Source organism: Flavobacterium sp. (assembly GCF_043722275.1).
Lineage (GTDB): Bacteria > Bacteroidota > Bacteroidia > Flavobacteriales > Flavobacteriaceae > Flavobacterium.
This window is the reverse complement of sequence record NZ_JAYSPC010000089.1, coordinates 1-57,671: the sequence shown is the minus strand read 5'-3', so window position 1 is coordinate 57,671 and position 57,671 is coordinate 1. Positions and strand designations below refer to the sequence as shown.

General features: G+C 32.0%; 55 protein-coding genes and 2 tRNA genes (1 of these 57 running past the window's edge). 24 read left to right on the top strand and 33 right to left on the bottom strand.

The window, feature by feature from the left end:
* The 3 genes from ACHZDT_RS11510 to ACHZDT_RS11500 all read left to right on the top strand — a co-directional run.
* Positions 1-30, top strand: the 3' end of a protein-coding gene (locus tag ACHZDT_RS11510; RefSeq protein WP_394774768.1) for an acyl-CoA thioesterase. It extends 519 nt beyond the left edge of the window; 30 of the gene's 549 nt are visible here — the last part of the coding sequence; the start codon falls outside the window, past its left edge; the stop codon is at positions 28-30.
* Positions 31-57: 27 nt separating this feature from the next.
* Positions 58-453 carry a VOC family protein gene (locus ACHZDT_RS11505; RefSeq protein WP_394774767.1) on the top strand — a complete coding sequence of 132 codons (396 nt, stop codon included), beginning with the start codon at positions 58-60 and terminating at the stop codon, positions 451-453.
* A 441-nt stretch (positions 454-894) separates the two neighbouring features.
* Positions 895-1,464, top strand: coding sequence for a YceI family protein (locus tag ACHZDT_RS11500; protein WP_394774766.1), 570 nt, complete (start codon positions 895-897; stop codon positions 1,462-1,464).
* Between the two features lie 2 nt (positions 1,465-1,466).
* Here ACHZDT_RS11500 and ACHZDT_RS11495 read toward each other — a convergent pair whose 3' ends face one another.
* Positions 1,467-2,378 (bottom strand): TIGR01777 family oxidoreductase, encoded by a 912-nt coding sequence (locus ACHZDT_RS11495; protein WP_394774765.1) that lies wholly within the window; start codon positions 2,376-2,378, stop codon positions 1,467-1,469.
* A 98-nt stretch (positions 2,379-2,476) separates the two neighbouring features.
* Between ACHZDT_RS11495 and ACHZDT_RS11490 the strand changes: the two genes are divergently transcribed.
* Together ACHZDT_RS11490 and ACHZDT_RS11485 are read left to right on the top strand one after the other, a co-directional pair.
* Positions 2,477-3,139 carry a TetR family transcriptional regulator C-terminal domain-containing protein gene (locus ACHZDT_RS11490; protein ID WP_394774764.1) on the top strand — a complete coding sequence of 221 codons (663 nt, stop codon included), beginning with the start codon at positions 2,477-2,479 and terminating at the stop codon, positions 3,137-3,139.
* Complete coding sequence (locus ACHZDT_RS11485; RefSeq protein WP_394774763.1) at positions 3,136-4,440, top strand: ABC1 kinase family protein; 1,305 nt, start codon at positions 3,136-3,138, stop codon at positions 4,438-4,440. The genes ACHZDT_RS11490 and ACHZDT_RS11485 overlap by 4 nt, the downstream gene beginning before the upstream one ends.
* Positions 4,441-4,911: 471 nt before the next feature.
* Here the strand turns inward: ACHZDT_RS11485 and ACHZDT_RS11480 are convergent, their stop codons facing one another.
* From ACHZDT_RS11480 to ACHZDT_RS11440, 9 genes are all read right to left on the bottom strand, one after another.
* Complete coding sequence (locus ACHZDT_RS11480; protein WP_394774762.1) at positions 4,912-6,207, bottom strand: cryptochrome/photolyase family protein; 1,296 nt, start codon at positions 6,205-6,207, stop codon at positions 4,912-4,914.
* Between the two features lie 203 nt (positions 6,208-6,410).
* Complete coding sequence (locus tag ACHZDT_RS11475; RefSeq protein WP_394774761.1) at positions 6,411-6,872, bottom strand: hypothetical protein; 462 nt, start codon at positions 6,870-6,872, stop codon at positions 6,411-6,413.
* Positions 6,873-7,020: 148 nt separating this feature from the next.
* Positions 7,021-7,461: a carotene hydroxylase gene (locus ACHZDT_RS11470; RefSeq protein ID WP_394774760.1), complete on the bottom strand. Its 441-nt coding sequence runs from the start codon at positions 7,459-7,461 to the stop codon at positions 7,021-7,023.
* 165 nt (positions 7,462-7,626) lie between these two features.
* Positions 7,627-8,466 (bottom strand): phytoene/squalene synthase family protein, encoded by an 840-nt coding sequence (locus ACHZDT_RS11465; protein WP_394774759.1) that lies wholly within the window; start codon positions 8,464-8,466, stop codon positions 7,627-7,629.
* A gap of 3 nt (positions 8,467-8,469) precedes the next feature.
* A complete protein-coding gene (locus ACHZDT_RS11460; protein WP_394774758.1) occupies positions 8,470-9,936 on the bottom strand; it encodes a phytoene desaturase family protein in 1,467 nt (488 codons plus the stop codon).
* Between the two features lie 38 nt (positions 9,937-9,974).
* Positions 9,975-10,874, bottom strand: a complete 900-nt coding sequence (locus ACHZDT_RS11455; RefSeq protein ID WP_394774757.1) for a MerR family transcriptional regulator — start codon at positions 10,872-10,874, stop codon at positions 9,975-9,977.
* A 74-nt stretch (positions 10,875-10,948) separates the two neighbouring features.
* The gene (locus ACHZDT_RS11450; RefSeq protein WP_394774756.1) at positions 10,949-11,908 is read right to left on the bottom strand and encodes an ion channel; all 960 of its coding nucleotides are present in this window, start codon (positions 11,906-11,908) and stop codon (positions 10,949-10,951) included.
* Positions 11,909-12,035: 127 nt separating this feature from the next.
* A complete protein-coding gene (locus tag ACHZDT_RS11445) occupies positions 12,036-12,536 on the bottom strand; it encodes a tetratricopeptide repeat protein (protein ID WP_394774755.1) in 501 nt (166 codons plus the stop codon).
* Positions 12,537-12,839: 303 nt separating this feature from the next.
* Positions 12,840-13,250, bottom strand: coding sequence for a helix-turn-helix domain-containing protein (locus ACHZDT_RS11440; protein ID WP_394774754.1), 411 nt, complete (start codon positions 13,248-13,250; stop codon positions 12,840-12,842).
* Between the two features lie 413 nt (positions 13,251-13,663).
* On the opposite strand from ACHZDT_RS11440, the gene ACHZDT_RS11435 reads away from it, so the two are divergent.
* The 3 genes from ACHZDT_RS11435 to ACHZDT_RS11425 all read left to right on the top strand — a co-directional run bounded on the left by ACHZDT_RS11435 (position 13,664) and on the right by ACHZDT_RS11425 (position 22,521).
* The gene (locus tag ACHZDT_RS11435) at positions 13,664-15,274 is read left to right on the top strand and encodes a hypothetical protein (protein ID WP_394774753.1); all 1,611 of its coding nucleotides are present in this window, start codon (positions 13,664-13,666) and stop codon (positions 15,272-15,274) included.
* A 403-nt stretch (positions 15,275-15,677) separates the two neighbouring features.
* The gene (locus tag ACHZDT_RS11430; RefSeq protein ID WP_394774752.1) at positions 15,678-21,812 is read left to right on the top strand and encodes a M4 family metallopeptidase; all 6,135 of its coding nucleotides are present in this window, start codon (positions 15,678-15,680) and stop codon (positions 21,810-21,812) included.
* Between the two features lie 67 nt (positions 21,813-21,879).
* Positions 21,880-22,521 carry a porin family protein gene (locus ACHZDT_RS11425; protein WP_394774751.1) on the top strand — a complete coding sequence of 214 codons (642 nt, stop codon included), beginning with the start codon at positions 21,880-21,882 and terminating at the stop codon, positions 22,519-22,521.
* Positions 22,522-22,675: 154 nt separating this feature from the next.
* On the opposite strand, the gene ACHZDT_RS11420 is transcribed toward ACHZDT_RS11425, so the two are convergent.
* The 4 genes from ACHZDT_RS11420 to ACHZDT_RS11405 form a co-directional block, all read right to left on the bottom strand.
* Positions 22,676-23,227 carry a hypothetical protein gene (locus ACHZDT_RS11420; protein ID WP_394774750.1) on the bottom strand — a complete coding sequence of 184 codons (552 nt, stop codon included), beginning with the start codon at positions 23,225-23,227 and terminating at the stop codon, positions 22,676-22,678.
* Between the two features lie 130 nt (positions 23,228-23,357).
* Complete coding sequence (locus ACHZDT_RS11415) at positions 23,358-23,783, bottom strand: response regulator (protein ID WP_394774749.1); 426 nt, start codon at positions 23,781-23,783, stop codon at positions 23,358-23,360.
* A 317-nt stretch (positions 23,784-24,100) separates the two neighbouring features.
* Positions 24,101-24,173: transfer RNA gene (locus ACHZDT_RS11410), tRNA-Lys, on the bottom strand.
* A gap of 40 nt (positions 24,174-24,213) precedes the next feature.
* Positions 24,214-24,286 (bottom strand) — tRNA-Lys (locus ACHZDT_RS11405).
* Between the two features lie 456 nt (positions 24,287-24,742).
* On the opposite strand from ACHZDT_RS11405, the gene ACHZDT_RS11400 reads away from it, so the two are divergent.
* From ACHZDT_RS11400 to ACHZDT_RS11390, 3 genes are all read left to right on the top strand, one after another.
* Positions 24,743-25,174 (top strand): hypothetical protein, encoded by a 432-nt coding sequence (locus ACHZDT_RS11400; RefSeq protein WP_394774748.1) that lies wholly within the window; start codon positions 24,743-24,745, stop codon positions 25,172-25,174.
* Between the two features lie 188 nt (positions 25,175-25,362).
* The gene (locus ACHZDT_RS11395; protein ID WP_394774747.1) at positions 25,363-26,166 is read left to right on the top strand and encodes an SDR family oxidoreductase; all 804 of its coding nucleotides are present in this window, start codon (positions 25,363-25,365) and stop codon (positions 26,164-26,166) included.
* Positions 26,167-26,226: 60 nt separating this feature from the next.
* Entirely contained in the window at positions 26,227-27,138 is a 912-nt protein-coding gene (locus tag ACHZDT_RS11390) for a helix-turn-helix domain-containing protein (RefSeq protein ID WP_394774746.1), read from the top strand.
* A gap of 55 nt (positions 27,139-27,193) precedes the next feature.
* Here the strand turns inward: ACHZDT_RS11390 and ACHZDT_RS11385 are convergent, their stop codons facing one another.
* From ACHZDT_RS11385 to ACHZDT_RS11365, 5 genes are all read right to left on the bottom strand, one after another.
* Positions 27,194-27,373, bottom strand: a complete 180-nt coding sequence (locus ACHZDT_RS11385) for a PepSY domain-containing protein (RefSeq protein WP_394774786.1) — start codon at positions 27,371-27,373, stop codon at positions 27,194-27,196.
* Between the two features lie 98 nt (positions 27,374-27,471).
* Positions 27,472-28,290, bottom strand: coding sequence for a PepSY-associated TM helix domain-containing protein (locus ACHZDT_RS11380; protein ID WP_394774745.1), 819 nt, complete (start codon positions 28,288-28,290; stop codon positions 27,472-27,474).
* A 21-nt stretch (positions 28,291-28,311) separates the two neighbouring features.
* Positions 28,312-30,444 carry a TonB-dependent siderophore receptor gene (locus tag ACHZDT_RS11375; protein WP_394774744.1) on the bottom strand — a complete coding sequence of 711 codons (2,133 nt, stop codon included), beginning with the start codon at positions 30,442-30,444 and terminating at the stop codon, positions 28,312-28,314.
* 100 nt (positions 30,445-30,544) lie between these two features.
* Positions 30,545-30,922: a hypothetical protein gene (locus ACHZDT_RS11370; RefSeq protein ID WP_394774743.1), complete on the bottom strand. Its 378-nt coding sequence runs from the start codon at positions 30,920-30,922 to the stop codon at positions 30,545-30,547.
* A gap of 494 nt (positions 30,923-31,416) precedes the next feature.
* Positions 31,417-31,842, bottom strand: a complete 426-nt coding sequence (locus ACHZDT_RS11365) for a response regulator (protein ID WP_394774742.1) — start codon at positions 31,840-31,842, stop codon at positions 31,417-31,419.
* A 417-nt stretch (positions 31,843-32,259) separates the two neighbouring features.
* Here ACHZDT_RS11365 and ACHZDT_RS11360 point away from each other — a divergent pair, with 417 nt between their 5' ends.
* Complete coding sequence (locus tag ACHZDT_RS11360; RefSeq protein ID WP_394774741.1) at positions 32,260-33,315, top strand: linear amide C-N hydrolase; 1,056 nt, start codon at positions 32,260-32,262, stop codon at positions 33,313-33,315.
* 118 nt (positions 33,316-33,433) lie between these two features.
* Here the strand turns inward: ACHZDT_RS11360 and ACHZDT_RS11355 are convergent, their stop codons facing one another.
* Positions 33,434-34,942 carry an ATP-binding protein gene (locus ACHZDT_RS11355; protein WP_394774740.1) on the bottom strand — a complete coding sequence of 503 codons (1,509 nt, stop codon included), beginning with the start codon at positions 34,940-34,942 and terminating at the stop codon, positions 33,434-33,436.
* A 305-nt stretch (positions 34,943-35,247) separates the two neighbouring features.
* Here ACHZDT_RS11355 and ACHZDT_RS11350 point away from each other — a divergent pair, with 305 nt between their 5' ends.
* From ACHZDT_RS11350 to ACHZDT_RS11335, 4 genes are all read left to right on the top strand, one after another.
* Positions 35,248-35,553, top strand: coding sequence for a TIGR03643 family protein (locus ACHZDT_RS11350; protein ID WP_394774739.1), 306 nt, complete (start codon positions 35,248-35,250; stop codon positions 35,551-35,553).
* Positions 35,554-35,568: 15 nt separating this feature from the next.
* Positions 35,569-35,985: a DUF2452 domain-containing protein gene (locus ACHZDT_RS11345; RefSeq protein ID WP_394774785.1), complete on the top strand. Its 417-nt coding sequence runs from the start codon at positions 35,569-35,571 to the stop codon at positions 35,983-35,985.
* Between the two features lie 15 nt (positions 35,986-36,000).
* Positions 36,001-36,651 (top strand): flavin reductase family protein, encoded by a 651-nt coding sequence (locus tag ACHZDT_RS11340; protein WP_394774738.1) that lies wholly within the window; start codon positions 36,001-36,003, stop codon positions 36,649-36,651.
* Positions 36,652-36,984: 333 nt separating this feature from the next.
* A complete protein-coding gene (locus ACHZDT_RS11335) occupies positions 36,985-37,539 on the top strand; it encodes a fasciclin domain-containing protein (protein ID WP_394774737.1) in 555 nt (184 codons plus the stop codon).
* Positions 37,540-38,033: 494 nt separating this feature from the next.
* On the opposite strand, the gene ACHZDT_RS11330 is transcribed toward ACHZDT_RS11335, so the two are convergent.
* The 8 genes from ACHZDT_RS11330 to ACHZDT_RS11295 all read right to left on the bottom strand — a co-directional run bounded on the left by ACHZDT_RS11330 (position 38,034) and on the right by ACHZDT_RS11295 (position 43,160).
* Positions 38,034-38,606, bottom strand: coding sequence for a hypothetical protein (locus ACHZDT_RS11330; RefSeq protein WP_394774736.1), 573 nt, complete (start codon positions 38,604-38,606; stop codon positions 38,034-38,036).
* Positions 38,607-38,678: 72 nt separating this feature from the next.
* Positions 38,679-39,122 carry a Crp/Fnr family transcriptional regulator gene (locus tag ACHZDT_RS11325; protein ID WP_394774735.1) on the bottom strand — a complete coding sequence of 148 codons (444 nt, stop codon included), beginning with the start codon at positions 39,120-39,122 and terminating at the stop codon, positions 38,679-38,681.
* A 151-nt stretch (positions 39,123-39,273) separates the two neighbouring features.
* Positions 39,274-40,008 carry a metallophosphoesterase family protein gene (locus ACHZDT_RS11320; RefSeq protein ID WP_394774734.1) on the bottom strand — a complete coding sequence of 245 codons (735 nt, stop codon included), beginning with the start codon at positions 40,006-40,008 and terminating at the stop codon, positions 39,274-39,276.
* A gap of 23 nt (positions 40,009-40,031) precedes the next feature.
* Positions 40,032-41,102 carry an ACR3 family arsenite efflux transporter gene (gene arsB, locus ACHZDT_RS11315; RefSeq protein ID WP_394774733.1) on the bottom strand — a complete coding sequence of 357 codons (1,071 nt, stop codon included), beginning with the start codon at positions 41,100-41,102 and terminating at the stop codon, positions 40,032-40,034.
* Positions 41,103-41,104: 2 nt separating this feature from the next.
* Positions 41,105-41,719 (bottom strand): low molecular weight phosphatase family protein, encoded by a 615-nt coding sequence (locus tag ACHZDT_RS11310; RefSeq protein WP_394774732.1) that lies wholly within the window; start codon positions 41,717-41,719, stop codon positions 41,105-41,107.
* A gap of 47 nt (positions 41,720-41,766) precedes the next feature.
* The gene (locus tag ACHZDT_RS11305) at positions 41,767-42,240 is read right to left on the bottom strand and encodes a DUF6428 family protein (protein ID WP_394774731.1); all 474 of its coding nucleotides are present in this window, start codon (positions 42,238-42,240) and stop codon (positions 41,767-41,769) included.
* Positions 42,241-42,331: 91 nt separating this feature from the next.
* A complete protein-coding gene (locus ACHZDT_RS11300) occupies positions 42,332-42,817 on the bottom strand; it encodes a GNAT family N-acetyltransferase (protein ID WP_394774730.1) in 486 nt (161 codons plus the stop codon).
* Between the two features lie 10 nt (positions 42,818-42,827).
* Entirely contained in the window at positions 42,828-43,160 is a 333-nt protein-coding gene (locus ACHZDT_RS11295; protein WP_230717865.1) for a helix-turn-helix transcriptional regulator, read from the bottom strand.
* 740 nt (positions 43,161-43,900) lie between these two features.
* Between ACHZDT_RS11295 and ACHZDT_RS11290 the strand changes: the two genes are divergently transcribed.
* The 3 genes from ACHZDT_RS11290 to ACHZDT_RS11280 all read left to right on the top strand — a co-directional run bounded on the left by ACHZDT_RS11290 (position 43,901) and on the right by ACHZDT_RS11280 (position 46,743).
* The gene (locus tag ACHZDT_RS11290) at positions 43,901-44,332 is read left to right on the top strand and encodes a hypothetical protein (protein ID WP_394774729.1); all 432 of its coding nucleotides are present in this window, start codon (positions 43,901-43,903) and stop codon (positions 44,330-44,332) included.
* A gap of 147 nt (positions 44,333-44,479) precedes the next feature.
* Positions 44,480-45,241, top strand: a complete 762-nt coding sequence (locus ACHZDT_RS11285) for a M12 family metallopeptidase (protein WP_394774728.1) — start codon at positions 44,480-44,482, stop codon at positions 45,239-45,241.
* Between the two features lie 11 nt (positions 45,242-45,252).
* Complete coding sequence (locus tag ACHZDT_RS11280) at positions 45,253-46,743, top strand: hypothetical protein (protein ID WP_394774727.1); 1,491 nt, start codon at positions 45,253-45,255, stop codon at positions 46,741-46,743.
* Positions 46,744-46,980: 237 nt separating this feature from the next.
* Here the strand turns inward: ACHZDT_RS11280 and ACHZDT_RS11275 are convergent, their stop codons facing one another.
* From ACHZDT_RS11275 to ACHZDT_RS11255, 5 genes are all read right to left on the bottom strand, one after another.
* On the bottom strand, positions 46,981-47,835 hold the full coding sequence (locus ACHZDT_RS11275; RefSeq protein ID WP_394774726.1) for a hypothetical protein: 855 nt from the start codon (positions 47,833-47,835) through the stop codon (positions 46,981-46,983).
* A gap of 41 nt (positions 47,836-47,876) precedes the next feature.
* The gene (locus tag ACHZDT_RS11270) at positions 47,877-48,266 is read right to left on the bottom strand and encodes a hypothetical protein (RefSeq protein ID WP_072959173.1); all 390 of its coding nucleotides are present in this window, start codon (positions 48,264-48,266) and stop codon (positions 47,877-47,879) included.
* A gap of 79 nt (positions 48,267-48,345) precedes the next feature.
* On the bottom strand, positions 48,346-49,008 hold the full coding sequence (locus tag ACHZDT_RS11265) for a hypothetical protein (protein WP_394774725.1): 663 nt from the start codon (positions 49,006-49,008) through the stop codon (positions 48,346-48,348).
* Positions 49,009-49,226: 218 nt separating this feature from the next.
* Complete coding sequence (locus ACHZDT_RS11260) at positions 49,227-52,223, bottom strand: histidine kinase (protein ID WP_394774724.1); 2,997 nt, start codon at positions 52,221-52,223, stop codon at positions 49,227-49,229.
* Positions 52,207-52,956, bottom strand: coding sequence for a LytTR family DNA-binding domain-containing protein (locus ACHZDT_RS11255; protein ID WP_072959177.1), 750 nt, complete (start codon positions 52,954-52,956; stop codon positions 52,207-52,209). The genes ACHZDT_RS11260 and ACHZDT_RS11255 overlap by 17 nt, the downstream gene beginning before the upstream one ends.
* A gap of 399 nt (positions 52,957-53,355) precedes the next feature.
* Here ACHZDT_RS11255 and ACHZDT_RS11250 point away from each other — a divergent pair, with 399 nt between their 5' ends.
* The 5 genes from ACHZDT_RS11250 (at position 53,356) to ACHZDT_RS11230 (ending at position 57,354) form a co-directional block, all read left to right on the top strand.
* Positions 53,356-53,586, top strand: coding sequence for a hypothetical protein (locus ACHZDT_RS11250; protein ID WP_394774723.1), 231 nt, complete (start codon positions 53,356-53,358; stop codon positions 53,584-53,586).
* A gap of 102 nt (positions 53,587-53,688) precedes the next feature.
* Positions 53,689-54,498 (top strand): hypothetical protein, encoded by an 810-nt coding sequence (locus tag ACHZDT_RS11245; protein ID WP_394774722.1) that lies wholly within the window; start codon positions 53,689-53,691, stop codon positions 54,496-54,498.
* A gap of 141 nt (positions 54,499-54,639) precedes the next feature.
* A complete protein-coding gene (locus ACHZDT_RS11240) occupies positions 54,640-55,209 on the top strand; it encodes a hypothetical protein (RefSeq protein WP_394774721.1) in 570 nt (189 codons plus the stop codon).
* A gap of 140 nt (positions 55,210-55,349) precedes the next feature.
* On the top strand, positions 55,350-56,501 hold the full coding sequence (locus tag ACHZDT_RS11235) for a hypothetical protein (RefSeq protein WP_394774720.1): 1,152 nt from the start codon (positions 55,350-55,352) through the stop codon (positions 56,499-56,501).
* A 469-nt stretch (positions 56,502-56,970) separates the two neighbouring features.
* A complete protein-coding gene (locus ACHZDT_RS11230; RefSeq protein WP_394774719.1) occupies positions 56,971-57,354 on the top strand; it encodes a hypothetical protein in 384 nt (127 codons plus the stop codon).
* The last annotated feature ends 317 nt before the right edge of the window (positions 57,355-57,671 follow it).

Sequence of the window (57,671 nt, the reverse complement as noted above, 5' to 3'; positions counted from 1 at the left end):
AAGTATAATGTATTGATAGAAATAAGTTAGAAATATATAATCACTCAAATTTAGAATATGGTAAAGTTTGGCTATACAATTTTATATGTAGAAGATGTAGAAAAGTCAGTTACATTTTATGAAAGTACATTTGGATTTTCAAGAAAATTTGTAACACCCGAAAATGATTACGGAGAATTAATTACCGGCGAAACAACAATTTCATTTGCATCAAAAAAATTAGCCGCCCAAAATTTAAGTGAAGGTTTTATCGAAAGCAGTTTAGAAGATAAACCTTTTGCAATTGAGATAGGATTTATTACTGATGACGTAGCAGAATTGGTTCAAAAAGCAACTTCTTTTGGAGCAATATTAGTAAAAGAACCCACGCAAAAACCATGGGGACAAATTGTGGCGTATGTGAGAGATTTAGATGGTTTTTTAATTGAGATTTGTACAGAAGTGCAAGGATAAAATAAATAAATCTCGTGGAAAATCGCAAATATTTGTCATTTCGACGCAGGAGAAATCACACTAGAAACTCGACAAAGATTAGCGAATTTAGGTACGGAATTACGTGTGTGATTTCTCCTGCGTCGAGATGACAATATTGTGTTTAAACTTTGCGTCTTAGCGCCTTTGCGAGATTAATTTTATTTTCTATAAAGCATAACTTAATGATATTGTTCGTAGGGAGTATCCATTATAAATTGACAAAAAACATTTCACAAATATTTAGCACAAAAACGACATCTAACAGCAGAAAATTTTCGTAACTTTAATTACAATCATTATGTTGCTATATTTTTCACGGAATACTGCCATTCTCTTTTTTTAAACTTATATTTAAGTTCAGTTTTTCTCTTCTTAAAACAAAAAAATCCGAATGACATAATTGTTTAATTGATGACGATTATGAAAAAAATTACTGTATTAATGCTGCTTTTTGCTACGTTTTCTACACTTGCTCAGGATAAATTTAAAACCAGTACGGCAATTGTCAATTTTGAAGCTTCAATTCCTTTTTTTGAAGAAGTTACAGCGGTAAATAAGCTTGGAACAATAGTTCTTGAACCTGAAAGCAGCACATTGATTTGTAGTGTTGCTGTAAAAGATTTTCTTTTTAAAATGGATTTAATGCAAACTCATTTTAATCAAAATTATTTAGAAAGTAATCGATATCCGAAAGCTGTTTTTAAAGGTAAAATTGAAAAATTTGATCTAAAAAACGTCGACGGAAGTGAAAAAGAATATGATGTAACAGGCAAACTTTACCTTCACGGAAAAACGAAAATAATTGACATGAAAGCTTTTATAAAACGAGTTCCTGAAGGCATACAGATTTCCTGTAATTATCCTATTTCAATGTCGGATTTTAATGTTGCAATACCAAGTGTTGTTGCAGGTAAAATTTCTAAAACCGCAAATACTAAATTAATTGGCGTAGTGAGAAGTGAAGAAATAATGTATCTGACATTGAAATGAACTTAATTGAGGCAACTTGCCAGAGCACTTTCTAAGTTCGTAAATTCAAATTCGAAATCCATTTTTTTCAATTTTTCAGATGAAACCCTTTGGCCTTCCAAAACAGCGAGACTCATTTCGCCCAAAACAATTTTAAGAACAAATGCAGGCGCTTTTGGCAACCAGATTTTATATCCAAATAAATTTGCCAAAGTTATGGACAAACTCTCATTTGTAGTATCGTCTGTGACACATGAATTATAAGGACCGCTCATTTTGTCATGCTGAACTGCTTTTAAATAAATCTGACATAAATCGTCAATATGAATCCAGGGAACATATTGTTTTCCTGTGCCTAAAATAGTTCCAAAACCCAATTTAAAACTCGGAACAATTTTTTTAAGGAAACCTTCGTCCTTGCCCAAAACAATTCCGGTTCTCACTTTTACGGTTCTAATTCCTAAAGAATTTATTTTATCGACCGCTTTTTCCCATTCCTGACATGTAATGCCTAAAAAGTCATTTGCGGGCGAAGCATTTTCAGTGCAAATATTATCATTAGTAATCGCGCCATAAATCCCAACTGCCGATGCTGAAACAAAAGCATCCAGCATTTTATTGTGTTTCTCTAAAACAGAAAAGATCAAATCAACAGGTTTTGTCCGGCTTTCAGTAATATCTTTCTTGCGTTTTGCCGTCCATCGTTTTTCTACGATTCCTTCTCCGGCAAGATGAATAATATAATCAGCATTTAAAATCGCTTCTTCATCAATATAATCTCGGGTTAAATCCCATTTGTAATACGTAATTGCAGGAGTATTTTTTCTGTCAGAACGACTTAGAATAGAAACTGAAAAACCATTTTCTATAAGTAAATCAGTTAGGTTTTTGCCTATAAATCCAGTTCCTCCGGTTAGTAAAATATTTTTAGCCATAATAGTTTATAATATATTTAACAACGTATTCTGTTTAACGATAAGTAAAGATACTTAAACATTGCGTACCTTTAAAGCAAAATTTAAATTTTAATAAGATGGAAGCTATAAAGAAGATAATCAGTAAGGAAGACATCGTTTCACTATATATGAATGAGGTTCTGGAAAAGGGACAAAAACCAAAATCAGTTTATCTTTTTGCAAAGGAAAATGATTTTACAGAAGCCGAATTTTATCCTTTTTTTGGAACTTTAGAAGCTTTGGAAAAAGAGATATTCAGAATGTTTTTTGAGAACTCAGTTAATTTATTACGTCAGCATCCGGATTATTCAGGTTATGATATGAAAAACAAAATGTTGAGTTTTTATTTCACCTTTTTCGAAATCCTGACCGCCAACAGAAGTTATGTTTTGCAATCATTAAAATTCGACAGGAATCCTTTAAAAAATTTATCCCAGCTTTCAACGCTTCGAGACAGTTTTAAAGACTATGTTTCTGAAATTCTAACCGATGATTTTAGATTAGAATATGAAAAACTGCAAAAATTTCAGGAAAAAGGAATTCAGGAATCAGCTTGGTTACAATTAATGTTAACCATAAAATTCTGGGTTGATGACGAATCTGCTTCTTTTGAAAAGACAGATATTTTTATCGAAAAATCAGTTAACGCTTCATTTGAATTAATGAATATCGCGCCACTAAATCATTTAATAGATCTTGGGAAATTTCTATTCAAAGAAAAAATATACAGCAAATCATGAAAACAATCGATTATATACCAACATCAAAAATAGAGAGAGCCAGTAAATTAGTACAAACCGGTGCAAAAGTAGGCGTAAACTACATAAAACATTACGCCGAAAAAATGGTAAATTCAGATTTGACGCGTGATAAACTTAACGAAAATAATGCCGAAGATATTTACGACGGACTAAAAAGCCTTAAAGGAAGCGCGCTTAAAGTAGCTCAAATGTTGAGTATGGACAAGAATTTTCTGCCTCAGGCATATGTTGAGAAATTTTCTTTGTCTCAGTTTTCAGTTCCGCCACTTTCTGCGCCATTAGTTTTAAAAACATTCAAAACAAATTTCGGAAAAACGCCTTATGAAATTTTTGATGAATTCAATGCAAATTCAGTAAATGCCGCGAGTATTGGTCAGGTACATTTGGCGGTGAAAGATGGTAAAAAGTTAGCCGTGAAAATTCAGTATCCCGGAGTTGCCAATAGTATTTCTTCTGATTTAGCTTTGGTAAAACCAATCGCTGTCAGAATGTTTAATCTCCAAGGAAAAGATTCTGATAAATATTTTAAGGAAGTTGAAGATAAACTGATCGAGGAAACCAATTATTTACTGGAATTACAACAAAGCCAGGAAGTGGTTGAAGCGTGCAGTAAAATCGAAAATTTACTTTTCCCACGTTATTATCCTGAGTTTTCATCAGAGAAAATCATTACAATGGATTGGATGACCGGAATTCATCTTTCAGAATTTACGGCAATAAATAAAGATAAAGAAATTGGTGACAAAATTGGCCAGGCACTTTGGGATTTCTACATGTACCAAATTCACGTTTTAAGAAAAGTCCATGCAGATCCGCATCCGGGAAACTTTCTGGTTGACGATCAAAATCATTTGATTGCATTAGATTTTGGATGTATGAAACAAATTCCGGATGATTTTTATGTGCCGTATTTCGAGTTAATCAATAAAAATGTAATTACAGATAAAGCGCTTTTCAATCAAAAATTATTCGAACTTGAAATTCTTCGTCCGGATGATTCTCCTGCAGAAATTGAATATTTTACCGAGATGTTTCATGATTTACTATCACTTTTCACAAAGCCTTTCCAAAACGAAACTTTCGATTTTGCCGATGAAACTTTCTTTGAAAGCATTGCAAAATTAGGCGAACGTTTCTCAAACGATACCAATCTTAAAAAAATGAACGGAAATCGTGGTTCTAAGCATTTCATTTATATGAACAGAACTTTCTTTGGTTTATATAACTTGATGTTTGATTTAAAAGCAAAGATTGTAGTAAGTAATTATGTGAAGTATTAGGAGCTATTTCCTGCTATCCGCTATATCTTTTGTGGCGAACCCCGCCACAAAAGGATACCGCTTCTATCAGGGCTAGGATTTAGGTTTTTCAAGAAATTTGCGAGTTAGTACCTTTGTCAAAGTTCAAAACTTTGACAAAGGTTTTTTCGCAATGTAACCACAAAGTCTGTCATTTCGAGGAACGAGAAATCACATTCAGTGCTCGCCAACTGTGCGTTTTCATCGTATGTGATTTCTCCCTCCGGTCGAAATGACAGAATTGAGGATAAGATCAGGAACCTTTGTCAAAGTTCAAAACTTTGACAAAGGTTTTTTCGCAAAGTAACCACAAAGTCTGTCATTTCGAGGAACGAGAAATCACATTCAGTGCTCGCCAACCGTGCGTTCTCATCGTATGTGATTTCTCCCTCTGGTCGAAATGACAAAATTTCGCAACAACAATTGGAATTTGGAATTTAAAAAACTTTGAATTTACTTTACGATCCCCGCTTTATAAGTTGCAATTGCGCGATCTCTGGCAAAAGGATGCTCGACCATAGGTTCGTTATAACCCAAATCAAATTCAGGAATCCATTTGCGGATGTAGATTCCTTTGGCATCAAATTTCTTTTGTTGAATTTCAGGATTGAAAACCCTGAAGTATGGCGCGGCGTCGCAACCAGTTCCTGCTGCCCATTGCCAGTTGCCAACGTTTGACGCTAGTTCAAAATCCAGTAATTTTTCAGCAAAATAAGCTTCGCCCCATTGCCAGTTAATGAGTAAATGTTTGCAGAGAAAACTTGCTACAACCATTCTTACGCGATTGTGCATATAACCGGTTTCGTTCAGTTGGCGCATTCCGGCGTCGACAATTGGGTAGCCTGTTGTTCCGGAGCACCAGCGTTTAAAATCATCTTCGTTATTGCGCCATTGAATACCGTCATAAGCCGATTTGAAGTTATGATTAACCACTTTGGGAAAATTAAAAAGGATCTGAATAAAAAATTCTCTCCAGATTAATTCGCTTAAAAAGGTTTGGTTTTTCGTGTTTGCCCAATTCACCAATTTCCGAATACTTACCGTTCCAAAACGTAAATGTGGTGAAAGATATGATGTGCCATCTACCGCAGGAAAATCTCGAATTTCCTTATAATTGCCAATTTGGGTTAAGTTATGCGGCACTACTTTTATGGTGCTTTTTTCAAAACCAATTTCGGATAATTCAGGAAATTTAAATTTGGTTTTAGCAAAATTCGGGAATAAAGGTTTTGTGTCATATTCCAGAGCTTGTCCGGAAAGATGATATTTTTCGAGCCATCTGTTTTTGTATGGTGTATAAATTGTATAAGGAAGTCCGTCGGCTTTTGTGATTTCTTTTTCTTCAAATATTACGTGATCTTTAAATGAAAAGACTTCTGCGTTATTCTCTTTTAATAAATCAGCAATTATTATATCACGTTTTATCGCGTATGGTTCATAATCTTTATTGAAGAAAATTTGCTGAATATCATATTCCTGAACAAGTGATTTCCAGACATCGATTGTTTTTCCTTTTTTGATTAAAAGGGAAGATCCAATAGTATTTAATTCTGTATTTATATTTTGAAGTGAATCATAAATAAAACTTACCCGCGCATCATTTTTGGGTAGATTTTCCAGAATATCTTCATCAAAAATAAACAACGGAATTACCGGAAAATCAGATTGCAAGGCATTGAATAATCCAATATTATCATCCAGACGTAAATCACGTCGAAACCAGAAAAATGTAACTTTTTGTTTTGTCATTATTATATTCTGCTTTTTATTTTTTGCCACAGATTTTAAAGATTAGATGGATTTGTGACAGTTTTTTAGGATAAATTTTTTTAACGCAGATTTTACAGATTTAAGCAGATTTTATTTTTTATTAATAATTTAAAAATCTGCATGTATCTGCTTAAATTTAAATAAATCTGCGTTAAATGTCGTTATTAATTTTTTCGTAAAAACTATATTTTATTAAACAATTCATTGATTTTGTTGAAGCGATAATCAAAAATACTTTTCAGTTTATTTTTTACTAAGATACTATTCATCATACGTCCTAAGAACCCAAACGGCAACGCATAATGAACAACATCGGTCATTTTTGTGCCGTTTCCTGTGGGTTCAAAAAAGTGTTTGTGATGCCATAAAGCATATGGTCCAAAACGTTGTTCGTCTACAAAATATTTATTTTCCTGGGAAATTGTAATGATTGTCATCCAATTGATTTTGATTCCCAAAAGTGGTTTTAATGTATAAGTTATAACTTGTCCGGGATACATTTTTTTACCGTCGAAATCCTGAATAACAAAACTCATATCGTCAGGTGTTAGGGCTTCGAGATTTTGCGGACTCGAAAAAAAGTCCCAACATTGTTCTACGCTGGCGTTTAAGTGTTGGACAGTTTCTAATTTATATACTTTCATAAAATCGATTATTACGAATATTTCTTAAGAGTCGTTTGCGTTAGGGATTGCAGTGGAGCTCTTTTTGTGTCAGGCTTTTTCTGCCTGAATAAAAAAGCGGGAACGGAAAGCCCGACCCGCTTTTTCTGCGGGTAACGCCCAAATTATGCTACATTTTATAATATTTAAAGGGAACGAATAACATCCCGAAACATTCTCCGTGTTCTTTGTTTAAATGCTTGTGGTGGATTTTATGGGCTTTTCGTAAGCCAATAAGGTATTTATTTTTGGTGTTTTTAAACCATTTAAAACGTTGGTGAATTAAAACATCGTGAATTAAAAAGTAACAAGCGCCATAAAAGGTGACTCCACAAGCGATGAAAAACAAATAATTGAATCCGCCCTGAACGCCAAAATAAAAAAGTGTAATACTTGGAATGGCAAAAATGACAAAGAAAATATCGTTACGCTCAAATGTATGTTCGTATTTTGGCTGATGATGATCTGCGTGAAAATACCACATCAATCCGTGCATTATGTATTTGTGTGTTAGCCATGTAACACATTCCATGAAGAGGAAAACGCCTAAAAAGATTAAAAAAGAAATCATTTTTTATGTTTTGAATTGTTTGAAATTTTTATTTCTTTTTTGTCATTCCGAGGAACGAGGAATCTTCGTTGCCAGATCGTCAAAGATTGGTGCTTTTCTTTGCGGAGTTACTTGCGGAGATTCCTCGTTCCTCGGAATGACAGTACTATGGGTAAAGCTTAAATACTAAACCAGCTTTAATTTGTAAGTTACAAAAGATTGCGCTAAAAGTCCGGCTTTAGTGTAATTTGAAACTCTGATTCTTGAATTTCCTATTTCGTGATAAGGCGTATTATTAAGCTTTTTTAGCAATTTTTTATAATAAATATAGGCTGTATAAACGCCAAATTGTGCTTCGATTGGGAGTTTTACAATTCCCTGATAGGCGATTCTGAAATCTTCCTCGATTTCGTTGATGATGGTGGTTTTTGCATTTTCATCGAAAGAATTTAGGTCGACGCCGGGAAAATAATTTCGGTTTAAAACTAAATTATCATCTTTTAAATCTCTCAGGAAATTCACTTTCTGGAAAGCTGATCCTAATCGCATTGCTTCATTTTTGAGCTGATCGTATTTCTGGTTGTTTCCTTTTACAAAAACTTTCAGGCACATTAAACCTACAACATCGGCAGAACCGTAAATGTAATCTTCGTATTCGGTTTGTGTGCTATATGTCGATTTTACAAGGTCAAGTTTCATACTTTTCAAAAAAGCCTGAACAAGATCATCTGTAATATTGTATTGTTTTACGGTGTGTTGAAAGGAGTTGAGAATAGGGTTTAAGCTTATGCCAAATTCTATTGCTTTATAATATTCTTTTTCGAAATCATTAATTAGGTTTTCTTTGTCGTAATCGTGAAATGAATCGACAATTTCGTCAGCAAAACGAACGAATCCGTAAATGCTGTAAATCGCTTCGCGAATGCTTGGTGATAACATTTTTACGGCGAGTGAAAATGAGGTGCTGTAATGTTGGGTGACTAACTTACTGCATTTGAATGATATGGTGTCGAATAGTGATTTCATTTTTTAAGATCTAAAAGATTTTTGAATTAACTCAGCTACTAGTTTTCCTGATATTAAAGCAGGCGGAACACCTGGTCCAGGAACGGTTAATTGTCCTGTGAAATATAAATTTCTGACTTTTTTACTTTTCAGCTTTGGTCTTAAAAAAGCTGTTTGCAATAATGTATTTGCCATTCCGTAGGCATTTCCTTTGTAAGCATTATAATCATTTACGAAATCATTTTTACAAAAAGATCTCTTAAATATAATGCTATTTTTAATTTTTTGTTGTGTAAGTGCCTCAAAACGAGTGATTATTTTTTCGAAATATTCTTCTCTAAGTGATTCGCTGTCATTTATTCCCGGCGCTAACGGAATCAGGAAAAATCCGCTTTCCATTCCTTCGGGCGCGGCTGTTAAATCTGTTTTTGATGGAAAGTTAGCGTAGAATAAAGGTGCGTCCGGCCATTTTGGTTCATCATAAATATCAATCGCATGCTGATTAAAGTCAACATCAAAAAATAGGGCGTGATGCGAAATATTTTCTATTTTTTTATTAAAACCAACAAAAAATAAAAGTGATGAAGGGGCAAAAACTCTGCTTTGCCAATATTTCTCAGAATAAGCGCGATGCTCGATTTCTAATAAAGTTTCGGTGTGATGATAATCTGCGCCGCTTAAAATAATATCTGCTTTGATGGTTTCGCCTTTTATGACAATTGCTGTCGCCGTTTTATTTTCGACAACTATTTTTTCTATTGAAGAATTGGTTTTTATCGTAACGCCAAGTTCCAAAGCCAGTTTTTCGATTCCGCGAACGACATCAAACATTCCTGTTTTTGGGTGCCAGGTTCCTAAACCGAAATCGGCGTAATTCATGAAATTGTAGAAAGATGGCGTTTTAGTAGGTTTTGCTCCCAGAAATAAAACCGGAAATTCAAGAATCTGAATCAGTCTTTGGTTTTTAAATTTCTTATGAATATCATTACTTACGGTGCTAAAAAACTGATTGAGTTTTAAAGTGGTTTCAAGTGTGATTAATTCAAGAGGAGAAATTCCGGGACGATAAACCAGATCTTTAATTGCAATGTCATAATTGCTTTTGGCTTGCCTGATAAAGGTTTCGAGCTTTTGGCCACTTCCTTTTTCAATAGATTCGAAGGTGGTTTTTATGGCTTCGAGATTATCATAAATGCTAATAAAATCATCTACTCCAAAATAAACCCGATATGCAGGGTTTAGTTTTATGAGTTCGTAATAATCGCTTGTTTTTTTATTGAAATCCTGAAAGAAACGTTCAAAAACATCTGGCATCCAATACCAGCTTGGTCCCATATCAAAGGTAAAACCGTCTTTTTTAAATTGTCTGGCCCGTCCGCCAATAGTTTCATTTTTTTCATAGACAGTCACCATGTTTCCTTGTTGTGCCAGGTAACATGAAGCGGCCAGAGCCGAAAAGCCAGATCCTATAATTGCTATCGTTTTTTTCATTTGTTTAACAAATATACAAAAACTTTAAACAAAATATATTATAGCATGCTAATTGTTTCTTCCATTGAATTGAAAACTTGCATTCTGTCTGATAGTAATTTTGGATCAATGTGTTCTGCCATTTTTCCCATCAGCCAGATTTCATTGTTATTTTGAAGTAATTTTTGCCCCATAGATTTTACGTATTGGTTGATAACACTGCGATCCGGCTGAACGGTCATGAAGGAAACAAAGGTGATGTTTTCAAAATGTTTTGTCAGATCGTGAAGGTTTTCTATTGGCATGCTTTCGCCAAGATATATGGTTTTATAACCGTGAGATAAAATTTCATATTGCAGGTACAATAATCCTATTTGATGAATTTCATTTAATGGTAACGAAAGCACAAAAATTCGATTGGTTTTCGTAGGTTTTTGTATTTGAAGGCTTTCTGTATAAATTAATATTTTTTGTTTGATCAAATGACTCATAAAATGTTCATTTGCCGGAGTTATGGTTTCAGATTGCCATAACAATCCTAATTCTTTCAATAAAGGAAGAAAATGATCTTTGAAAACTTCCTTGAATGATTTTTCAGAAATCAGCCAGTCAAATGTGTTGAAGAATATTTCCTGATCAAAATTCATCATCGCCATTTTGAAAGAAGTTATAGCGTAATTCTGAGAATTTTTCTTGGAAATAATTTCGCGGACTAATTGCGGAATTTTTTCTTCAGAATAAGTTGCGATTTTTGAGATCTTATAACCGTATTCGTGTAATAAAGTAATATTTAAAAGCTTCTGTAAATTTTGTAGATTATAGAGTCTGATGTTCGTGTCAGTCCGCATAGGTTCTAAGATGTTGTATCTTTTTTCCCAGATACGAATGGTGTGCGCTTTTATTCCTGATAAGTTTTCGAGATCTTTTATGCTGAAAACAGTCTTAATATTGTTTATCATTACTGGTTATTTAATAAACAAAAATAGAATAAAATCTTAGATTACCTTGATAACTTGATTAAAATGATAAAATGCTAGAGATTGACTTTTTGATACTGGTTTAATTTATCCAGATGCAGGATGGTTTTTAATCCGCTTTTACTTCTGTTATACATGGTTTCGAATTTTGCTCCGTAGATTATTTCTCTAAATGTATAGGATGTTCTTGCGGCAACGGTATTGCTGTACATTGTGTCAAAAGTGGTGATGAAAACTAATATTTCGCCTTGTACTTTTTTAAAATCTTCTTCGCTGAAATTGTATAACGGACTTTCTTCTGTAATTGGGTGAACTAATGTCCAGCTTAATGAAAGGGCGTTTATTTTATCTAATTCAAGTTCCAGATTGTAAAATTTATTGGTTTGTACACCATTTTCTTCTAAGTTCATTCCTAAAGTGACTTTTGCAGCAGCATCTGTAAAATTGGTGTTTTTAAAAGGGACAAGACGAATCATTAATCCTTTATTTTCTCCGTAAGGTGAAATCAATGCGTTGTCTGCAAATTTTAAAAAAGCGGTTGGTTTGCTGAATCTTCCAAAGAATAAACCTGTTGCAATGGCAAAACTTAATAAACCTATTAAGGCTTCGGCGGCTGATAAAGCGCTGGTTAAAAAACCGGTTGGACTTATATGTCCGTAACCAACGGTTGTAAAAGTTTGCGCACTAAAAAAATAAGCTTGTCCAAATTGGGTTAACGCGCTTTGCGATTGCCCGATTCCGTCCAGATGTTCAATGCCAATTGCGTAATAAATGACGGCAAAAATAAAATTCATTACAATGTAAAAAATAAACAAAATCGACATGAATTTCCAATTTGGCATGTCGATCATGGTATGGTACCAACTAATACGACTTAACAAATGCATGCCTCTTTTTTCGATATTTGGAGTTCCGTCTTTGTTTACAAATCTTCCGCCGTAGCTGTTTGCATTGACTCCAAAGCCTGAATTTCTATCGGTTTGTGCTTTTTGATTTATCTTTTTTAAAAGTGCCATTCAATTTGGTTTAAAGGACAAATGTAAGGAAGATTGTAAATGAATTACTGAGATATTTTTAATAAAAAAAGCAATCTGAAAATGTGATATTTAACAGATTGCTTTGTATTTAGAGGTTTGCTTTTGTTTATTTACAAAAAGTGGCTCGGTTTTTTATGGCGCTTTGACTGCCTAAATCGATAGCTTTAGAGAAATCTTTGCAGGCATTTTTTTTGTCTCCGCTTTTATTATAAGCCAATGCTCTTAAATTATAAGCTACATAATCTTTCGGGTTTAAACCTAAAGATGCCGTGCAGTCTTCGATTGTTTCTTTGTACTTTAAAAGTTTGTAGTTTACGTTTGCTCTTCCAGTAAAGGCGTCAGCATTCATGTCGTCTAGTTCGATTGTTTTGCTAAAATCAGCCAAAGCACCTTTTAAATCGTTTAGGTTGTATTTTGCAACGCCACGATTTTGATACGCTTCAACAAATTTAGAATTCATGGCAATTGCCTTTGTATAGTCAGCAACGGCGCCTTTATTATTGCCGGATTCGGCTTTTTTTAGGGCTTTGTCAAAATAGCCTGTTGCAGATTGTGCCCATGTTGAGCATGTTATCATAATAAATGATAAGAGTAATAAATGTTTCATAAACCAATTTGGGGATTAGGTTAGCAGGTTAATTAATTAGATGACGAATTTAATAAAGTTTTGTTTTGTATTTCATTTTCTTTTGTGAAAAAATGGTTAGGAAATGAACTAAATTTTTTATGAATCCAAATGCCCTAGCCCAGACAGGAACGGCATCCTTTTCTTGCTTTCTTTAAGCAAGAAAAGATATAGTGAATGGCTGGATTAGCTTCAAATAAAAATGGTACAAGAAAAAGTTCTTTGTACCATTTTTTTTGGGGATAATAAAGGATATATTTTGTCTGATTTTTATCTTACTGGAAATTATTTTTCTGTTAATAAATTTTCCAGATGATCGTTTCTGTCTTTTTCAGCTTTTAATAAGCGTTCATAAAGTGCTTCTTTTTCTTGGTAAACTTCCATCAATTTGTCAATTACATTAAATGAGCAACTATAATTAAATGATGAAGCGTTATCATGATTGTTAACTGTATTGCCAATAATGTTTAAAACAGCTTCTTCTGAAAAGTTTTTAATTCCTTCGGCTGTAACGCCTAAAACTTTTGCAATTTCTGCAAGTCTTTCATCTTCAATTGTTTCGCTGTTTTCCAAAGCAGAAATAGTCTGTTGGCTAATTCCTAAAGCTTGCGCTAATACTTCTTGTTTCATATCTCGAAGTTCACGAATACGGCTAATTTTTCGCCCTATATGATTTGATTTTGTAATTGTGCTCATGTTTCAAAGGTAAGAATTAAGTGATAAAAAGCAATGCGTAAAAAACATCTTTAAAATGTACGTTACTATATGTATGAACAAAAATACAATTTTTAAGATTGTAATGATCGAAAATAATTGTGCAAATTTCCTGCGCAATTAATAGGTTTCGTACTTTTTACTTTTATAATTAATAGTTTTATTTCAAAATAAATAAACTGTCGAATTAATTATACGGCCGGAATCTGGATTAGTTTTGCGAAGGTTTTTTGACCAAAAGTTTCGGGATTATTTGTTTGCCATTCAACACGCAATATTTTATATATTTTGGATTATTTAATGATCGTTTGCAAACTCCTTAACTATATATTGTTTTTTGTACTATTAATCCTGCTGTTTTATTTAAATTTGAAATTCTACTTTAGAATTTTTATATGATGGTACGATTGTTTTTCCTGTTTTTTCTTTTTCAGTCCTTTACAATTCATTCTCAATCTACAAAAGAATTGATTGATAATTTGAACAGTATTACTGATCATGAGCAAAAAGTTGAACTTTGCCGTAAAATTGCAGTAAATCTTCAAAATTCTGATTGGGAAAGAGCTATAAAATACATTGAATTAGCTGAAGCTGAAGCAAAAAACACAAAAGAACCGGAGCTTGCTTTAGCTCAGGTTTATATTACAGCAGGTAAAATGTACAATTCAAAAGAAGTTTTTGATATTGCCTTACAATACTACTTAAAAGCACATGCAATTTATAAAAATGCCAACAATAGTGCAGAAGTTGCAAAATTAGAAAACAATCTCGCGATTATTTATGCACTGGGAAATAATAAAGAAAAAGCATTACAATATTTCTTAAATGTATACCGCTATCAAAAGTCTAAAAATGATTCTGTTAAGCTTGTGAAAATTTTAAATAACATTGGTACTTTATATTTAAATCAAAAATCAGACTCTTCCTTATACTACTTTCAGAAAGCCGATTTAATAAATAAAACCATAAACGACAATGCTTTAAAAGTATATGTTTTTACAAATTTAGCTCGAACTTATGCTTTAAAAAAGGATAAAATAAAAGCAGATTTTTATTTTAATGAAGCATTTTCTTTACTAGATAAAGACGTTGATAATTTAGTACAAGCTTTTGTTTACGAATCTTTTTCTGAATATAATCTAAACGACAAAAAATATGACATTGTAATTGTAAATGCAAAAAAGGCATTAGAATTATGTAAAGAAAGTGTATATGGTTTATCGGGTTTAAACCTGAACAAAATGCTTTATAAAGTATATATAAATAAAGAGGATTATAAAAATGCTGTTTATTATTTTCAGAAATATAATGCAATCAATGATAGTATAAATGTTGAAGATAAGGCAGTAAACATTGAAAGAATCAAGCTGGAGCAGGATTACAAAGTTCGAACCGAAATAAAAACACTTATAGAACAAAAACAGCAATTTAAATATTATGTAACAGGTTTGATATTGGTTGTTGGAATATTGGTTTTAATTATTTTACTGATAAAATACCGAAACAGAAATATTAAAAACCAACTTGAAAAAGAGCTTTTAAATTCAAATATGCAGGCGCTCAACCAAAGTCTCGAAGCTAAAAAGAAGGTTTTGATAGGAAAAGCAATGGCAGAAATACATCGTACAGATAATATTAATGAAATCCTGAATGATCTTAAAAAGATAAAACTCAAAACGGTTAATAAAGAAATGCAGCAAGCTATTGATATAGTTTTAAAGCGCTTGGAAAAGAATTTGAATACAGATATCTGGAAAGAATTTGAAGTAAGTTTTGAACAAGTCCATCAATCTTTTTTTGATAAATTAACTTTCGATTATCCTTCTCTTACTCCAAAAGACCGCCGATTATGCGCTCTTTTATATCTGGATTTAACCACAAAAGAAATCTCTCAAATTACAGGTCAATCTTTTAAGGCGATAGAAAATGCGCGGACCAGACTTCGTAAAAAGTTCGATTTGACTAACGAAAAAGTAAATCTCTCCACTTATCTCAATACATTTTAAGTTTATAAAACATATTTTAAATCCAATCTAAGTACTTGATTTAGTTTGGATTGTTTTTTTATGAGTGTTTTTTAGGTGATACTTTTTTGCCCAAGAGTGTTTTTGTATTAGTCCTTTTTTTCAAAAACATAAACGTCCCTTTTACATTTACCCAATCGATGTAAATGAATTTTTGATGAACGCGAAGAAAAAAAATAAACCTCATAAAAGTTTAGAACAACTTCTGGAAGAAGCAAAAACAAAAAAGGAAACTCTTTTAAAGATCCTGAAAAAAATAACAAACGATAACTCTGAAAATCAATCCCCGAATTAATTTTTTCAGAAACTGCTTTATGGTTTGCTATAAACGGTAAAAGTGTAATGATTATTAACTGAACTAAGTATTAATTTTAAATTCAAAGAAATGACCCAGCTTTACTTCAAAACAAGGTATTTGTTTATTTTGTTAAGTTTCTTTGTCTGTTCCGTGGGAATGGCTCAGACTCCTTTGCAAAACATACAAATAAGTAACGTGAAAACGGCTGTAGGACCGTCAGTAGCGAACCCGACCAAAGATCAGGTCTCTAAAAAGAGCAGCGATCCAATTTTCAGTCAGGATAATGATGCTAATAATCCATTTATTCAGGAAGAAGTGAAAGTAAAAGGCAAAGAACTTTCGGCAGCTGAAAGTGAATTGGTGAAAAAACAATTACAGGAAAGCCAAAAGTTATTTGGACAAAATGTAACGAGTACTACTGAGAAAAAAATCCCGCAGGATTCTATTAGTACAAAGGTTAAATCTTTTGCTAAATCTTCAAATTTAACTGCGAAAAATATTTTCGAAGTCAAAAAAGCAGATTTTGATTTATCTCCATCAGACAAAATGCAGTTAAAATCAATTTCTGATAATCACGGCCGAACGCTGGTTACATATCAGCAAATACATAACTCAGTTCCTGTTGAAGGAGCAATTTATAAGGTTAGAGAAAATAAAACCAAAATTGATGCATTTGGTTCTACGGCTAAGAAATTGTCTGTAAGCAGTAATTATAAGATAAATGCGGTCACAGCTTTAGAAAACGTACTTAAAACGGTAAATGCGAAGCAATATATTTGGGAGAACAAAAAATTAGGTTCTTTACTGGATAAAAATATAAGCGCAAAACCGCAGGGAGAGTTGGTGTATGTGGGTCCTAATTTTTCTTCTGAATTAAAAGAATATTACCTGGCATGGAAATTTGATATTTATGCAACTAATCCGCAATCCAGTCAGACAATCTATGTAGATGCAAATTCGGGAAAAACAATTCTTATGCTTGATCTAAATCGAGATTCCGGTATTGCAGGTCAAAGTTTGGGTAAAGGTAAGTCAAGATATTCCGGAGAAGTAAATTTTAATACTAAACAATATGCTGACGGGTACAGATTAGAGGGACTTCAGGGAAAGTACAATGTACCGATGTATACTATGAATATGAATCACGCAAATCAGGCTTCGGATGAAGTAATTACTGATTTTATTGATGAAGATAATATTTGGAATGAGCTGCATAATAAAAATCATGATGAGGTTGCTATAGATATTCATTGGGGAATGCAAAAAACTATAGAATATTATGGTGAAAAATTTAATCGAAATAGTATCGATGACAAAGGAATGACAATTATTGGTCTTGCCCATTTAGGTAACAATGTCGAAAATGCTTCATGGACTGGCGGATGGGCACAATTTGGAGATGGTTATGATACTCCGTATGTTGGTTTGGGAATTACAGCACATGAATTAACTCATGGTGTAACCCGTTTTACTGCTGGTTTAATCTATCAGGGAGAATCTGGAGCTATGAATGAATCTTTCAGCGACATTTTTGGTGTATCTGTTGAATTTTATGTTGGAAAAGACAAAAAAGAGGATATTTGGATGCTGGGAAGTGAATTGTATACACATGGAAGTATGCGAAATATATCTAACCCGAAAGCTCAGGGTCAGCCAAATACTTACGGAGGAGTAAATTGGGTAAATCCATTAAACACTTCTTACGATAACGGAGGTGTACATGTTAACAGCGGAATTACAAATTACTGGTTTTATCTTTTAAGTGAAGGTGGCCAGGGTGTAAATGATCTTAATAACAGTTACGATGTTAGCGCTATTGGTCTTGCCAAGGCTGAGAAAATTGCCTATATCACGCTTACAGAATATTTATCTCCTTCATCAAACTTTAGCGATATGCGTCAGGCAAGTTTAATGGTTGTAGAAGATCTATACGGATTAGCCTCTGAAGAATATAAACAAGTTTGCAATGCCTGGTATGCTATTGGTATTGGTGCTGCTTATGCCGATAAACAAATAGCAATTGTTTCAGTTGAAAAACCTTCAGCTATTTGTGGCTCTTTAAAAGGAGAAGAACCTTTTTATATAAAAATTAAAAACACGGGATCTACTGTAATTAAAGCAAATGAGACTTTAAATTACAAATTGAGATTAATGCTAACGGGTTTTGGTGGTAAGTTGAATACTCTTTATGATAACACAGGCAATATTAGTTTTACTAAAGATCTGGCGTTAGGCGAGGAGACAACTATCAAAATTCAGGACAAACTTCCTTACGTAATAAGTGCAGCTACTTTAAATTATGTAGAAGTTAAACTTGATTTTAAACCTATTGAAGCGTTTGGTCCAAAAGACGGAGTTTCTTTTGTTTCTGATTTATCAGTTCCTCCAGGGCAAAAAGATTTTGACCTTAAAGTTGTGGGATTAAATCTTCCGGTATATTCAGGTGCAACTTTGTCAGCTAGTCATCAATTAGCGGTTAAAATCTACAATTTGGGCTGTCAGGATATACCAGCAGGATCTCAGTTAAAAGTAGGATATCTAAATACGCTTCCAGACAATCAAATAGTATGGAAAGACATTATACTAGATACTGCCTTTAAAGGAAGCTCAGAAATGACAATTACTTTTGATGGGACTATAAATTTATCTACAGCCGGCTTGCATACATACGAAGCTTTTGTAATATATAGCCAAGATCCTGTAGCAGCAAATAACAGTGCTATAAATTCTGTTTATAGTGGAGTTGTAACTCAATTTCCATATTATCAGGATTTTGAAAGAACACCTGGAGGTTGGTTTTCAGAATCACTACTTACAAATCAAAAGTTTATATGGCAGCCCTCTACTTACTCATTTAGAGATACCAAATCGAAATATTTGTGGGCCTCTATAAATATTGGTACTTCTGAAAGGATACCTCCAAAAGCTGATTTTACATTACAATCGCCAATATTTGATTTTACTAATATTGCGTCTCCTTATATTGAGTTTGATATGATTAATGTATTTTATCGAGGATATGACGGGTTAATTGTAGAATATTCTGAAGACAATCAAAACTGGAAAAAAGTTACGGGTATTGATTATCCTGAAACTTTACATTACAATGATTTAGTATCAGGACCTTGGTTTACTGGAATTAATACTATTCTTACTAAAAAACCAATCGGAATGCACCTGAATGAACTTGCAGGTAAAAAAGGCGCTATCCGTTTCCGTGTCGTTATGAGTGATTATAGCAGTAACTATTTAGGGGCGCTTATAGACAATATCCGTGTTAGCAATGCACCTTATGATATTGAAGTTGCAGATGCAAAATTAGATGCGGGGACTTGTAATATAAGCAATAGCAATGTTACAATAAATGCGAAAATAATTAACAACTTCTCCACAACTAACGAGCAGGTTAATGTTTCAGTAAAAATTCTTGACAATGCGCAGAAAGAAGTTTTCTCAAAAAGCGAAAAAGTAACATTAGTATTTACTAAATATAGAGATACAATAGCGTATTCTATTCCAAATATTAATTTAACCAGTATTGGTGAGAATACGATTGTAGTTTCTGTTTTCCCGGAAGATGTAACTCAGGATGTTAAGCCGGAAAATAATTCTTTCAAACTGGGTTATGATAGCTGGAATAATGAGGACATGAAAGTATCTATACTACCATATACAATGGATTTTGAAGATGTCACAAAATATAAAGGATGGAGAACATCTGAAAATAAAGGTGCTACAGGTTGGAAACACGGAACAAGTAAAGATTTAGGATCTCCGGGATGGTTTTTAACAGAGCATACAAATTTTATGGCGAGTAACGATGATAAATGTAATTGTGACTCTTCGAATGATATGTTAATCTCTCCTGTATTTGACTTGAGCAATTATAAAGAAGCACACTTATCATTTGATGGTTTTGGAGATAGATATGGACTTTCAGACGGATATGTAAAAGTAAGTACAGATGGAGGTAAAAATTGGGAAACACTATTTAAAATACCTTATATAAGTAATTGGTTCGAATATCATGTAAATTTAAGTCCTTATGCAGGCAAACCCTGCGTTCTTGTGGCATTTCAGCACGATGATAATGGAATATTTGCCAGCGGTTTTGCTGTAGATAATATTAAGATTAAGGAGACAGCGGAATATTTGCAGTTATCTAATTTAAGTGTAGCACAAAAAGTCTATAAAGATGCACCTTCGCACGAATTTTTAATAAGCGCAAAAAATGTATCTTATAATAAAATTAATAAACTGGCTATTGAATATCAAATTTCACAAGCTGGCGTTGCAGTTGGGCAACCAATTGTATTGGAAAGAGATGCTCAGTTATTGCAATATCAAACTCTGGTTTATAAAATAGATGGCATTCCACAACTTGCAACAGGAAATTATGACATTAATATAAAACTAATTGCAGATGGGCAACCAAAAGAGCTGGCAGAAAGTCTTACCGGAACTTTTCAGGTTATTGCCAATGCACCACAATTAGATATTGAGACTTTTTCAAATGTAGCTCAAGGCCCATTATTTGGCACTAACGGTTTTGTTTCAGGTAAAAGTGATAGAGATTTCCCATGGGCAGTAACTGCTAAACCTGATAACACATATTTAGTTATTCCCGTTAAGGATCATACAGGAGATACTGCTGCAACGATGCTTTATCATTCGCTCGCAAATGGTTTTAACTATGGAGAATTAATTTTTCCTCTATATCAGTTATCTGAAAATGCAACTGCATTGGAGTTTTATTATGCAATTGAAAGTAACAGCAATAATACCTTTATTATAGAGATTAAAACTATAGGAGGCGAATGGAATGAAGTATGGAAAACTACCAGAGAAGTAATGTATGCAGATAAAGAATGGCAAAAGGGAGTAATTAATTTAAATAAATATAAAGGAAAATCTATTATGTTACGATTTAAACATTCTTTGACGGCCGGATATTCTTATATGGTACTAGATGACTTAAAGGTAATCACTGACCCTATTGTAGATGTATCAGTAGAAATATTATCACCAAAAGATATATGTGGCGGATCTGAGTTTAAAGTTAAGTTCACAAATGAAGGACAAATTGCAATTGCAGCAAACGCAATTCAGTTAGAGGTAGCCTATATCAACACAAATGAAGTTTTTTCAGAATCTGTTGACTCAGAAATTCCCGTTGGCGAAAGCATAGAATATATTCTGCAAAAACAACCTAAATTGGACGAAAGCGGAGACTCTCATGTATTTAATGTTATTGCAAAATTGGAAAACGATCTTATTCCGCAAAACAATGAAATAAAAAACTATATCTATCAGGGAGTATCATCAGAATTTAAAATATTTGACAATCCGGTAATTTATGGATATACAGGTAGAAGCTTATACATTGATGCTCAAACTAATTTTACGGCTAAAAAACTTAAAGTTGTTTCATACAAATGGAGTACAGGTGAGGTTTCTAATGGTATTGCAATTGATAAGGCAGGAGATTATACGGTAACAGTTGTGATGAAAAATGGCTGTGTACTTACAGAAAAGATAACGGCAACATTTGACACTTTTGAATCTGATTTAGTAAGTGGAGCGATTTGTGGTCCTGAAGTTGTTTTAAATCCTGGAAACTACAAATCATACGAATGGTTTGATGGTTCAATAGAACCAACTTATGTTACAACAGAAAGCGGAGATTATTTTGTAACGGTTTATAATGAAAACGGCATTGGAAAAACTTTTAGCACTACTATTTCAGTTCTTGGAAATAATATTGTACCGGAAATTAAAGTTCTTGGTGATAAAAAATTAACTGCTTCAATTGAAGGAACTTCGTATCAATGGTTTTTAAACGATAGACCTATACCAAATGCAACTGAAAAATCGATTATTACAATTTGGGAAGGAAATTATAGCTTTCAGGTAACTAATAATAACGGATGTAATAGTATTTCAGCGCCATTTGATTCAAAAGGTATGCTTGTTGGAAAAATAACTAATCCTTTTAGAGTATTTCCTAATCCGGCTGTTGATCACGTAAATATCTTCGTAGCAGATAAAATTGAAGGGGAAACCGAAATCAAAATTTACGCAATAGATGGTAAAGCTGTATCGAGTAAAACGTATGCAACTATGCCATCAAATATAAATGTAAGCGGATTAAGTCCCGGAGTTTATATTTTAGAGTGTAATGTACAAGACAAAAAATATACAGCCAAGATTATTAAGAAATAATAGAATTACATAGAAACAGGTAGCTCTCCTGTTGGAGAGTTACCATTCTTAAAATAAATAGATACATATGAAAAAATATATGCTAATTATAGGCGCACTCTTTTTAGGTGTGACTGTTATGGCTCAAACTGAAAAAATTAAACTGGGCGTAAAAGCAGGTTTAAATTTGGCGAGCCTGACTTTTGATGAAAGAGAATTGCATTCATCAAACAAAGCGGGATTTACAGCTGGTATTATGGTTGAAATTCCTATCGTTAAAAATTTCTCGCTTCAACCGGAAGTCTTGTACAGTCAGCAAGGCTCAAAAAGCTCTTTCTCTGATAACGATGTAACAAATTCGCATTATAAAAGTACAATTGACCTGAATTACCTAAACATTCCGGTAATGCTAAAATATTATGTATTAAAAGAATTAAGTGTGCAAGCCGGACCTCAAATAGGAATTCTTCTAAAAGCAAATAATAAATATCAGGATAACTTTCTGGGCTATGAAAATCATGAAAATTTTAATTTAAAAGAGTATTCAGCTGGTATTGATACTTCGGTAAATTTTGGATTGGGTTATCAGTTTAAAGATAAATTTTATACAGATTTACGATATAATATTTCTTATTCAAATGTTTTTAAAGATGGAGATGCAAATCATTTCATTAATAGTGATATGAAGAATAGGGTTTTTCAAGTTACAATTGGGTATTTCTTTAACTAATTAGCTTATAAAATAATCAATGAGAAACAAAAGCCTGTAAATTCAATATTTACAGGCTTTTGTTTATTAGTATTTAATTTAGAGTTAAAATATCAACATTCGTAAAATCACATTTGAATAAACATGTTTTACAAGACTTTAAAATAATATTTAATTAGTCCACCTGTGTCAAATCTTCCATTTTTTTATCCAGATAACTATCCGTATATTTCATAAATATTGCATTTATATCATCCTTAGAGATAACTTCTACATCAAAAAAACTATCTTTATTTTCGAATTTGATATAGGCATCTATTTCTTCTTCTCCCCATAAGTAGCTGTAAACGATTGCAAAGTCGTCTTTGTTTTCTGTCTTAAATTCGGCTACACTTTTTATAAAAGCAAGTCCCGGTATCATTTCTAAATAATTTTCAGCAAACATAATAATTCCAAAATGCCATATTTCATTTTTTATATCATAGTCTGAAAATGCTAAGCTTTGTTTGGACTCTAGCCAATCATTTATAATAGATTCATTAGTCGATCCCTCATAACAATAAAGATTACCTTCTTGTAAATCTTCATTGTTATACATCTCCTTTAAATTCCACCATTCTAACCAATCGCTATTCAATGTTGGCATCTTTGGTTTGGAGTTTAAAAAGCTGTCAAAATTGTCTTTTGTAATATGAATTTTTGCAAAAAACGAATTTAGTTCTGACATATATTTTTTTCTTTAGTTATTCTAATTGATTAATATGGAGGTGGCAGTACGATATTGAATGTTAACAATATCTCTTTAATTCACTCTGTATTTTTCACAAAATGAGGTTTGTCTGTCCTTTTTAGTATATCTACTTTATGTAATTTGGCGAAACACAATTTTGCCAGTATTCCACAATATTTTTTATCATGTCTTTCATCTGATTAAAATCAGATGGCTTAACAAAAAATCCCTGAACTGATTTTGAATAAGCATCAATAACATGCTGTTGCTCTGCAACAGTCGAAAAAAACAGATAAGGAATTGATTTCATTCTCAAATCTTCATTTTCGTGAACTTTTGCACGGAGTTCTATTCCATTCAATTTCGGCATATTTATGTCAGAGAATATAATAAATGGCTCAATAGTAGTCGCAGTAAGATAATCAAGTGCCTGCTCTCCATCACTAAAGAAAATGAGCTCATTTGGATACTGAAGCCCTTTGAAAACCTCTGCCAAAAATTCCTGATCGTCCTGATCGTCTTCTATAATTATTATCGGGCCGCTTTTATTCATAAATCTTATTTTACAGTATTTGGGAGCAAGATAATAAAAAAACTATACTTTTCATTTAGGATCAAACATGTTATGACTTTTAATTTTTTTTTGCAGCAAAAAGCAAACACGAATATTGTAAATGGAAATACAGATCAATCGATTACGACAAGTGATTAAATTAAAACGAATTAAATGGTCTATGCATGTTTCTTCATTACATCATGTACTTGACACGCAAGTGCCGGTATTGTAATGAATATGCTAAAAATAAAGTCTCAGTTTCTTCACGTGGCTATAAATGAAAAAAGGTCAAGTAAATTAATACTTGACCTTTGTGACCCGACTGGGGCTCGAACCCAGGACCCCATCATTAAAAGTGATGTGCTCTACCAACTGAGCTATCGAGTCATTGCTATCAGGAAAAGTATTTTGTAAATCACAAATTTTGTGACCCGACTGGGGCTCGAACCCAGGACCCCATCATTAAAAGTGATGTGCTCTACCAACTGAGCTATCGAGTCATTTTCTTTTCTTGAACGCGGGTGCAAATATAAGGAGTTATTTTTAATATATCATACCTTCTTTTAAGTTTAATTTAATGTATTTTAATGGGTAAAATTGGTATAGAATAAAAAAAGGTAAAACGCATAATATGTGTTTTACCTTTTTTGTGAACTCCTTGGTACAAAATTCGAACCTTTTACTCGAAGATTTTCAGATTTTAAGCGATCTCGCAGAGTTTTAATAATGAAAGTATTTGATTGCCCGAGTTTATTAAAAAGTTGTAACTAGCCTAAATGGGGCTTATACAAAGCAAATCCAACAAAGTCCCTTAAGCTTAAGGATATCTAATAAATAAACAAAAAAATTATCATTTGTTACAGCAATATTGAAAGCTTAGGCTTAATAATATTGTATTATATATGTAATAACTCGAAAGGTTCTAATATTAAAATAACAAACTAAAATTTAAAATTATGAAACAGTTGCCTGATTTAGACACATTCGCAAAAATTCTCATAGACAAAGGCTTTAATGGCTCCTTTCAAACAGCAGTAGCCTATCCGGGAAAGTTGAAAGAAAGCATTACCGGATATATGGAAGCATGTAACAATGGAAAAGAAAGATCTGATAGAGACGGAAACTTTTTACTGTCGACTTATCTGCAATGGTCAGGAGATGATAATCCGAGTATTGTATGCGATTTTTGGGTAAGACAAGAAAACGACGGTTTTGATATAAAAAAAATGGAAATTACTTGTAAAGACAGATACGGACAACTTTTGAAAAAATCGGAACTAAAAAACCTTTCAATAGGTTCGATTCCGACATTAAAGGAAGCTATTGCACAGGTTTCTTTATTTCCTCAACAAAAACTTTCTTCTCAAAAAAGAGGATTTAGAATGTGATAACTATAAAATAATTTTTGAAACTTGTATAATTATTATTTAAAGATGATTGAAGATAATAATATTAATTTTTTTAAGCTGGTTTAATTTTTACTAACGACCAGTTTGGAAACATTTTACCCCAATTTGGAAACATATTGTATAGCTTAGTTTATGGAAATTTGCAGTGTAATTTTAAATACTATAAAATGCAAAAAACAATTTTCATTACAGGAGCTTCTTCAGGTTTAGGAAAAGCTGCTGCTAAATTATTTCAGTCAAAAAGATGGAATGTAATCGCTACTATGCGTAATCCGGAAAAAGAAACAGAACTTAATCAATTGCAAAATATTACACTGATTGCCCTTGATGTTACAAATCCTGAACAAATTCAAACTACAATAAATAAAATTAACGCTGTACATAATGTCGATGTTGTATTTAATAATGCGGGTTACGGATTAATGGGCGCACTGGAAGCTTTTACTGATGAGCAGATTTTAAAACAGCTCAATACAAATCTTTTGGGTGTAATCCGGGTTACCAAGGCATTTATTCCTAATTTTAGAGAAAAGAAAAGCGGCTTGTTTATCAGCACAACTTCAATGGGTGGTTTTTTGGCATTTCCACTGCATTCTATTTATCATGCATCCAAATTTGCTGTTGAAGGATGGTCTGAGGGAATGTCTTTTGAACTAGGACTGCATAATATTAAAATTAAAACGGTTGCTCCCGGAGCTTTTGCAACAGATTTTTTAGGCAGATCGCTTGATAAAACCTTACATCCGGGTTATGAGCAATTAGAAGACAAGCTTTTCTCTATGACCGATGCAATGATGGGATCAGCGGTTAGTGCAGAAAAAATTGCAGAAGTGGTTTATGAAGCGGCAACGGATGAAAAAGACCAGATTAGATATATTGCAGGTGAAGATGCAAAAGCAATGCATGCAAGACGTTTGGAAGTTGGTTCTGAGGATTTTAGAAAAGAGATTAGACAGCTCATTTTAGGATAATATTTAAAATAAGGCAGTTGTTTAATAAACAGCTGCTTTTAATAAATTTGAAAAGAACAAATGAATACTATAAATTCCATATCTGAATTTCATCGCCTGGTATCACTACCAGAACCTCTGCATCCGCTCGTAAGTGTAATTCGTGTGGCAGATATTCGTTTTAATAATACTGAAATTTGGGAGCAGTTCTCTTTAAATTTTTATTGTATATCATTAAAAAAAGATGTTTCCGGAAAAGTAAAATACGGTCAGCAATATTATGATTTTGACAAAGGGCTGATGACTTTTATTGCTCCAAAACAAATTCAGGCACTCGCTGTTCCTCATGATCAGATACTGGGACCGGAATCAGGAACAGGATATGCGCTCTTACTGCATCCTGATTTTCTTTACAGACATCCTCTTGCAGCGACAATTAAAAATTATGGTTTCTTCTCATATGCTGTTAATGAAGCGCTTCATCTTTCAGAAAGAGAAGAAAAAAATATCGTTGAAATTATTGAAAAAATTGATACTGAATACCAATTCATCGATAAACACACACAAGATATTATTCTTTCTCAAATCGATTTGTTATTAAATTACAGCAATCGTTTTTATGAAAGGCAGTTCATTACAAGAAAAGCTATAAACCATGATTTACTTACTAAAATGGATCAGTTATTGAATGAATGTTTTGAACAGGAACAAATACAGAAAAATGGAATTCCATCAGTTGATCTTCTGGCTAAAAAGCTGAATTTGTCATCCTATTATTTAAGTGATATGTTACGCTCACTTACAGGGCAAAGTGCACAGCAGCATATTCAGGATAAACTGATTGAAAAGGCAAAAGAATATCTTTCGCTGACAAATTTATCGGTTGCCGAAATTGCTTATCGGTTAGGTTTTGAATACCCGCAGTCTTTTAATAAACTATTTAAAAAAAAATTAAATCTCTCTCCGCTGGAGTTCAGGCAGACATTTAACTAAATCAAAAGCATTTGCCTCCCAAATCTATTATTTCATAATGAAGTTCAAACTGTTTTTAAGCAGTTATTGCTTTCTGCCTTTTTCTTTTCCAAAGAAAAAATCCCGTAATGGAAAGTATCGCAGGGCTGAATCCGGCAAATACATAAAGAATTTTAATAAATAAATTATCATAATCACCCCTGTGAATCTGTTTCATTATCCAATAAAACCTGTCGGAAAATGGTTTTTCTTCAATGCGTATGGTTTTGATCCAATTTCCATTATCACTGTCATAATAAACGTCGCTTCCTTTACCAAAATACAGCGGGTTGTGGGTATTAGAAAATTCACCGCTTACGACAATGTCATTTTTTTTTCAGCAGCAATTTTTACAGCAATTGGATTGAAATTCGGAATTTCCCTAGCATGTTTTATTACTTGATCAATATTTGCTTTTACCTGATAATTCATTTCTTTCTTCGGAATTAATTCCCATTCAGCAGGTAAAAAGAGGCTTTTGTTCATCCAGAAACCTGTAAAAAAAAGAATGAAATTAAACAATAGAGTCCATACACCGATAATCCTGTGCAGCGATGAATTAAGGGTTCTGGCAGATTTACGATTTAACTTCTCTCGAAACATAAGAGCAGAAAATATCTTTTTACGATAAATAATCACACCCGTAATTAAGTTTAGCAGTAAAGCAATGGCCGCAATGGCTGTTATAAGTCTGCCTGGTTTATCAATTAAAAGTGAGTAGTGCGCAAGATAAAGCCAGCGAAAAAAAGGGGATTGAAAAGAGCTAAAATCACCCTCTCTTACAATTTTTCCAGTATAGGGGTCTACCATACAGCAGTAGAGATAATTATCGGTCACCTTACCCTGATAATTAAAAATCATAAATTCGTAGGTATCGCACATATTTTTTGGAAAAGTGTGCAGCATGATCTGTCGTGCCCCGGGATACCGCTTAGAGACTTTATGATACATCTGGTTTAATGAAATGGTTTTGCCGCCCTTCACGCAGTAATGCATTGGTGGGTTATTGAAATATTCAATGTCTTTTTTAAAAACCAGTAAAGCGCCCGAAATTCCAAAAAACAAATACAGCACCCCGAAAAATAATCCGAGGTAGCTGTGGAGCTGAAATGATATTTTTGTGATTTTTTTCACTTTAAGTTCTAAATAACAGCTTTATAATTTTAATTTTAAAGATAAGATAACCTCACGCAGGACTCCCGGGGTAATCATACCGCGGCCGCCATACCAATAGTGCTCATTGAGCAGGTTATTAGCAGAAAGAGAAAAAACATAGCCTGTTTTCTCAAAACTTAGAACGGAGTTGATTAAGGTATAAGCATTAGTGGAAAAAGAACCATTAGAGTTTTTAATCATCAAATCTTTACCATAATGACTGCCGCCCAGTCCTAAAGAAAACCCGCTCAAAGCTTTTGATTGCGGAGCGTAATTGATATACCACGTTCCGGAAAGTTTAGGACCGGCATCTACAGGTCTTAAACCTTGAGTAAGTGCATCAGATACAATAAGCTTACTGTCGTTATAAGCAAAACCTGCATGCAAAAACAATCCTGCCATCGGATTTGATTCTAAATCCGCTTCAAATCCTTTACTGCGCTGCTCGCCATTCTGCAGATAGGAAGCCGTATCATTTGGGCCCTGCCTTACCACATTGGTTACATCTATATTATAATAACTCAAAACGGCATCCAATACGTTCTTTTGCAGAGAGATTTTAACTCCCGATTCCCATTGATTTCCATAAACGGGCTCAAAATTGGTCATCTGCCCGTTTACTGATTGAGGTGCTTGTGGCTGAAAACCATTCATATAATTAGCAAACAATGCAATTCTTTCAGAAATAATCTGATAATTAATTCCTAATTTCGGAGAAATAGCCGTTTGTGTATAAGCCCCAGTAGTTGTTTTTGTTAGCAAATCGTCTGTCCCTTTGTTGTTGATATAATTGATTCGGGCACTAAGCATTACACTTAAATTCTCCAATGGGTTGATAACATCTGAAGCATATACTGAATAGTGATCCTGAATTGCCTCATAATTCTCTCCATACGGTTTTAAAGCCAATTGAGCAGTAATATATTCATTATTAAAATAGGCGTTTTGATCATCAACTCCAGTTACCGGAACTTTAGTAAAATTCATAGATTTACTGCTGATGCCATAGAGATAATGGTAATATTCAACTCCGGCAATAAGCCTGTTTTTCATACTGCCAATTTTGAAATTCCCTACAAAGTCTTGCTGGATTTGCTGGCTGGTAATATTTTCCGGATACATTCTATACACTCTTCGTGTAACATTTTGACTGTTGTCATCCAATCTCAAACGTATATAATCTCCTGGAGTTTTATTATTGACTGAAATTAAATTTGTTTCCGATTTCCAATTTTCTGAAAGCCTGTAAATGATTTTTCCATAAATATTTACCGCTTTATTATTAAGCGTAACTGAGTTGTCATTGAAAGAACGGTAATAATCCAAATTGAGTTCATCAGCCGATTTAGCAGTCCCCAAAGCCACTTGGTACAGCGGATTATTAGTAGCGGTTTTGTTTAAAATTTCCGCATCAAGCTGGATATTTAAATCATCGCTAATCTTGTAAGAAATACTGGGAGCTAAAAAAAATGTTTTTGAAAAACCCTGATCCTGAAAAGAACCTTTGTAGGTGTAAGCACCAGTTAATCGGGCAAGAACCTTTCCGTCTTTATCAAGTGGTCTGTTGATATCAATGGTGGCTCGCTGCAGATTGTAAGATCCACCCGTTACACTAATGTCGGCAAAAGTGGTATGCTGAGGTTTTACCGTTACACGATTAATCAGTCCGCCAAAAGTGATCATAGTAGCACCGCCTCCTCCAAAAATGACAGCACTTGGTCCTTTGATCACTTCTAGCTGAGCTATACTGACCGGGTCCATATCAGAGGCGACATAACCGTTTACACCATTTCTGAAACTAGAACGGGTACGAAATCCTCTAATGGAATAATACGGAGAAATACCGGCCCAGCTCGGGGCAACACCAGCGGCATTGTGCAGCATTTCGCCTTGGGTATAAAAATTTCTATTTTTAATAAGTTGCGGCGAAACCGAAGCTGTAACCTGAGGATTTTCTAAGTTTTTAATTGGAAGTTTTGAAGCCAATTCGCTTGAAACATCCTTAGACTTTCTGACTCCTTCAATAATCACTTCGTCCATTATGGTATACTTGCCGGCTGTGCTGTCCTTTTTTTGTGCATAGATTTGTAGCGAAGCCGCCAAAGCTATCACAAAAAATATCTCTTTTTTCATTTTATAATTTTTATATAATTGTAATTTTATTAGAGTGCAGGCACTCCTTCATTGTTGTATGACAATGAAAAATCATTCCAATAGGAATTGAAATTAGAATTTATATAAAAAGAGAAGGGGGACGGAAAGTCTCTGTTAAAACAGAAATAGGCTTATTATCGAATTTAGCCGGAAAGTCTGCTTTGATTTCGATAGGTTCTATTAATTTGAAAGTGTTATTTGAAGTATGTAAAATGTAAACCAACTCTGCTTTTTCTTTCAGGCTGTCCTGCATTTTCTTTTCGTTGTCGTCGTATTTCTTTAGACTTTTTTGAAGTTCACATCGACCGTTACAGCTGTTAAAAACCATTTTTCGCTGTACGCAGATTGTTTTTACTATCTCTTGCTGTTCTAGTTTAAAAGATGCGTAAACAAACACGCTACCAAATGATGGTACTAAAATAATGCAGCTAAGCAATATGATTAGATACTTTTTCAACGTTGCTGTTTTGTATATGGGCGCAAAAGTACCATTTTTTGTTTTTCTATTGAATATAAGTTCTTGTTTACTTGATGAAAAAACAGCATTTTGCTTATTTATAATTACTTAAGATTAAAATTTTGTATCATCTAAATTCCATTATTCTCTATTAAAGACTTAATTTAAAATGATAGTTAGAGATTAACATGACTGTGGTTTAAAATAAAAATCATAATCTTATCCAATTTCTCGCACCAGTGGTGCGAGTTTTAAAATATATAGCTCTGAGATAATTTAGTACTTTGCTTCGTTTAAATAAAAAACATAATTAGCAGTTATACATGTGGTGGATAAAGTACTGAATATTCTTTATCTTATTTATAGCCCAAGAGACTTTGATTTGTATGTTACATTGAATATGCAAATAAAGAAAATATAAAATGCAGCTAGTTTTTCTTAACTTTATTCAATTTTTTTTACATATCAACTTTCATTTTTCTAAAATACAATGCCTATTTTATGTAATTAGGCGAAACACAATTTTGCCAGTATTCCACTATATTTTTTATCATCTCTTTCATTTTGTTAAAATCCGATGGCTTCACAAAAAAGCCTTGAACTGATTTTGAATAGGCATCAATGACATGCTGTTGTTCGGCGACTGTAGAAAAAAACAGATAAGGGATGGATTTCATTCTCAAATCTTCATTTTCGTGAACTTTTGCTCTTAGCTCTATTCCGTTTAATTTCGGCATGTTGATGTCAGAGAATATAATAAAAGGTTCAATGGTAGTTGCGGTTAGGTAATCAAGTGCCTGCTCTCCATCACCAAAAAAAATGAGTTCATTTGGATACTGAAGTCCTTTGAAAACCTCTGCCAAAAACTCCTGATCGTCCTGATCATCTTCTATAATTATTATCGGGCCACTTTTATTCATAAGTCTTATTTTATAGTATTTGGAGCAAGATAACAAATAAAAGTAAGCTTTTGACTTTGGGAAAAAATGCATTAATTGTCTTCCAATTTTTCAATGAGAATTAACAGTTTTAATTATGGACATTCAGAACAAGACGAATATCAATATTTTTCAAATTAACTGTATGAGATAAAAGTACTTTAAAAAATATTAAAAGTTGTAGTGTAATAAATGATGATAGTTCTAATTCAAACTTAACATGAATATTTGTACAGCTATCATTTTAATTTGTATTTTTAGTAAAAATATAAATACCTTTATTACAACTGTTTAAATCAAAAGCTATTAAAGTAATAATGCGACTTAATATCTTCAAAAAATAAAATAAGCTATATTTTATTTTTAATGGAATCAAAATCTAATTTAAAAGAAACAGTGATGAAATTAACAAAAAAAATTCTGGTGAATTTAGCTTTACTAAATATATTAATCATCAGTCAAGATACAACTGCCTGTACAAGGGTTGTGTATAATGGACTCAATGGAATGATTCTTACAGCACGCTCTATGGATTGGAAGACCGATATTCCAGCTAATCTGTGGATTTTTCCTCGTGGAATGCAGAGAAATGGTGAAGCGGGTGACAGTTCTGTAAAATGGAAATCAAAATATGGCAGTGTGATAACCAGTTCCTGGGATATAGCTTCTTCAGACGGCATGAATGAAAAAGGTCTGGTAAGCAATCTTTTATGGCTGGCTGAGTCGGATTTTCCTAAATTCGAAAAAAACGGAACAAGAAAAGGCCTTTCCGTTTCTCTTTGGTCACAATATACTCTTGACAATTTTGCTACAGTAGCTGAAGCAGTAGCCGCATTTGAAAAGGATGATTTTTCAGTTGTGTCTTCTCATATTCCTGGTACGGATATTTTTGCTACAGTTCATCTGTCAATTTCTGATCAGACAGGAGACAATGCGATCCTAGAATATATAAATGGAAAATTAGTGATTCATCATGATAAAAAATTTGTTGTAATGACAAACTCGCCTATTTTTGAAGAGCAATTAGCAATAAACAGTTACTGGAAAGGAATTCCCGGAACTATTATGCTTCCCGGTACAAACAGAGCTGCTGACAGATTCACAAGAGCATCCTATTATATTGATGCTATTCCAAAAACGGATAACACAAGAGTTGCAACAGCAAGTGTATTTGGAGTTATTCGAAATTGTTCTGTGCCACTTGGAATTTCATCGCCAACCGAACCTAATATTTCTTCTACAAGATGGAGAACTGTTGCAGATCAAAAAAATCTAATTTATTATTTTGATAATGTGCTAAATCCTAATGTAATATGGGTAGAATTTAGTAAAATTGACTTTAGCGAAAAATCGAAAACAAGAAAGCTGAGTTTAGAGAATAATGAAAACTACTCAGGAGAGTCTTTAATTAACTTTAAAGCAGCTCAGCCTTTTAAGTTTGCAGGTCTTGATTAAAGTAAGATTTAATAAGAGTAAACATTATAGCAAAGCTTCAAAGTATTATCTATTTTGGAGCTTTATTTATTCTTAGAAAGCTTTTGTTAATTAATGCTTGCTTCAAAAGGTTTACGTTCTAAATGGTATCTTTAAATTGTTTTAAAGGCAGGGCGACAATAAATTCAGCTCCATTGTCAAGTTCTGCTATAACCCTAATGTCTCCATTATGTCTTTTGACTATTTTTTTGCAAAGTGCAAGACCAAGTCCGTTTCCTTCGTACTGGTCTTTGGAATGTAGTCTTTCAAAGGCTGTAAAAATCTTCTCATAATTACTCGAATCCAATCCAATACCATTGTCTTTGATGCTTATTTCCAGAAAGTCTTGACCATTGCGGTTTATCATTACTGATGATATTATCACTCTTGGCGGTTGATCTGCTTTTGAAAACTTTAAGGCATTACTAATTAGATTATAAAAAAGCTGCTGGATTAGTATGGGTGCTCCTTCAATTTTGGGAAGCTCGCTTATGACTAATATGGCGCCTTTTTCTTTTATAATCAATTCTAAATCTGTTTTAATGTTTTCGATTACCTCATCGAGATTAATCGTTTTAACAACCTGAGTTTTTTTATCAAGAGTAGAATAAGCAAGAATTCCTTCTATGATGGTCTGCATTCTTTCTGCCGACTGATCTACTTTATTGAGGTACTTTTTTGAATTTTCATTAAAAATGGTTTCGGATTCATTTCTTAAAAGGGAGTTGAAAGTTTTTATTTTTCGAACGGGTTCTTTTAGGTCATGACTTACAACGTTGGCGAAATGTAGCAAATCATCATTGGATCTCTGCAGTTCCTCTGTATTTTCTGCTACCTGTTTTTTCAACTCCTCTTCAAATTGTTTCTGCTCATGGATATCCTGCACAATTCCAATGATGGTGATGGGATTTCCATTCTCGTCTTTAATGATTTTACCATCTATTTTTACCCAGCGGATAGAACTGTCATCGTTTACAATTCTGGCCTCATAGGACATTTTTCCAGTAAGTTTTGCTTCTTGATGCGCTTTTTCTCGCAAAGCCAGATCCTCAGGATGCAGTTTTGCAATAAGCTTTTCATTGGTTATTTCCCCTTCAATGGACCAGATGTCGTTAAAATTGCCGCAGGCTGTGATTTTTTTTGTAGCAAGGTCTATCTCGTAAGTACCCATTCCTGATGAGTCGATGGCCATTCTCAGTCTTTCATCTGAATTTTGCACCTCTTGTTTGGCCTGATGCAGATCCGTAACATCAACACCTGTATTCATGACCCCATAAACTTTAGCTTCCTTGTCAAAAAGGGGAATGAAGCTATAGTTAAAATAATGTCTTTTAAGAAAGCCATTTATCATCAAATCTACTTTTTTATCCTTAGCATGAAAAGGGATTCCAGTTTTAAATACACCTAATGCCTCGTCAAATATCTTCTGATTTTCAATTTCAGGTAAAATCTCCAGATATTTTTTTCCAATAACCTGATCACCTTTACCCCATGTCTTAATCATGGAAGGATTTGCTAATTCTACTTTGAGTTCGTTTCCTACATAAACGGCGATAGGCAGAGGGGTGTTATCCACTATGTCTTTCAAAAGCATTACATTATCGTACATCGGTGGGTGTTTAAATTTTTCTCGAAGCTACTTTTTTTAGAATATATTTAATTATATAAATTTCTAAAAGTATTTCATAATTTCAATTTTCGAATCAGTTTTTTCTCAATGGAGAAATGAATTTTAGTTTTTAAAAATAAAATGGCATTTCCTATTTAGTCATTTTTCTATCCAATTTAAAATTACAATGTAATTATCAATATCAATTTTTTAATACACTTCGTTTTCAATTTTTAAGACGAATATAAATATAAAAAATGATTATTTTTGTTTAACTTTATTTTAAAATTGTTAAACAAAAAAACATGATAAAATCAATTATTGTCAAAATTGATAGTAGTAAATTGAATCAAGTTCAGATTGACAGAATTATTGAAATGGCATGGGAAGACCGAACCCCTTTTGATGCCATACAATTTCAATTTGGCCTTGTTGAAGCTGATGTAAAAGCTTTGATGAAAAAAGAATTAAAATTTAGCAGTTACAAGTTATGGCGTGAGCGAGTTGAAAATTGCAAGACAAAACATACTACAAAAAGAATAGAAGGGATGGATAGATTCAAATGTAACAGGCAAAGAGCCATTTCAAATAATAAAATCTCTAAGCGTTAAAGATAGTAATATATGATCAAAAATGATAAACCGGATAATGTAGTATATTCTAACGAGCATGGGTATAATGCAAGCCTATTGCCTTATGCGACAAATGTTGGTGCACCTGTGATAAAAGCAGATGATTTAACAGGCTGGAAAAACATGGGCATAAATAAGGTAAACAAAGAATTCGAAAGTAAATTCAATGAACTAAAAATGCAATATCAAGATTTAATTGAAGAATTCCAATGGAATGAATTGGTTTACAATGCCAGATTTTCTTTTGAGCCTATTGTGGGCGAAATATATCACTTGTATAAAGATGCAGATGGTTCTGATTTTCTCTCACTAATAGGCCCCAAAGAATGGAATAAGGAACATATTGGAACTTTTAGACTAAACAGTGATAAAAAGTGGATACTCATTGATTTGAAAAGTTCCATTTTGTAATAAAATTTCAAACTAATGAAAAATAAAATAAATTTTAAAACAAGTGATCTGGAAAAAATGGAAAAGCAGACTGCCGTGCATTTAATAAATAGTTTAGGCGGTTTTAAAAGTGTAGCATTGGTAGGAACTTCTAATGGTAAGGGAAACACTAATTTATCTATTTTTAATTCTTTTTTTCATATTGGTGCCAATCCCCCCTTAATTGGAATGATTTTTCGTCCGAGTCCGCCCGAGCGTGATACTCTAAGAAATATTATAGATACGGGATTTTATACCATCAATCATATCAACGAGCAGACATACAAGAAGGCACATCAGACATCGGCAAGATACGATAAAGAAATTTCAGAATTTGAAGTTACAGGACTCAATGTGGAATATAAAAATAATTTTACAGCTCCTTTTGTATTGGAAAGCAATATACAATTAGGTATTGAAGTTAAAGAAAAAACAGCCATTTCAATCAATAATACCACTATGGTTATCGGGGAAATAGTCGAGATTTTTATTCCTGAAGACTGTTTGTCTGATGATGGTTTTGTCAATTTAGAAAAAGCCAATACTGTTACTTGTTCCGGTTTGGACAGCTATCATAAAACCATACAATTAGACCGGTTAAGCTATGCAAAGCCTGATAAGGAAATTACATCAGTGATTAAAAGTTGAACAAAAAAAATAAGCTAAAAGAAGTTTAAAAATAGCATTAGATTTTCAAAGTTTGTAATGACTTGATTAAAATTGCTTAATTAAAAACTCGTGGTATCAAAACCAAATAAGAAGTTCGCGGATATACATTTCATAATTTTTTTTAAGATGTTTTGATTTTCAGATCAAGGTTAGCTTATTTTCATGCAAGTAAATTGCAAAAAAAACCTTTAAAAAGCTTATAAATAATGCATTTTAGTTCACCCATTTTTATTTTAACTTATTTATTGACTTTGTTAAAACCAAAAGGAATATTAAAGCGTAAATGACTTTATAAATTAAAAAAAAGTAATTATGAAAACTAGAAATTTTTTAGCAGCAGCAATCTTGGCATTAGGATTTGGATTTACATCATTTGCACAAAAAACCGTAATGGTTGGTGGAGCGGCTATGTATCCTAATAAAAATATTATAGAAAATGCAGTAAACTCAAAGGATCATACAACTTTGGTAGCAGCAGTTAAAGCAGCAGGATTGGTTGAAACTTTACAAGGCAAAGGTCCCTTTACTGTTTTTGCACCAACAAATGAAGCATTTAGTAAATTGCCAGCAGGAACTGTTGAAACATTATTAAAACCTGAGAATATTAAAACATTACAAACTATTTTAACGTATCATGTAGTGGCAGGTAAAATGAATGGTTCTGATATTGCAAAAGCAATAAAAGCAGGTAAAGGAAAAGCAACATTAAAAACAGTGAGTGGCGGAACTTTAACTGCTTGGATGGATGGAAAAGATTTGTATATCAGTGACGAAAGTGGCAATAAAGCTAAAGTTACAATTTCGGATGTAAATCAATCTAATGGTGTAATACATGTAGTGGACACAGTACTTCTTCCAAAAATGTAGTTTCGTAAAAATTAAATTGCAATTATAAAAAAGCCTTGGAATTCAGGGCTTTTTTAATGAATATAAAGTAGCTTTCTTTTAGGAAGATTAAGCTGAATCTGAAAATAAAAACATTTAGGCATTAACTTTTACAGTTATATAATAAACTTAAAGGCTTTCAAAAGAGTAATGTATAAGTTAAAATCTTTGCAGGGTTAAAACCAAAAAAAGCCTGAAAAATCAAAGGTTTACAGGCTTTTACAATATACTTGTGAAAACTCCTTGGTACAAAATCCGAACGTTTTACTTGAAGATTTCCATATTTTAAGCGATTGACAGAGGTTTAAAAAGAAAAATATTTGATTTCCTAAAGTTTGTCTTCAATGCTAAATATACTGATTCATATTCTTTCAATTTAAAGCTCGCACCAGTGGTGCGAGTTTTAAAGACTTCTTTTAAGTTCTTTCTAATGAAAATTTGTACTAGTTTTTATAATCAAAAGTAGATCATGTTAATTAACAGCATTGAATTTTCTCTCTTAAGTTATTCCAACGAACTCTTGTTTTTGGAATACATAAAAGCAAGTGTAGCACAGCAATCAAAATTGCCCCTGGCAAAAGATTATTAACTATAGTATGGAATATTTTATAATTTTGATAGTGAACAATATCAGATAAAATTGCAATTTGATTATTTTCATAGCGTAGTTTAATAGATAAAAAAACTGCAATTGATGCAAAATGAAATCCATTAACAAACAGATGAAGTATGTATTCCCAGCGTGGAAGTCCTCCCATAAATTCCCTGCTGTCTTTTTCCATATAAGCGTCAATAGACATTACTAAAATATCAAGAAAGACAATGATTATACCAATTAAAAAGCTGATTGTACAATCTTGTTTTAAAAATAAGAAATATAAAATTGCAGGAAAGAAGATTGCTCTGATTGTATGAATATAATGTTCTGTTTTACTTTCCGGATGATTGTGCAGTTTGTATTTGAAAATATGAAGATAAAATCCATCATACAGTGCAAGAATCGAAAAAAGAATAAGTAAAACTGTGGTGATAATAATAGCTGTTTCCATTTATTTTTGAATTTGTTATAAAGCAAAAATAATGGACGGTTAGAATGTGTTAAAGGACAAATGTCCTCGAAATTATTGAGTGATTTCTTTTCGAATCCGGCTGAGTGTTCTGCGGGTTACTCCGAGATAGCTGGCGATATCATTTACGGAAGCTTTATTTAGAATCGAAGGCTCCTCTTTTAATAAACGCAGGTATTTTTCTTTAGCTGTCTCATTGCAAAGAACACTGGCATACTGTTCCATTACCATATATTGTCTCTCTGCAATTATCCTCCCGATATTCTGCCAAACTGAACTTTTTTGATAAAGATTTTGTAAATCACGGTAATCAATAACCAAAAGCTCGGTATCTTCGATAGCCTGAATAGATAGTTCTGAAGGCTGTTGGGTAACAAAACTTTTATAAGTTGTTGTTAAGTTGTTTTCGGTACAGAAACAAGAGGTTACTTCCTCAGATTTTTCATTAAGATAATAAGTTCGGAGTGTTCCTTTTTTATAAAAGCCACTTCTTGACATATTTTGCCCTGCACTGCAAAATAATTGTTTTTAGGTAAGCTACGGCCTTTAAAATATTGGCTGTAATTTTCAAATTCCTGATCGCTGACAGGAGTAAGACTATTCAAAAATAATTTAAAATTTTCCATGAATGATTTTATTGCGGCAGTTCTTAATATGCTTTTCGAAGCATAAGTGCGTAAACGTTTGGTAGTGGACTTTCTTCAATAGCCATCGCAGTTTTTTCAACATCATAGTCTACTCTTATGAATTCTACCTGTACGCCTTCTTTTTTTGAGAGATTACTGCTTTTGTCCATAGTCAGTACTGCATAACAGCATTTAGGATTTCCGTCCTTTGGTTTTCCTACTGATCCTGCATTAATAGCATGGAAATAACTGCCTTTTTTATTGGGGTTTTCTAAAACTCTATGATAAGGCTTGTGTGAATGGCCACAAATAATAATGTCAGCGTTTGAGTCAAGAAAAATAGCAGTAAAATCTTTTTCTTTTTTATCCTCAAGCAGATATTCGGTATTGCTGTAAGGGCTGCCGTGTACCATTAAGATCTTGATTGGTTTATCCGCTGTCTGAAATTCCAGTTTAATATGTGCAGGAAGAGCAGAAAGGTATTTAATCTGCTCTTTGCCCACAATTTGATATGCATAACTCTCAAGGTCGTTGGAACCATCATTATTTATTTCTACCGCCTTAACATCATGATTTCCTGCCAGAGTAGGAATATGTCTTTTACGAATTTCATTTATCACGGCGTTAGGACATAAATTATAACCTACCAAATCTCCCAGGCAGTAAACAGCATCAATATTCTGCTGTTCGATACTTTTTAAGGTTTGTTCCAGTGCTGGAAAATTGGCATGTATATCCGATATTATTGCAATTCTCATCTTTTAGAAATTAGTATTGGAAACTATGCTGTTTTTAAATAATACTTCTTTCTGAACCAGAAAGCAACATTAACCAGTGCAATGAGCGCCGGTACTTCTACTAATGGCCCTATAACTCCTGCAAATGCCTGACCGCTGTTTATGCCAAAGACACCAATGGCTACTGCAATAGCAAGCTCAAAATTATTACCGGTAGCCGTAAAAGCTATAGCAGTCGCTTTTGAATAATCTGCACCAAAATATTTCCCAACAAAAAAGCTGATAATAAACATAATAGTAAAGTAAATCACTAATGGAATTGCAATACGTATAACATCCATAGGAATCTGGACAATCAGTTCTCCTTTAAGGCTGAACATAACAATAATTGTAAAAAGCAATGATATTAGAGTGATTGGTGAAATAAAAGGGACATATTTAGTTTCAAACCATTCTGAACCTTTTAATGCAATTAGAGCATATCGGCTGATTATTCCAAGTGCAAAAGGAATTCCCAAATATATCCCTACACTTTCGGCAATCTGAGCAATACTAATATTAACTTCAAAGCCATGATAACCAAAATACGGTGGCAGAATTGTAATGAATACATAAGCGTAAACACTGTAGAGTAAAACCTGAAAAATGCTATTAAGTGCTATTAGGCCTGCAGCATATTCTCTGTTTCCATCTGCCAAATCATTCCAAACTACTACCATGGCAATACAGCGGGCCAATCCAATTAGAATGACTCCGATCATATATTCCGGATAACCATTTAAAAAAAGCAGGGCTAAGGAAAACATTAAAATAGGTCCAACAATCCAATTTAGAAACAATGAAGCTCCTAAAATTTTAGTGTTTCTAAAAACCTGTCCCATTTGCTCGTATTTTACTTTTGCCAAGGGTGGATACATCATCAGGATAAGTCCAATAGCCAAGGGAATGTTTGTTGTTCCACTTGAAAATGAATTGATGAAGTTTGCACTGGAAGGAATAAAATAACCTATTGCTACGCCAAGAGCCATAGCAAGGAAAATCCACAGGGTTAAAAATCTATCAAGGAAGCCTAATTTCTTTCGATCCACGACAGGGGCGCAGTTATTTGCTAACATTTTTATTGTTTGATTTGTGAGAATACATAAAACATTTCAGTCCCAATCTGAAGGCTTCGCTCCAGATATACTTCTTTTTGCTGTGCTGTGCCGTCTGAAACTTTTGGATCTTCAAAAGTAATCGGTATACGTTTTTCTGCACCTGCAATAAAGGGACAGCCTCCATCGGCTTGTGAACAGGTCATTATAGCAACAAATTCGTTTTCAGGATTAAAATCGTCATCATAGGTTTTAGAAAACCCGATTACTGGAAGTTCATTCGATGAGTATTTTATTGAATAAACGGGATTTGTACCCTCTGAAAGACTTTTAATTTTGAATCCCGAATGCTGCAGAGTTTCGGCAACCATTGGAAATAAAGCAGTAGCTTCAGTACCTCCCGAGTAGCATGAAACATTTTTTATATTATAATATGCAGCGGCAGTTTGTGCCCAGACTTGAGATAAATGACTCCTTCTGGAATTATGTGTACAGATTAAATTAAGTCTAATCTGTTGTTTATTGTCTGCTTTGTTTTGGATGTAATCCACTAATGGCTGCAGGATAGTTTTACGTTCTGCGGAGATTTGATTAAAATCAAATGAATTACTTGTGTTTTTTATTTCAGTAAATAACATAGTTTTTTTGGTATTGAAAAATAAAAATTTAGGTTATAGTTTAAAAATTAACAGCAGCCTGCGCCAGGTGTGCATGAATCTGTACTGTCAGCATTTAATTCAGATAATTTTATCTTAGATTTATCAGACGGGATGCCACATTGATCCTGAGCCAGACATGCCGTCTGTTTATTTAATAAGATGAAATTTTTACCATTAAAATCTAAATCGTATTTACCAATTGTGGTGTCCTGATATTCTACTTCAATTTCATGATCTTCAATACCCAAAACCTTTTCAGAAAGTTCAATAATATGAATTAATTTTTGAGGTTTTAGTCTGTGTTCATAATCATTGGCATCCCATAATTGAAAATTCACAACCGTTTCTTTTCTGACTACCCCACCGCAGTCAATAAAATTTTTAGTAATCAAACCAACTTCAGTCACATGGAAATATTCCGGTACAAAAGTTCCGTTCGGTAGTTCGAAATTTACAGCTTCAACTGTTTTTAATACTTGTTTAATTTCTGAAAGTTTCATAATTTATGTGTTTTAAAAATTTATAACTTTTTCCTTTACAGCAAAAGCATGAGCAATAATTAATTTACTTATGCTGTTATACTATTTGTAATTATTTAATCAATTCGCTTCGTCTTTCCAGAAGTACAGTATCTCTCCAGATTCCATTCTGTTTCCCGATTTTTTCGCGAATGCCTAATATTCTGAATCCAGCTTTCTCATGGATGCGCAGACTTGCTGTGTTTTCAGGAAATATACCAGCTTGTAAAGTCCATATGCCTTCGGCCTCACTCAGATGAACAAGCTCATTTAAAAGCGCAAGACCTATTCCATTTCCGGAATGTTCAGTATCAACGTATACGCTTACCTCGGCTACACCCGCATAAACACATCTTGAAGAAACAGGAGTGAGTGCTGCCCATCCTTTAATTAAATGATTACTTTCGGCAATAATTCTACAAGTGGCAAGATGCGAATCATTCCAGTCTTCCCAAGTTGGTGTAGTGGTTTGAAAAGTGGCGTTGCCTGTGTTTATGCCTTTTTCGTAAATTAACCTAACCTGTGGCCAATCGGCATCCAATAGTTTTCTGATTTCCATATTTAGAAGATTAGCAGCACTCGTTTCTCTTTTTTTCAAGATGAGCTGTGATATGTTCGAAAAAACCTTTTATCTTTTCTAATCCTGGTTCATTAATACAGTAACAAATAGAGTTACCATCAATACTGCCTTTTATCAAACCAGCGTTTTTAAGTTCCTTAAGATGCTGCGATACTGTAGGTTGCGAAAGTGGAAGTTCATTAACTATATCTCCGCATATACAAGTGTCTACTTTTAATAAATATTCCATTATGGCTATTCGGGCAGGATGCCCTAATGCTTTAGCCAAAACGGCAAGTTCATTTTGATTATCTGTAAAGTGATCTGTTTTTGTAGCTCCCATCGTTTTATATTTATATTGCAATATTACGATATATTTTGCCGAAAAAAAATAAAATAAGCTTTTATTGCTTTTTTTATTTCGAAAGCAGGTTGAATGCTTTATTGAATAACTTGCGAAATCTATTAAGTGTTTTTATAGAAATACCAAAAAAATGGATAGCGAATTGAGAAAAAATGTACCTGAATTTACTCCATTTTTCTTTTTAACAACGATAAGGTAAAAGTCAAGCAATTTCAAAAGTGTAAATTATAAGTTAAAAATCTTTACAGGGTTCGAACCGGAAAACTCAATAAATACAAGGGTTTCTCAATTACTCAAAATTGCAGAAAATTTTGTCGAACCAAAAAAAGCCTGTAAAATCAATGCTTCACAGGCTTTGTCTTTTTCTTGTGAACTCCTTGGTACAAAATTCGAACCTTTTACTTGAAGATTTCCAAGTTTTAAGCGAGTTGACAGAGGTTTAATATTGAAAGTATTTGATTGCCCGAGTTTATCAAAAAGTTGCAACTAGCCTAAATGGGACTGATACAAAGCGAATCTAATTGTATGAAATACAAAGTCCCTTAAGTTTAAGGATATCTACTAAATAAACAAAAAGCTTATCATTTGTTCCAGCAATATTGAAAGCTTAGGCTTAATAATATTGTATTTATATATGTAATAACTCGAAAGGTTTCAATATTAAAAATTCACCGTATTGAAAACTAGAATATTAAAATAACAAACTAAAATTTAAAATTATGAAACAGTTACCTGATTTAGACACATTCGCAAAAATTCTAATAAACAAAGGCTTTAATGGTTCCTTTCAAACGGCAGTAGCCTATCCGGGAAAGTTAAAAGAAAGCATTACCGAATATATGGAAGCCTGTAACAATGGTAAAGAAAGATATAATAGAGACGGCAACTTTTTACTAACGACTTATCTGCAATGGTCAGGAGATGATAATCCGAGTATTGTATGCGATTTTTGGGTAAGACAAGAGAACGACGGTTTTGATATAAAAAAAATGGAAATTACATGTAAAGACAGATACGGACAACTTTTGAAAAAATCGGAACTAAAAAACCTTTCAATAGGTTCAATTCCGACATTCAAGGAAGCCATTGCCCAGGTTTCTGTATTTTCTCAACAAAAACTTTCTTCTCGAAAAAGAGGATTTAGAATTTAATAACTATAAAATAATTAAAATTTAACTAGTTTAAAAAGAAAAAGTTAGAATAAGTAATTTTATTTTTGAAATTATAAATCCAGTAGAAATACGTGTTTCATATTTTTTAATTTGTTATAAATTAGTACGATTAAAATTACTAATAGTATGGCAAAAAAAAATATTGTTATCTTTTTAGTATTTCTTGTACTAGCAATACTGGTTTATGTGTTCTTCTTTGGGAAAAGAGAAAATAAGCATTTCGTCTGCGGAGTACCACCTTCGCAATTAAGGATCAATCATCCCAATTTTAATCCTAATAAGGGCGTTTTTAATCCTCCGTACAAATGGAGAAAAAGAAAACTTAATGTCAACTTCATTGACATTAACGATTATGATTTAATGGTGAAGACATTAGCTGTCGCTAATTTATGGTCAAAATCTGCCAATATAAAATTCGTTTTAACAACTGATATTTTCGATTCAGATATACGAATTTCCTTTAGAGGTAATAACGGTTATCTTTCAGCTATAGGCAATTCTGCAGAGGACGATATTTATAACGCGAAGCCAACACTTTGGTTAGAAAATCTTGACCACCAGTCAGAAGAGGAATTTAAAAGAGTCGTTTTACATGAATTTGGGCATGCAATAGGTCTGGAGCACGAACTGCAAAATCCAAGATCACCAATTCTGTGGGATTCATCTGCGGTCTATAAGTACTATATGGATGAATATAAATGGGATACTGCAATGGTTGATAATAACGTATTTTATAAATTAAAAGGTATAAAATACACAGAATTTGATAGCAAATCAATTATGATATATGCGGTACCGGCATTCTTAACAAAAAATAATAAAGAAATTCATTGGCCTAAGGAGTTATCTAATAAAGATAAACAAATCATTAGTAAATACTACCCTTAAATTTTTACATTATGAAAAACAAAATAGCCCTTTTATTTATGTTTGTTTGTGTTTTATTTACTCATCAAGTGTTAGCGCAAAATGAAGAGACTATAAAAATTGACTTTTTAAAACCAGGTCAAGAACTTAAAGATAGAAATTTAGAATATAAGACGAAATATATCCTAAAAATTGAAAATATCAATCGAAATTTATATAAGGTTGAAAGTGCCATAACTTCTGAAAATGTCAACGCTACCATGCCTGATATTTTTAAAGGAATAAAACTGCCTGGTTATTTAAATTTAGCAGTACCCAAAATTTCATCTACAACAGGCCCATTAGCCGCATCACCCATTAGTAGAAGTAATTATAAAACAACTATTGAGGGTCATCTAAAGACTATAAATGAATCCAATGCAACCTTTAAAAAGACAGCCGTTTTAAATAATGATTTTATAAATCTATTTAACACTTGTAATACAGAATATAAAATAATTGAGCAAAACTTAATAGATAAGGTAAATACGTACTTGGGATCAAAGGTTACCGATCGAGCTACTCAATCAGATAAAATTAAATCAACACTTGAAAACGTAATTAATTCATCGGAAACAGCAAGAGATCAATTAGATCTTGTAGTTCCAAAATACACTTATGAAATTGACAAAGAAATAAAGAGCAATACTAAAGTTATACTGAAATGGGAAAAAGAGCCAGTAAACAAAAAGGATGCGAAATATGACAGATCCTTAATTGCCTACGAAAAAGCTAAAGATGAAAATGAAAGTTATACTAAATTAAAAGATTCTATTAATGCAGTAATCGTTAAAACCAACGAATCTGTTGCGACGATGATAAAATTTAGAGATGAAAATAAAATTAACGAGTTAGTTAACAATTACAATATTATAAATGAGTCAAATTTTACTTTTACGAGCGAACCGATACTAGTGAAGACCGATGAAACGAAATTTGATATAAAAATCACCTCAGATAAGTTATTGCCCTGTAATTTAACTGATAAAGTACATATTTTAGAAACATTGAAAACAAAAGGTGGCTGGAAAATTGATTTCAGTACTGGTATATTTTTTAATGGCGGTAATGATGACTTTATGGGACGGGAATTACAGTATCAACCTATTACAGATTCAACTGTTACTATTAAAAATAAAGATGGCGGGGATCGAATTCTACTTTCTTTAGGAGCACTAATGCATATTTACCGTAGAACTGGTAAATCAGTAAATTATGCACTGAGTCCAGGTTTAAGTACAACCACGGCTTTCGATGGAGTAAATTTCCACTTAGGAGCTTCCGTTTTATTGGGATATAAAAATAGGCTTGTAATTACAGGAGGATTAGTTCTAAGAGAAGCCAAAATTTTAGATAAAAACTATAACTACAATACAGAATATTTGAAAAAAGAGATTCCAGAATCTCCTCCAACAATTAAAGTTTTTCCAAAAGCAGGCTGGTTCTTTAGTTTAACTTATAATTTTTCAGAGTTTAAAAGTTAATAAGTAAAATTAAAACTTGCAGTCCTAGAAAAACATAATGTCTTTTTTTTATTGTTCATGCTAAAACCTAGATTGTTACCCGCCACTGTTAATTAATACTGATATTCAACCGGATCAATCCATAATTTATCAAGTTATAAAAAATTGCAACTAGAACATATCTGTTTAGTTCGTTTAAAATGTTTTTTTTTCGATTTTATTGACTCTTGGAAAATTGTATATCCTTTTTTTCTTTAATTAATCCTCATCCTGGTTTAATAATTGCAAATAGATGTGGCTGTATTCATCCCATCTATTCCCGTCTTTAAAACCTCTGTCAAATTTAGCAAAGTAATTTATTTTATGTTTATCAAATTTCACACCGCTGGATATCCCGCTGTCTAATTCTTCATTTGTTAATTTATGTGGTACAGATATGTAAACTTCTACTTCATATTCGTCTATTAAATAAGAATTCCAATAATTAGGCCCATATTTACTATCTTCATTATATACTATAAGATCATCTCTAAAAAGTATAATTTCTCTTTCACCCTCTTCAGCTCTTTCCGCGAAAGATTCGATTAATCTTTGATGTGCGTTATATGCTTTATAATCATTGATATCTCTAGGTATTTTACTCATACTGTCCTGTTTTCTTCTTGATTCAGCAATTACAAATTTCCAGTCAGCGATTTTTTTTCGTATTTTAGCATTTGATGCAATCGTCCTGTCTTTGCCAATTGAGCTGCTCAGTATTTTAATTGTGTCTATTTTTGCTTCAACACTTTTGGCGATCTCTGCATATAGTTTCTTTTTCACGCCTTCATTGGTTAAACTATCAATGAGAACCTCCTTAACCGGTGGTTTATCTTTGTTTTTTTCATATTTGGCTGAGGTAGCTAACCACATTCCTCTATCATAAGGCGACATGTTATTTAATTTCATTACTAGTATCCTAGATTCTTCCCTCTTTTTGTGATCTGGAAGTGATTCAAACCATAGAACATAGTTTTTTACTTTAGTCTCATAAGATAACGGTGCCTTTTTTGATTGGCCTTTTAGCGATATTGCAAAAACTAATAATAATCCAAATATTATTTTTTTGATCATAATTCAATTGTCTTTAATTTTTTGATTAACTTTTATTACCATTACACTTTATGGTATTCATACATTGAGCTGCCGTCCTGCAATACATTGGTTATAACTATCCATTTGGTTAAGGTATCAATTGTGACAATCATCTTACCATTTGGACCTGTACCTTTATAAATAGTTTTACCAGTTTCTTTAGTAACTTCATTGACGTTCATTACAATCTTCTCTTCGCCATCTGGAGATGAAGTCGAAATAATAATTTTTCTAGTTTTATCTTTCCATGTTATAATCGAAAAAGATTCAGCTTCTTCAATGATATACTTGGGCATTTTCGTCAATTTCTTTTCAGTGTACATTGACCAAATAGTTTCATATTTTAAGTCCTGAGCATGAACTCCAATTGAAATTGATGACAGTGCAATAAAAATTAGTAGTATTTTCATTTTTAAATTTTACTTTTTATTATTCGTTTAAGGCTCACAAAAGACTAAAAACAAGAAAGTTTCAACCCGGTTTTAATAATTATATTTCTTCATATATAACATATTCTGAATCTTCACCTGCTTTAAAATAATCGATAGCTGCTTTTTTAAAGTGATTCATTGTATAAAAATTAAATCCTCCACCAATGATAGCACCTACACCAAAAGGAATTAACTTTCCTAAAGCAACACCACCTCTTTTAGCACCGTATTTAGTCACAATTGTAGTTCCTACTTTTTGATTAATTTTCTGCAAAACTTTGCCCGAAACATTTTTGTTAAATTGAACAGCAGCAATTTTTGCTGCCACTTTAGTACTCATTACTTTAGCAGACTGAATGACTCCACACCAAAGCCCCAATATTCTGATGAATTCAACATTAAATTCTGCATTAATGTCTTTATCATAAATTAAGGCTATTCCGTAACAGCTTGAAGCCATCCATCTTAACATTAAAGCCAAATCTCCGGAAACTGTAGTAATCTCAGCTGCAATCTGCACACCAGTTCCAATACCTGGAATTACACTAGGTAAAGCGCTCGCAATACCCACTGAAGTATATTTTTTGCGGAGTCTGTTTCCAAATAAATCAGCTAGTTCATCTTTTGATTTATTTGGGTTACTCTTTTTTAATTCTGCAATTTCGGTCTTAATTGAATCAAAAGAAGGAGAGACTGCATTAACAATTGTCAATAAATCCATGTTTTGTTTTTTATTTTTATGCTTCTTTTAAACTTTTTGTAATGTAACTAAAAGGCTTATATTGTATTTTTTTTCAAAAGTAAAATTTAAAATTACTTTTAATGATTTTGCCAGTGAAAGCATCTTTTCACCTTATGAATCCCCTCTTTTTTACCCATAAACAAATAATGCCCTTACCAGTTTAAGGTAAGGGCACTGTTTTTAATCTCAAAAAAGGATTACACTTTTAAATGGATGGTAACTGTGGTTCCACTTTTTTCTATGTGTTGAACATCAATCTTATTTTCGAATGATCCTTTTAATAACGTCAAGCGTTCCTTTGCCAGGTTAATTCCTTTAGAATTATGAGTTTTTATAATTTCTTTATCCCTGCATCCTACACCGTTGTCAATTATTTTACATTCCAAAATATGTTCATTCAATATTGAAAAAGAAATAATTAATTTCGGATTTTTGTGGGTGTAATCAAATGCATGAACAAAAACATTTTCTACAAAAGGCTGCAGCAACATTGTGGGAATTTCATAGAAATAGGGATCAACTTCGGGATCAATTTTAAATTCAAAATGTATTCTATTATCAAATCGCATATTTTCAATAGTTATATACAATTTCAAATATTCGATTTCCTCTTCCAAAGTAATTTTTTGCTGGGAAGAGTTTTCCAATGTTTTTCGCATTAGCCTGGCGAATGCCTGAATATAATTCAATGAATTCTCAACATCATTATTCATAATATAACCTTGTATATTATTCATAGCGTTAAACATAAAGTGTGGATTCATCTGACTCAATAATGCTTCCAGTTTGGTTTCGGCTATTCTTCGCCGTATTATTTCTTTTTCCTTAGCTTTCTTTTTATTATGCAAAAGCCAAAAAGATATAAGACCAGCGGCCAAGATTGTAACAAGAGTAATAAACCACCAAGTAAACCAAAATGGTGGTGCTATATCAATTTCAAGTATATTAAAGATACTTGAAATTCCAGCATTCATATCCAGCACTTCAATTTGGAGATTGTAGTTTCCAAATGGCAAATAAGGCAAAAACACAGTAGTTTTATCGCTATAAGGACTCCATCTGTTTTTAGAATTAAGTCGGTATCTAAATTTTAATTTCTTTGGAAAAGCGTGTCCTTTTGGTAAAAAATCAATTAAAAAAGAGTTATGCTTATAATCGCATTTTAATTTCTTTAAGTTGTATTGAAACCAATTTTTATGTGAAGAATCTAAAGGCATATTATTTATTAAGATCTTACTGATCACAATAGATTTAACCTTAATTTGTTTTTGTAAAAGCTGCTTTAAATTGATTTTATAATATCCTTTATTGGTCCCCAGCCACAACTCATTTTTGAAAATTTTTGAGGTAGTTATGACACAATCTTTCAGTCCTTGTTCCTGATCCAGAAGACGAACTATTCCATTTGTGTAAATATTGATTCCTTTTTCGGTACCAATTAATAGAAAGTCCTTATAAGATTCTAGAAAAAGAATTGTATTGCCGATAAGTTCATTTTTAGAAATCGTTTTTACAACTTTAAATGATTTTGAATCATCAACAATAAATACATTTCCAAATTCTGCTGCCAGAACAAGCTGTCCTTTATTATTTACGGTAATATGCTTGAATTTTTTCTCTTTCCAAATTCCGTCAAATAAATACGATTGGAATTTGTCGTTTTTATATACATAAAGTCCATTAAAAACAGATATAAGATAGGTTTTATTATTGTGATTTAGAATCTTGACAATATACTGAGGGGTATTAGATTCGAATTTAGAATAATGATTATTTTTAATTTTATATACATTATCATAAACCCTAGTTCCTGCATAAGTTATGGTTTCAATAAATTTATCATTATAAGCAAAACCTATTTTTAAGCTGTGCTTGGGTATATAATTTAAAATATTTCCCAGAGCATTAATCTCAAAAATTCCGATATTACTTCCTATCCAAAATGAATTCTTGTGACGAATCATTTCATAAAATTCAATTCCCTTTGCCGGAATATCAAAATTCAATCTAAAATCTCTGGATTCAACACTTTGAATAGTTTTATTATTTTTATGCTCTCTTAAAAATTTCATTTCAAAATCTTTAAAAGCAATGAGTGGAATAGTTTTTAAAATTGAATTATTTAAGTTTAAAAAAGTAACTCCTTCATTGTGTAAAATCACCTTTTGATTATCAATACTTTCAAATCCAATTATTTTCTTTTCATCAAATTTATTAAAATCAATCATTTTATTAAGTCTTACTTCATAAATCCCTTTGTCATTTGATCCTACATACAAAACATCTTTAACATTATCATAAACTACATTCAAAAGTACTTTTGAGTCAATGCCATAGAAATCAGATACATCTGTCATTTGATTGTTTTCAATTTTGAATAGTCCACCATCTGTATTATAAACACCCCAGGCTGCTGCAAAAATTGAATTTCTTTTATCTCTGGCAAATTCCCAAACAAATGATTTTCCAAATTTAACTGAAGTTAAATTTCCTTCTTTAATTTTCTCAATGTCGTATTGATCAATAAAACCTTCATTACCACTGTAAAGTATGTTATTAAATAAACCTAAACTATATGAATTTTTATGTAAAACGACAGGTGAAATTTTAGGTATTCTTCCAGATTGATCAATTTTATACAGCCCTTTAAAAATAGAAGTAAAATAAACTTCTTCTTTATATTTGAAAAAGGAAATACATATAAAATCTTCTTCATGAGAAGGAACGTTTGGTGAAGTTAACTGGTTTGTTTTAATATCAATTATAGAAACTCCTTGTTCTGTACCTACATAAATTTTATTTTTAAAAGAAAATACTTTTCGAACTTTATCGGCTAATAAACCATTTTTTGAAGTAAAAACAGTAAATTTTTCTCCATCAAATTTTGTCACCCCGCCACCATAACTGGCAAACCACATATTTCCATTAGGATCTTCTGTAATATCCCAGCAGCTATTATGTCCCAGACCATCGGATTGATCAAGATTAGAAAAAGAACCATTTTCCAAACGTGAAACACCATTCTCCGTTCCAATCCATAAAACATTTTTAGAATCTATGAATAAAGCACGAACTGCATTATTTGGGAGCCCCTCTGCGGTAGAATAATTTTTTGAAGGGAAATATTGGGAAAAAACAGAAAAATGTAAAAAATAAAGAAATGAAAAATAAAAGAACTTATTTCGTAATAGCATCTATAAGTTCCTTTTTATTCATAATTCCTTTAGATGAAGGTATCATATCGCCTGTGATCAATTCTAATTGAGAGCTGTTGGCTTTATAACTAATAATATAATTTGCATTAACCACAAAACTTCGATGTACTTTTATGAATGAAAGATTTTGCAAAGACTCAAAGTTTTCTTTTAAAGATTTAGTTGAGTAATAATCTCTTTCAATTGTACTTACAATAGTATTTTCTCCATCTGCCTTACAGTACACAATACTATTAGCTTGTACAATATCAAAACCGTTTTTCGACGGAAAAGCAATTTTATGTTTATCTGTAAATTGATTATTTATATTCTCAATCAATAACTTAAAACGATCAAAACTAAGTTTTTTTAATTTATTAACTTCAAATCGGGAAATTGAAATAGCAAAATCCTCTCGACTAATTGGTTTCAATAAAAAATCCAATGCACTGCTGCGAATGGCCTGTATAGCATATTTTTGATGGGCTGTTGTAAAAATCACTTCAAATTTAATAGTGTCAAAATAATTGAACAATTCAAAACCATTTTCCGGTTTCATATCAACATCCAAAAAAACGATATCGGGATTGTGTTTTCTAATGGCAGCTACAGCACTTTTGACAGCATTACATTCCTCAACTATTTCAATTCGCTCACTGTGTTCGATACACAATCTTCTTATAACACTTCGAGCGTTGGTTTCATCGTCAACAATAATTACTTTTAATTTCATATGCTATTATTATAAAATTGTGAAAATACTATAAATATTTCAAATGAACATACTAAAAAGGAATACGGTCAATTAACAAAACTAATAGTGAATTTACGATGTTTCTTTCTTTAACACCTATAATCAAAACTAATTTGCTTTCTTAATTTTAGTATGCATAATTTGAACCGATAAACTCAATAAATACAAGGTGTTAAGCCTATTGGTTTTAAGTTTTAGATCTTCCTGATAACAAAAAAGAAAAGAAAAAATTAAAGAGTCTATTCATTTTCAATAACTATTTTATTAATTTCTGTAAAGACTACAATACGTAGAGATAATTAGTTATCGTGCATAATTTGGATTGACATTTTTTCTTTGTCTTATTTTTGAAATATTAACTTTATAATTATATAAAAAATGTCAAAAAAAAATCAAATTGCTATCGGTAAAATAATTGCAAAAAAAATTACAATAAGTTCAACAAAGCAAAAATCAGTAGATAACAGATCGAATCAATTAAATCCTAATAATACTGAATATCTTAAATCCCATTTAAAGAGTAATACAAAAGTAAATGCTAAGAAAAATGATGATTCTGATTGGGATGATGATAATTTTGGCGATGATTGGGAATTTAATCATGATTAATATAAAATAAGTTCAAAAATATTTATTTAGACTTTTATCATTAAGCTTTAATATAATTTACTAGTTTAGCTAGTAATCCTCTGCTGAGTTACGACCATTTGTATGTTAGATAAATTTTTACAAAATTATAAGAGATTGTCTTTTGAGAAAGAAGAGGAATTGACTAATAATTTTTTCGTGATGTTTTATGGAGGTGAAAAAGAATTATTATCTCGCTTAGATAAATTAAAAGAACAATCAAATACTGATAAAGAAATTTTTGAAATTTTGAAAATTGAAACTAATTTAGATTTTTGGTTGAAAATAGAAGAAATATTACAATTTAATAATATTACAGAATTAATTAAAGCGACTTCTAGACTACAAGAGAACAGAGATGAGTTAGTTAATTTAATTACTGATTATGAGGGTTTAAAAAAGATGTTTGCGATTCAGAAACCTTTCGCAGAGTATAATTTTGAAACTCTATTTGACATTAATTTTGATGGTAAAAACAGAGAAGAAAGCAAAAATCTGGCAAAAGGAATAATTTATGTAACTAAAGAGACTATTGCTAAAGAATTCGATTGCAATAAGAGAACCTTAACAAAATGGCTTAAAATTTGTTTTGAGGATAGATTTATTAGAAAAGACAGAAAGATTACTATAGAAGAATATATAGAAATTTTTGAAAAGTTCTTTTTAAATGATGATGAATATCTGGACTTGAATAATGATCTAAATAAATATTTAAATAGATTGGAAAAAGGTGTCAATTTCAGCAAAAGTGATTTGGCTAAATTATGTGACTCTGATTTGAAAACTCAAAAAGAGAACCTTAAAAAAATAGCATTTTTCTCATCTATAAATAAATTTCCATATTCCATTTGTAAAAATTTAGCAAGTAGAATGGGATATGAATTGGAGTTTTAGTTTTTTAATATAATTTAATACCAAAATTTTAAATATATAATCTTATTTATGTCCCAAATCCAGCATAATTCTGATGTAATTAGTCCAATACATGTCTTTTATATAAAAGGGAGCAGTAATCTTAAATCACAATCGCAAAAAATGAGAAAGATATTTTCATTACCATTCTTATTCATCTTAATCTCTTGTAATGATGTGAAAATCATCGAATCGAAAGATAATTTTTCTTGTAGACAGGAATTAACTTGTTTTGGAATTAACAATCATTACTCAAAAGCTGACGGAATTGATGGCGGTAATAGATTTGGAGATATTGAAACTTCTAAATACCACGATAAAATACTCAAAAAATATCCAATTGCTAAAAAAGAAAATGTAAAGAATTTAGAAAAAACGAAAACTTTAATCTTAAAAAATAATTCTGAAACTAAAGCTTATAAAGTAACTATTCAAAAAAAAATTAATAACTCTAAAGTTGAATATGAAGATTTTGAATTAGAGCCGACTAAAAGCATCTGTCTTGGTTGTAGTGAAAAATATTTTGTTAAATTAATAAACGGGGGAACAATAGAAAAGCAAGAAAAAATATTGATAGGAAATCCAGTAATTACAAAAACAAAATATAATTTTCTTAAATACGAAGGTGAAGTTATAAAATCCGAAAGTATTGATTACAAGATTCACAAAACAGAAGTAGTAAAAGAATACTAAAAAAGACTACTTTGCTAGCTAGCGGAATTATCGTTTCACATCAACTTTTCTGCTAAGCAGAAAATTGAAAGGTTACGAACTACAAAGCATCTCAAAGAACCACAACGTTTGCAGCAACCCTAAAAAATAACGAAAAAATAATGAAATTAAATAAATATTGGTTTAACCTCAAAAGAAAAATAGCAGTTATTTTCTTTAAAGATGTTATGTCCTATAATTCTAAAATATACCTTTCCTACTTAAATGAACCTACCAAAGGACTGAGAGAACTCTATGACATTTCCAAACATCGTCTATTAGATGAACTTGAAGAAAACTTAAAAAATGGGATTAAAGATTCTTTACTTTATGATAGTTTGTATAACTTCTATGCGGAAACGCCATTGTATCAATTTATTGCAATGCATTATGAAATGACTAATTGTTATTTAGATGTAATAAAAAATTATGAACTGAACAATGCAAATTTAGTAGACAAGGAAAATCTATATATCCTTAGAACTCTGTTACAAATTTCAGCAAATAATGCTGTTGAAGCAATGGCAAGTTGGGAATTGGCAAATGAAGAAAAGCAAAGAAAAACCGGTATTAAGAATTCTATATCTAGTTTGATTAACAAACTACCAGAACAGACAATAATAAGGCCAATAAATATTGCATATTCCAATAATTTATTTATTTCAAATTGTTTTTCAAAATATCCAACACTAATAAATAGCGACCTAAAAAATTTAATATCAACACTAACAGGAACAGATGCAATAAGTTTACTTTCAAGTGGTTTGAGAAATGTTCAAGTCTCTAGTTTAATACAATCACATAATAACTCGTTACAGATTAATAAAATGTTTGCTCAAGAAATTATAAATAGTCTTTGTATATTAAATGAATCAATAATAAAAGACTACAGCCAAGTAACAACAACAATTCCTAGAAGAAAGGATAGACAAATTGGTCGAATGTTGTCACCTCCAACTCTTAGTACTATTAATATAAATGTTTCAACAATTTTAGGAAATTCTATTGGTGGATATACAGCTTTATATGCAACTGAACAACTTCTTGATGACAATCATTTTAATACCCAATTCCCTGTTTTTATAGGCAACTTAATGAATAATACATTAGCTCCAGACACTTTTAAAGCACATATCCTGTTAGGAATACACGCTTTAAGAAATAGAGTATTACACGATTATGACGATACTTTATGTTTTTACACAGATGCAGACTTATTTATAAAAACAATAGGACTTCTATTTGTCGGAGTTAATATCACAAAAGATATATAACTAAAAAAAAGGCATCTGCCAACACACTTTTCAAGACATTTGTAAAATTTAGTGGAATTATCGTTTTTTGTGGTTTGTTTGTTTAGCCGAAAAAGACTTGTTTTCTTAACTTTCAAAAGTCTAGGAGCGGGAAAACGTTGCCTAATATATGTTTAAATCTTCAAACATATATCGAGCAGAAAATTTTATTACAGCTAACCCAGACAAACTATTCTTGATAATAAAAGAAGACTTTAAGAAGAAAGAAATTATAGTTAATCTAAACGAATATTTAAAGAACCAGTCTGAGTAGAGCTGCAATAAATTTAAAAATAATAAACGATTGCAATGATAAAAATTATTAAAGAAAGTAAAATTAGAATTCAAGAAGAAGAACAAAGAATTCGCACTAAAATAATTGAATATCTAAAAGAATGTGATTATACAAGCCATTCAAATTCTTTTCAAGTTCTTGATATTAAACATCTGCATGAACTTCAAGAAATTTATTATGCCAGGATTTTATATTTTAATGACGGATTTAAAATTTGAAAACAATAATTGTTTATTTGAAATTGATGACTTTAAGGCTATCTACCGTGGACATTCATATTTTGTGAAGGACAGAATTATGAGTCATCTATTCAATCTAGATTACAATAAAAATTCTTCTAAACACAAAACGAAATATACCATTTGCTTAAAAATTGAAGATGGGGTTGAGGGAATAAATATTAATCAACAGCCATATTCTGATTACTCTTGGAAAATAATTGTCCATAAAATGAAAGATAGCTCAAAAATGATTAGAGAACAGGCAGAACTTGCTTTTGACAATATTTATAATCGACCATTAAAAAGTAGAGAAAGATAAAGTTTGTAACATAAGATTTTATATGAATTAATATAAAAATTGAACTTAGAAATAATTAATCATTAAATATTATTGAATTATATATATAAATATTTTTAGTAATACATATTCTGATGGTTTCAATAACATACGGATCGGTACGTTCAAATTAATTACATCGTACATTAATAAACTACTAACTGAGAATATTTATAAAGAAAACGATAAAGTTACAATATAGTGCAAATTCTGGTAAAAGTGAGCACCCCATTCCGGTAAAAGAGAGCAATTGATTCCGGTTCAAAGTGAGCACCCTATTCTTGTGAAAGAGATCAATT

Bases quoted from the DNA above. Each gene is read 5' to 3' on its own strand.
- ACHZDT_RS11505 (WP_394774767.1), top strand. From the start codon at position 58: ATGGTAAAGTTTGGCTATACAATTTTATATGTAGAAGATGTAGAAAAG.
- ACHZDT_RS11500 (WP_394774766.1), top strand. From the start codon at position 895: ATGAAAAAAATTACTGTATTAATGCTGCTTTTTGCTACGTTTTCTACA.
- ACHZDT_RS11495 (WP_394774765.1), bottom strand. From the start codon at position 2,378: ATGGCTAAAAATATTTTACTAACCGGAGGAACTGGATTTATAGGCAAA.
- ACHZDT_RS11490 (WP_394774764.1), top strand. From the start codon at position 2,477: ATGGAAGCTATAAAGAAGATAATCAGTAAGGAAGACATCGTTTCACTA.
- ACHZDT_RS11485 (WP_394774763.1), top strand. From the start codon at position 3,136: ATGAAAACAATCGATTATATACCAACATCAAAAATAGAGAGAGCCAGT.
- ACHZDT_RS11480 (WP_394774762.1), bottom strand. From the start codon at position 6,207: ATGACAAAACAAAAAGTTACATTTTTCTGGTTTCGACGTGATTTACGT.
- ACHZDT_RS11475 (WP_394774761.1), bottom strand. From the start codon at position 6,872: ATGAAAGTATATAAATTAGAAACTGTCCAACACTTAAACGCCAGCGTA.
- ACHZDT_RS11470 (WP_394774760.1), bottom strand. From the start codon at position 7,461: ATGATTTCTTTTTTAATCTTTTTAGGCGTTTTCCTCTTCATGGAATGT.
- ACHZDT_RS11465 (WP_394774759.1), bottom strand. From the start codon at position 8,466: ATGAAATCACTATTCGACACCATATCATTCAAATGCAGTAAGTTAGTC.
- ACHZDT_RS11460 (WP_394774758.1), bottom strand. From the start codon at position 9,936: ATGAAAAAAACGATAGCAATTATAGGATCTGGCTTTTCGGCTCTGGCC.
- ACHZDT_RS11455 (WP_394774757.1), bottom strand. From the start codon at position 10,874: ATGATAAACAATATTAAGACTGTTTTCAGCATAAAAGATCTCGAAAAC.
- ACHZDT_RS11450 (WP_394774756.1), bottom strand. From the start codon at position 11,908: ATGGCACTTTTAAAAAAGATAAATCAAAAAGCACAAACCGATAGAAAT.
- ACHZDT_RS11445 (WP_394774755.1), bottom strand. From the start codon at position 12,536: ATGAAACATTTATTACTCTTATCATTTATTATGATAACATGCTCAACA.
- ACHZDT_RS11440 (WP_394774754.1), bottom strand. From the start codon at position 13,250: ATGAGCACAATTACAAAATCAAATCATATAGGGCGAAAAATTAGCCGT.
- ACHZDT_RS11435 (WP_394774753.1), top strand. From the start codon at position 13,664: ATGATGGTACGATTGTTTTTCCTGTTTTTTCTTTTTCAGTCCTTTACA.
- ACHZDT_RS11430 (WP_394774752.1), top strand. From the start codon at position 15,678: ATGACCCAGCTTTACTTCAAAACAAGGTATTTGTTTATTTTGTTAAGT.
- ACHZDT_RS11425 (WP_394774751.1), top strand. From the start codon at position 21,880: ATGAAAAAATATATGCTAATTATAGGCGCACTCTTTTTAGGTGTGACT.
- ACHZDT_RS11420 (WP_394774750.1), bottom strand. From the start codon at position 23,227: ATGTCAGAACTAAATTCGTTTTTTGCAAAAATTCATATTACAAAAGAC.
- ACHZDT_RS11415 (WP_394774749.1), bottom strand. From the start codon at position 23,783: ATGAATAAAAGCGGCCCGATAATAATTATAGAAGACGATCAGGACGAT.
- ACHZDT_RS11400 (WP_394774748.1), top strand. From the start codon at position 24,743: ATGAAACAGTTGCCTGATTTAGACACATTCGCAAAAATTCTCATAGAC.
- ACHZDT_RS11395 (WP_394774747.1), top strand. From the start codon at position 25,363: ATGCAAAAAACAATTTTCATTACAGGAGCTTCTTCAGGTTTAGGAAAA.
- ACHZDT_RS11390 (WP_394774746.1), top strand. From the start codon at position 26,227: ATGAATACTATAAATTCCATATCTGAATTTCATCGCCTGGTATCACTA.
- ACHZDT_RS11375 (WP_394774744.1), bottom strand. From the start codon at position 30,444: ATGAAAAAAGAGATATTTTTTGTGATAGCTTTGGCGGCTTCGCTACAA.
- ACHZDT_RS11365 (WP_394774742.1), bottom strand. From the start codon at position 31,842: ATGAATAAAAGTGGCCCGATAATAATTATAGAAGATGATCAGGACGAT.
- ACHZDT_RS11360 (WP_394774741.1), top strand. From the start codon at position 32,260: ATGAAATTAACAAAAAAAATTCTGGTGAATTTAGCTTTACTAAATATA.
- ACHZDT_RS11355 (WP_394774740.1), bottom strand. From the start codon at position 34,942: ATGTACGATAATGTAATGCTTTTGAAAGACATAGTGGATAACACCCCT.
- ACHZDT_RS11350 (WP_394774739.1), top strand. From the start codon at position 35,248: ATGATAAAATCAATTATTGTCAAAATTGATAGTAGTAAATTGAATCAA.
- ACHZDT_RS11340 (WP_394774738.1), top strand. From the start codon at position 36,001: ATGAAAAATAAAATAAATTTTAAAACAAGTGATCTGGAAAAAATGGAA.
- ACHZDT_RS11335 (WP_394774737.1), top strand. From the start codon at position 36,985: ATGAAAACTAGAAATTTTTTAGCAGCAGCAATCTTGGCATTAGGATTT.
- ACHZDT_RS11330 (WP_394774736.1), bottom strand. From the start codon at position 38,606: ATGGAAACAGCTATTATTATCACCACAGTTTTACTTATTCTTTTTTCG.
- ACHZDT_RS11325 (WP_394774735.1), bottom strand. From the start codon at position 39,122: ATGTCAAGAAGTGGCTTTTATAAAAAAGGAACACTCCGAACTTATTAT.
- ACHZDT_RS11320 (WP_394774734.1), bottom strand. From the start codon at position 40,008: ATGAGAATTGCAATAATATCGGATATACATGCCAATTTTCCAGCACTG.
- arsB (WP_394774733.1), bottom strand. From the start codon at position 41,102: ATGTTAGCAAATAACTGCGCCCCTGTCGTGGATCGAAAGAAATTAGGC.
- ACHZDT_RS11310 (WP_394774732.1), bottom strand. From the start codon at position 41,719: ATGTTATTTACTGAAATAAAAAACACAAGTAATTCATTTGATTTTAAT.
- ACHZDT_RS11305 (WP_394774731.1), bottom strand. From the start codon at position 42,240: ATGAAACTTTCAGAAATTAAACAAGTATTAAAAACAGTTGAAGCTGTA.
- ACHZDT_RS11300 (WP_394774730.1), bottom strand. From the start codon at position 42,817: ATGGAAATCAGAAAACTATTGGATGCCGATTGGCCACAGGTTAGGTTA.
- ACHZDT_RS11295 (WP_230717865.1), bottom strand. From the start codon at position 43,160: ATGGGAGCTACAAAAACAGATCACTTTACAGATAATCAAAATGAACTT.
- ACHZDT_RS11290 (WP_394774729.1), top strand. From the start codon at position 43,901: ATGAAACAGTTACCTGATTTAGACACATTCGCAAAAATTCTAATAAAC.
- ACHZDT_RS11285 (WP_394774728.1), top strand. From the start codon at position 44,480: ATGGCAAAAAAAAATATTGTTATCTTTTTAGTATTTCTTGTACTAGCA.
- ACHZDT_RS11280 (WP_394774727.1), top strand. From the start codon at position 45,253: ATGAAAAACAAAATAGCCCTTTTATTTATGTTTGTTTGTGTTTTATTT.
- ACHZDT_RS11275 (WP_394774726.1), bottom strand. From the start codon at position 47,835: ATGATCAAAAAAATAATATTTGGATTATTATTAGTTTTTGCAATATCG.
- ACHZDT_RS11270 (WP_072959173.1), bottom strand. From the start codon at position 48,266: ATGAAAATACTACTAATTTTTATTGCACTGTCATCAATTTCAATTGGA.
- ACHZDT_RS11265 (WP_394774725.1), bottom strand. From the start codon at position 49,008: ATGGATTTATTGACAATTGTTAATGCAGTCTCTCCTTCTTTTGATTCA.
- ACHZDT_RS11260 (WP_394774724.1), bottom strand. From the start codon at position 52,223: ATGCTATTACGAAATAAGTTCTTTTATTTTTCATTTCTTTATTTTTTA.
- ACHZDT_RS11255 (WP_072959177.1), bottom strand. From the start codon at position 52,956: ATGAAATTAAAAGTAATTATTGTTGACGATGAAACCAACGCTCGAAGT.
- ACHZDT_RS11250 (WP_394774723.1), top strand. From the start codon at position 53,356: ATGTCAAAAAAAAATCAAATTGCTATCGGTAAAATAATTGCAAAAAAA.
- ACHZDT_RS11245 (WP_394774722.1), top strand. From the start codon at position 53,689: ATGTTAGATAAATTTTTACAAAATTATAAGAGATTGTCTTTTGAGAAA.
- ACHZDT_RS11240 (WP_394774721.1), top strand. From the start codon at position 54,640: ATGAGAAAGATATTTTCATTACCATTCTTATTCATCTTAATCTCTTGT.
- ACHZDT_RS11235 (WP_394774720.1), top strand. From the start codon at position 55,350: ATGAAATTAAATAAATATTGGTTTAACCTCAAAAGAAAAATAGCAGTT.
- ACHZDT_RS11230 (WP_394774719.1), top strand. From the start codon at position 56,971: ATGAACTTCAAGAAATTTATTATGCCAGGATTTTATATTTTAATGACG.